51 protein-coding genes (2 of these 51 cut by a window edge) are annotated in these 57,671 nt (G+C 40.1%); 26 read left to right on the top strand and 25 right to left on the bottom strand.

The genetic code is table 11. The features are described from left to right. Nucleotides 1-1,460, bottom strand: partial view of a TonB-dependent receptor gene (locus ND6B_RS18650; protein ID WP_024601766.1) — the 5' portion only. Its footprint begins 1,336 nt before the window's first position; only the first 1,460 of its 2,796 coding nucleotides appear in the window; the start codon lies at nucleotides 1,458-1,460; its stop codon lies beyond the left edge, outside the window. A 658-nt stretch (nucleotides 1,461-2,118) separates the two neighbouring features. Here ND6B_RS18650 and ND6B_RS18645 point away from each other — a divergent pair. Further along, nucleotides 2,119-3,759: an alpha-glucosidase family protein gene (locus ND6B_RS18645; protein ID WP_033102496.1), complete on the top strand. Its 1,641-nt coding sequence runs from the start codon at nucleotides 2,119-2,121 to the stop codon at nucleotides 3,757-3,759. A gap of 53 nt (nucleotides 3,760-3,812) precedes the next feature. Here ND6B_RS18645 and ND6B_RS18640 read toward each other — a convergent pair whose 3' ends face one another. After that, nucleotides 3,813-4,367 (bottom strand): TIGR00645 family protein, encoded by a 555-nt coding sequence (locus ND6B_RS18640; protein WP_028835834.1) that lies wholly within the window; start codon nucleotides 4,365-4,367, stop codon nucleotides 3,813-3,815. A 243-nt stretch (nucleotides 4,368-4,610) separates the two neighbouring features. Between ND6B_RS18640 and ND6B_RS18635 the strand changes: the two genes are divergently transcribed. Then, nucleotides 4,611-4,853: a hypothetical protein gene (locus ND6B_RS18635; protein ID WP_016899532.1), complete on the top strand. Its 243-nt coding sequence runs from the start codon at nucleotides 4,611-4,613 to the stop codon at nucleotides 4,851-4,853. Between the two features lie 167 nt (nucleotides 4,854-5,020). Here the strand turns inward: ND6B_RS18635 and topA are convergent, their stop codons facing one another. Further along, the gene (topA, locus tag ND6B_RS18630; protein ID WP_033102497.1) at nucleotides 5,021-7,729 is read right to left on the bottom strand and encodes a type I DNA topoisomerase; all 2,709 of its coding nucleotides are present in this window, start codon (nucleotides 7,727-7,729) and stop codon (nucleotides 5,021-5,023) included. Nucleotides 7,730-7,982: 253 nt separating this feature from the next. Continuing rightward, nucleotides 7,983-10,694 (bottom strand): Ig-like domain-containing protein, encoded by a 2,712-nt coding sequence (locus ND6B_RS18625; RefSeq protein ID WP_033102498.1) that lies wholly within the window; start codon nucleotides 10,692-10,694, stop codon nucleotides 7,983-7,985. A gap of 185 nt (nucleotides 10,695-10,879) precedes the next feature. Between ND6B_RS18625 and ND6B_RS18620 the strand changes: the two genes are divergently transcribed. Continuing rightward, on the top strand, nucleotides 10,880-12,211 hold the full coding sequence (locus ND6B_RS18620) for a dicarboxylate/amino acid:cation symporter (protein WP_013464802.1): 1,332 nt from the start codon (nucleotides 10,880-10,882) through the stop codon (nucleotides 12,209-12,211). 83 nt (nucleotides 12,212-12,294) lie between these two features. On the opposite strand, the gene sohB is transcribed toward ND6B_RS18620, so the two are convergent. Continuing rightward, nucleotides 12,295-13,311 (bottom strand): protease SohB, encoded by a 1,017-nt coding sequence (sohB, locus tag ND6B_RS18615; RefSeq protein WP_033102499.1) that lies wholly within the window; start codon nucleotides 13,309-13,311, stop codon nucleotides 12,295-12,297. 100 nt (nucleotides 13,312-13,411) lie between these two features. Beyond that, nucleotides 13,412-15,847, bottom strand: a complete 2,436-nt coding sequence (locus tag ND6B_RS18610; RefSeq protein ID WP_033102500.1) for a VolA/Pla-1 family phospholipase — start codon at nucleotides 15,845-15,847, stop codon at nucleotides 13,412-13,414. 207 nt (nucleotides 15,848-16,054) lie between these two features. Here ND6B_RS18610 and ND6B_RS18605 point away from each other — a divergent pair, with 207 nt between their 5' ends. After that, nucleotides 16,055-16,801 (top strand): YciK family oxidoreductase, encoded by a 747-nt coding sequence (locus ND6B_RS18605; RefSeq protein WP_033102501.1) that lies wholly within the window; start codon nucleotides 16,055-16,057, stop codon nucleotides 16,799-16,801. A gap of 74 nt (nucleotides 16,802-16,875) precedes the next feature. On the opposite strand, the gene rluB is transcribed toward ND6B_RS18605, so the two are convergent. From rluB to ND6B_RS18585, 4 genes are all read right to left on the bottom strand, one after another. Further along, entirely contained in the window at nucleotides 16,876-17,745 is an 870-nt protein-coding gene (rluB, locus tag ND6B_RS18600; RefSeq protein ID WP_008110001.1) for a 23S rRNA pseudouridine(2605) synthase RluB, read from the bottom strand. Then, on the bottom strand, nucleotides 17,742-18,332 hold the full coding sequence (gene scpB / locus ND6B_RS18595) for an SMC-Scp complex subunit ScpB (RefSeq protein ID WP_013464798.1): 591 nt from the start codon (nucleotides 18,330-18,332) through the stop codon (nucleotides 17,742-17,744). The genes rluB and scpB overlap by 4 nt, the downstream gene beginning before the upstream one ends. Before the next feature lie 150 nt (nucleotides 18,333-18,482). Next, nucleotides 18,483-19,004 carry an EF-hand domain-containing protein gene (locus ND6B_RS18590; protein ID WP_013464797.1) on the bottom strand — a complete coding sequence of 174 codons (522 nt, stop codon included), beginning with the start codon at nucleotides 19,002-19,004 and terminating at the stop codon, nucleotides 18,483-18,485. 203 nt (nucleotides 19,005-19,207) lie between these two features. Then, nucleotides 19,208-19,639 (bottom strand): hypothetical protein, encoded by a 432-nt coding sequence (locus ND6B_RS18585; RefSeq protein WP_013464796.1) that lies wholly within the window; start codon nucleotides 19,637-19,639, stop codon nucleotides 19,208-19,210. A gap of 240 nt (nucleotides 19,640-19,879) precedes the next feature. Here ND6B_RS18585 and xthA point away from each other — a divergent pair, with 240 nt between their 5' ends. The 3 genes from xthA to rlmA are packed head-to-tail and all read left to right on the top strand — an operon-like array spanning nucleotide 19,880 to nucleotide 22,139. Beyond that, nucleotides 19,880-20,686 carry an exodeoxyribonuclease III gene (gene xthA, locus ND6B_RS18580; RefSeq protein ID WP_028835842.1) on the top strand — a complete coding sequence of 269 codons (807 nt, stop codon included), beginning with the start codon at nucleotides 19,880-19,882 and terminating at the stop codon, nucleotides 20,684-20,686. A gap of 5 nt (nucleotides 20,687-20,691) precedes the next feature. Beyond that, entirely contained in the window at nucleotides 20,692-21,339 is a 648-nt protein-coding gene (locus ND6B_RS18575) for an energy-coupling factor ABC transporter permease (protein ID WP_033102502.1), read from the top strand. Next, complete coding sequence (gene rlmA / locus ND6B_RS18570; protein ID WP_033102503.1) at nucleotides 21,336-22,139, top strand: 23S rRNA (guanine(745)-N(1))-methyltransferase; 804 nt, start codon at nucleotides 21,336-21,338, stop codon at nucleotides 22,137-22,139. Before ND6B_RS18575 ends, rlmA begins: the two co-directional genes overlap by 4 nt. Here the strand turns inward: rlmA and yfbV are convergent. Beyond that, nucleotides 22,123-22,569 carry a terminus macrodomain insulation protein YfbV gene (gene yfbV / locus ND6B_RS18565; protein ID WP_033102504.1) on the bottom strand — a complete coding sequence of 149 codons (447 nt, stop codon included), beginning with the start codon at nucleotides 22,567-22,569 and terminating at the stop codon, nucleotides 22,123-22,125. The genes rlmA and yfbV overlap by 17 nt on opposite strands. Before the next feature lie 253 nt (nucleotides 22,570-22,822). Here yfbV and ND6B_RS18560 point away from each other — a divergent pair, with 253 nt between their 5' ends. The 7 genes from ND6B_RS18560 (at nucleotide 22,823) to ND6B_RS18530 (ending at nucleotide 29,475) form a co-directional block, all read left to right on the top strand. Then, nucleotides 22,823-24,037, top strand: a complete 1,215-nt coding sequence (locus tag ND6B_RS18560; RefSeq protein WP_013464791.1) for an acetate kinase — start codon at nucleotides 22,823-22,825, stop codon at nucleotides 24,035-24,037. Between the two features lies 1 nt (nucleotide 24,038). Then, nucleotides 24,039-26,192 carry a phosphate acetyltransferase gene (gene pta, locus ND6B_RS18555; RefSeq protein ID WP_013464790.1) on the top strand — a complete coding sequence of 718 codons (2,154 nt, stop codon included), beginning with the start codon at nucleotides 24,039-24,041 and terminating at the stop codon, nucleotides 26,190-26,192. A gap of 221 nt (nucleotides 26,193-26,413) precedes the next feature. Then, nucleotides 26,414-26,800, top strand: coding sequence for an ACT domain-containing protein (locus ND6B_RS18550; protein WP_029609972.1), 387 nt, complete (start codon nucleotides 26,414-26,416; stop codon nucleotides 26,798-26,800). A gap of 3 nt (nucleotides 26,801-26,803) precedes the next feature. Next, nucleotides 26,804-27,301, top strand: coding sequence for a PTS glucose transporter subunit IIA (locus tag ND6B_RS18545; protein ID WP_016899914.1), 498 nt, complete (start codon nucleotides 26,804-26,806; stop codon nucleotides 27,299-27,301). Between the two features lie 4 nt (nucleotides 27,302-27,305). Continuing rightward, nucleotides 27,306-27,650, top strand: a complete 345-nt coding sequence (locus tag ND6B_RS18540) for an ArsC family reductase (protein WP_013464787.1) — start codon at nucleotides 27,306-27,308, stop codon at nucleotides 27,648-27,650. After that, nucleotides 27,650-28,780: a succinyl-diaminopimelate desuccinylase gene (gene dapE, locus ND6B_RS18535; protein WP_033102505.1), complete on the top strand. Its 1,131-nt coding sequence runs from the start codon at nucleotides 27,650-27,652 to the stop codon at nucleotides 28,778-28,780. The genes ND6B_RS18540 and dapE overlap by 1 nt, the downstream gene beginning before the upstream one ends. After that, the gene (locus tag ND6B_RS18530; protein ID WP_033102506.1) at nucleotides 28,780-29,475 is read left to right on the top strand and encodes a M15 family metallopeptidase; all 696 of its coding nucleotides are present in this window, start codon (nucleotides 28,780-28,782) and stop codon (nucleotides 29,473-29,475) included. The genes dapE and ND6B_RS18530 overlap by 1 nt, the downstream gene beginning before the upstream one ends. Here the strand turns inward: ND6B_RS18530 and ND6B_RS18525 are convergent. Further along, nucleotides 29,462-30,337, bottom strand: coding sequence for a DMT family transporter (locus ND6B_RS18525; protein ID WP_033102507.1), 876 nt, complete (start codon nucleotides 30,335-30,337; stop codon nucleotides 29,462-29,464). The two genes, ND6B_RS18530 and ND6B_RS18525, sit on opposite strands and share 14 nt — an antisense overlap. A gap of 216 nt (nucleotides 30,338-30,553) precedes the next feature. On the opposite strand from ND6B_RS18525, the gene ND6B_RS18520 reads away from it, so the two are divergent. The 4 genes from ND6B_RS18520 to ND6B_RS18505 are packed head-to-tail and all read left to right on the top strand — an operon-like array spanning nucleotide 30,554 to nucleotide 33,465. Then, complete coding sequence (locus tag ND6B_RS18520; RefSeq protein WP_033102508.1) at nucleotides 30,554-31,918, top strand: COG3014 family protein; 1,365 nt, start codon at nucleotides 30,554-30,556, stop codon at nucleotides 31,916-31,918. Nucleotides 31,919-31,926: 8 nt separating this feature from the next. Further along, entirely contained in the window at nucleotides 31,927-32,352 is a 426-nt protein-coding gene (locus tag ND6B_RS18515; protein WP_033102509.1) for a YcfL family protein, read from the top strand. 11 nt (nucleotides 32,353-32,363) lie between these two features. Further along, nucleotides 32,364-32,981, top strand: a complete 618-nt coding sequence (gene lpoB / locus ND6B_RS18510; RefSeq protein WP_051894383.1) for a penicillin-binding protein activator LpoB — start codon at nucleotides 32,364-32,366, stop codon at nucleotides 32,979-32,981. A 16-nt stretch (nucleotides 32,982-32,997) separates the two neighbouring features. Next, nucleotides 32,998-33,465, top strand: coding sequence for a glycine zipper 2TM domain-containing protein (locus ND6B_RS18505; protein WP_033102510.1), 468 nt, complete (start codon nucleotides 32,998-33,000; stop codon nucleotides 33,463-33,465). 98 nt (nucleotides 33,466-33,563) lie between these two features. Here the strand turns inward: ND6B_RS18505 and ND6B_RS18500 are convergent, their stop codons facing one another. Then, nucleotides 33,564-34,010 (bottom strand): DUF4826 family protein, encoded by a 447-nt coding sequence (locus ND6B_RS18500; protein WP_008110031.1) that lies wholly within the window; start codon nucleotides 34,008-34,010, stop codon nucleotides 33,564-33,566. 119 nt (nucleotides 34,011-34,129) lie between these two features. Continuing rightward, complete coding sequence (locus ND6B_RS18495; protein WP_033102511.1) at nucleotides 34,130-35,524, bottom strand: M28 family peptidase; 1,395 nt, start codon at nucleotides 35,522-35,524, stop codon at nucleotides 34,130-34,132. 280 nt (nucleotides 35,525-35,804) lie between these two features. On the opposite strand from ND6B_RS18495, the gene ND6B_RS18490 reads away from it, so the two are divergent. The 3 genes from ND6B_RS18490 (at nucleotide 35,805) to yddG (ending at nucleotide 39,303) form a co-directional block, all read left to right on the top strand. After that, a complete protein-coding gene (locus tag ND6B_RS18490) occupies nucleotides 35,805-36,260 on the top strand; it encodes a phosphate-starvation-inducible PsiE family protein (RefSeq protein ID WP_013464778.1) in 456 nt (151 codons plus the stop codon). A gap of 110 nt (nucleotides 36,261-36,370) precedes the next feature. Beyond that, nucleotides 36,371-38,218, top strand: a complete 1,848-nt coding sequence (locus ND6B_RS18485) for an ABC transporter ATP-binding protein (RefSeq protein ID WP_033102512.1) — start codon at nucleotides 36,371-36,373, stop codon at nucleotides 38,216-38,218. Nucleotides 38,219-38,400: 182 nt separating this feature from the next. Beyond that, complete coding sequence (yddG, locus tag ND6B_RS18480; protein ID WP_033102513.1) at nucleotides 38,401-39,303, top strand: aromatic amino acid DMT transporter YddG; 903 nt, start codon at nucleotides 38,401-38,403, stop codon at nucleotides 39,301-39,303. A 52-nt stretch (nucleotides 39,304-39,355) separates the two neighbouring features. Here the strand turns inward: yddG and ND6B_RS18475 are convergent, their stop codons facing one another. Then, the gene (locus ND6B_RS18475) at nucleotides 39,356-39,775 is read right to left on the bottom strand and encodes an MAPEG family protein (protein ID WP_016899903.1); all 420 of its coding nucleotides are present in this window, start codon (nucleotides 39,773-39,775) and stop codon (nucleotides 39,356-39,358) included. Nucleotides 39,776-40,054: 279 nt separating this feature from the next. On the opposite strand from ND6B_RS18475, the gene ND6B_RS18470 reads away from it, so the two are divergent. After that, complete coding sequence (locus tag ND6B_RS18470; RefSeq protein ID WP_029609970.1) at nucleotides 40,055-41,221, top strand: DUF3103 family protein; 1,167 nt, start codon at nucleotides 40,055-40,057, stop codon at nucleotides 41,219-41,221. Between the two features lie 138 nt (nucleotides 41,222-41,359). Here the strand turns inward: ND6B_RS18470 and ND6B_RS18465 are convergent, their stop codons facing one another. The 4 genes from ND6B_RS18465 to ND6B_RS18450 all read right to left on the bottom strand — a co-directional run bounded on the left by ND6B_RS18465 (nucleotide 41,360) and on the right by ND6B_RS18450 (nucleotide 47,646). Continuing rightward, the gene (locus tag ND6B_RS18465; RefSeq protein WP_016899901.1) at nucleotides 41,360-42,481 is read right to left on the bottom strand and encodes an ABC transporter permease; all 1,122 of its coding nucleotides are present in this window, start codon (nucleotides 42,479-42,481) and stop codon (nucleotides 41,360-41,362) included. Nucleotides 42,482-42,483: 2 nt separating this feature from the next. Next, entirely contained in the window at nucleotides 42,484-45,273 is a 2,790-nt protein-coding gene (gene rbbA, locus ND6B_RS18460; RefSeq protein WP_016899900.1) for a ribosome-associated ATPase/putative transporter RbbA, read from the bottom strand. Further along, nucleotides 45,273-46,277 (bottom strand): HlyD family secretion protein, encoded by a 1,005-nt coding sequence (locus tag ND6B_RS18455; protein ID WP_016899899.1) that lies wholly within the window; start codon nucleotides 46,275-46,277, stop codon nucleotides 45,273-45,275. Before ND6B_RS18455 ends, rbbA begins: the two co-directional genes overlap by 1 nt. A gap of 355 nt (nucleotides 46,278-46,632) precedes the next feature. Next, a complete protein-coding gene (locus ND6B_RS18450; RefSeq protein WP_016899898.1) occupies nucleotides 46,633-47,646 on the bottom strand; it encodes an endonuclease/exonuclease/phosphatase family protein in 1,014 nt (337 codons plus the stop codon). 234 nt (nucleotides 47,647-47,880) lie between these two features. Here ND6B_RS18450 and ND6B_RS18445 point away from each other — a divergent pair, with 234 nt between their 5' ends. Beyond that, the gene (locus tag ND6B_RS18445; protein WP_016899897.1) at nucleotides 47,881-49,143 is read left to right on the top strand and encodes a valine--pyruvate transaminase; all 1,263 of its coding nucleotides are present in this window, start codon (nucleotides 47,881-47,883) and stop codon (nucleotides 49,141-49,143) included. A gap of 401 nt (nucleotides 49,144-49,544) precedes the next feature. Further along, entirely contained in the window at nucleotides 49,545-50,744 is a 1,200-nt protein-coding gene (locus ND6B_RS18440) for an Nramp family divalent metal transporter (RefSeq protein ID WP_016899896.1), read from the top strand. 82 nt (nucleotides 50,745-50,826) lie between these two features. Here the strand turns inward: ND6B_RS18440 and ND6B_RS18435 are convergent, their stop codons facing one another. Beyond that, nucleotides 50,827-51,288 carry a hypothetical protein gene (locus tag ND6B_RS18435; protein WP_016899895.1) on the bottom strand — a complete coding sequence of 154 codons (462 nt, stop codon included), beginning with the start codon at nucleotides 51,286-51,288 and terminating at the stop codon, nucleotides 50,827-50,829. Here ND6B_RS18435 and ND6B_RS18430 point away from each other — a divergent pair. Then, nucleotides 51,273-52,454 (top strand): PQQ-dependent sugar dehydrogenase, encoded by a 1,182-nt coding sequence (locus ND6B_RS18430; protein WP_016899894.1) that lies wholly within the window; start codon nucleotides 51,273-51,275, stop codon nucleotides 52,452-52,454. The genes ND6B_RS18435 and ND6B_RS18430 overlap by 16 nt on opposite strands. A 143-nt stretch (nucleotides 52,455-52,597) precedes the next feature. Here the strand turns inward: ND6B_RS18430 and ND6B_RS18425 are convergent, their stop codons facing one another. The 3 genes from ND6B_RS18425 to ND6B_RS18415 form a co-directional block, all read right to left on the bottom strand. Further along, nucleotides 52,598-52,990: a hypothetical protein gene (locus ND6B_RS18425; RefSeq protein WP_016899893.1), complete on the bottom strand. Its 393-nt coding sequence runs from the start codon at nucleotides 52,988-52,990 to the stop codon at nucleotides 52,598-52,600. Beyond that, a complete protein-coding gene (locus tag ND6B_RS18420) occupies nucleotides 52,978-53,787 on the bottom strand; it encodes a hypothetical protein (protein WP_016899892.1) in 810 nt (269 codons plus the stop codon). Before ND6B_RS18420 ends, ND6B_RS18425 begins: the two co-directional genes overlap by 13 nt. A 138-nt stretch (nucleotides 53,788-53,925) precedes the next feature. Continuing rightward, nucleotides 53,926-54,831: an alpha/beta fold hydrolase gene (locus ND6B_RS18415; RefSeq protein ID WP_016899891.1), complete on the bottom strand. Its 906-nt coding sequence runs from the start codon at nucleotides 54,829-54,831 to the stop codon at nucleotides 53,926-53,928. 183 nt (nucleotides 54,832-55,014) lie between these two features. Here ND6B_RS18415 and ND6B_RS18410 point away from each other — a divergent pair, with 183 nt between their 5' ends. Then, a complete protein-coding gene (locus ND6B_RS18410) occupies nucleotides 55,015-56,127 on the top strand; it encodes a response regulator transcription factor (protein WP_235420422.1) in 1,113 nt (370 codons plus the stop codon). A gap of 417 nt (nucleotides 56,128-56,544) precedes the next feature. On the opposite strand, the gene ND6B_RS18405 is transcribed toward ND6B_RS18410, so the two are convergent. Both ND6B_RS18405 and ND6B_RS18400 read right to left on the bottom strand, forming a co-directional pair. Further along, on the bottom strand, nucleotides 56,545-56,871 hold the full coding sequence (locus ND6B_RS18405) for a YggL family protein (RefSeq protein ID WP_016899888.1): 327 nt from the start codon (nucleotides 56,869-56,871) through the stop codon (nucleotides 56,545-56,547). A 288-nt stretch (nucleotides 56,872-57,159) separates the two neighbouring features. Then, nucleotides 57,160-57,671 carry the 3' end of a HEPN-associated N-terminal domain-containing protein gene (locus ND6B_RS18400; protein WP_016899887.1) on the bottom strand. It continues 685 nt past the right edge of the window, so only the last 512 of its 1,197 coding nucleotides appear in the window; the start codon falls outside the window, past its right edge; its stop codon occupies nucleotides 57,160-57,162.

A 57,671-nucleotide genomic window follows, 5' to 3' on the forward strand; every position in this document is an offset into this window, starting at 1 on the left:
AAATTAATACGGCTAAAGTATTCGTTTTCTAGTACTTTACTGGCCGCTAACTTAAGCGTTGAAAGCTCATCGCTAATTTCTGGGGCATTAATAAAGCCATCTTGTGCGGTATTTTGATAAGGTGTGTCATTTAAGCCGTACTTATTATTAAGCGCAGCACTGCTGCCCCACGATAATGGGCCGCCTAATTGAATTAGGTCATAGTCGCTGTAATCAAGCTGATGAGTAAATTGTGCACCCGTATTTCCGCCGTCAAATGCATACCCTATGTTATCAGCAACACCATTTGAATCGCCACGGCCCGTACCAGAGTAACTTTCAATACTCCAAATCGTACGATCTACTTCTGAGCGGCTGGCATCAAATTCAACTGACCACTCATCGTTAATATCGTATTTAGCGTTAAAACCAAATTGTGATAGCTCTGCTTTACGCTCTTCATAGTCATTTCGCACAACAACGCGCTGACCTTCTGTTACTGCACTGGTAATAAAGCCAGACTGCTCATCAACAGTAACACTATTTGGGTCGATGCTACCTTGACCCCAAGCGAAAGGTACTTCAATACCACGTAAGATTTTTTCATCGTTGAAATCTACATATAGTGCATCAAACGTCATGTTTAAACGGTCATTTGGCGCAGCTTCAACAACAAGCATAACTGAGTCACGCTCAAGGGTTGATGATCGTACGAAAGGTTTAGCGCCGCCTAAAATTGAATAGTTTTGTCCATCATTTCCTGTAAACTCAGGGTAACCCCAAGAATTCCAACGCTTTTCTTGGTTTGGTGAGCTCATAGTATTGTAAGCAAATGCAACACCTATGGTGTCATCTGCAAACTGATCTATGTATGAAACGGTACCACGAAAACCTTTGTCATCGCCATCTGGGTTTAATTTATCAAAGCTAGTTTGCTCATACTGACCATTAAACATGATCACTTGCTCACCTTTACTTAAAGGCTTTACCGTTTGCATATCAATTACACCGGCAATACCTTCTGCTTCAATGCTAGCACTTGGCGTTTTATAAACAGTTACACCGCTCATAATTTCTGACGGGTAAAGGTCAAACTCAACACCACGGTTGTCACCAATAGATACCTGCTCACGGCCATTAAAGGTGGTTGCACTTTCGTTTTCACTAAAACCACGAACACTTACACGACTAGCACGACCATCAAGACGTTGTGCTGTTAAACCTGGTAAACGTGCGATTGACTCTGCAATAGATGAATCTGGAAGTTTACCAATATCTTCTGCAGAAATTGACTCAACGACCTGTGTTGAAAAACGCTTAGTATTAATTGATTCAACAACACTACCGCGAAAACCTTTTACTTCAATGATTTCTACATCATCATTTTTTATTGTTTCTTCTTGTGCCGCAGTGGTGGCAAAGCTTGATAGTCCGGCAGCAGTTAATGCTAGCGTTAGTATACTTGGTTTGAACATAGCCATAATGTTTTCCCGTTACCCATAATGTGATACCCGCTTACTTGCTTAAGTGATAGTTAAGCCTGCGAGCTTATTTTGTTGTCAGGATGAATATTAACGCTCGTATTATTTTATTAACAACTTTATGCATACGTATTCAAAGTTACACCACACGCATTAAGTTAACATTAAATTTACACGCTATTTTATAAGTGACTGTTTTATTATGAGTTATTTTAGTGCAATTAGCATTTATAGCTTTAATGATAGTCATTATTTATTTTTTGATAAAATAAGTGTGTCATTAAACATAAATAAAGTGACACGACGCTATTTTATTTTCTAATTTATTATTATGGAGAACATTTATTTATGTACAATTGGTAAGACCAATATTAATAATCACCAATTTAGTGCACCCCCTTATTTTTAAGCACCTAAATAACGCAAACAATAAATTAACAATTTAACAAACCAAATTGGTAAAGAGATATTCAATAAACCGGCATTAAAATCGATGAAATAAGCGATTGATTTAACCTCTTTTAATGGCCTTAAAACGGTGCATACGTATGCAGACTTTTTACAGTATGACGGGCTTCAAGTATGCTTTTTCAAATAAACGAGGATTAACACCTCTAAAAAAGAACAACACAAAGACAGTGTGAAAACGGAGAAAGGCATGGCCCAAAAGCAATGGTATAAAGGTGCGGTTATTTATCAGGTTTATCCGCGTAGCTTTCAAGATAGCAACAACGATGGCATTGGTGACTTAAAAGGGATAATTAATCGCATTGATTACATTAAAAGCTTAGGGGTGGATGCTATCTGGATCTCACCTTTCTTTAAATCACCTATGAAAGATTTTGGTTATGATATTAGCGACTATCGCGATATCGACCCGCTTTTTGGTAACTTAGATGATTTTGATGAGCTCATTGCGCAAGCACATCAACGCGATATTAAAATTATTATAGACCAAGTGCTTAGTCACACCTCAGATCAACACCAATGGTTTATTGATAGCCGTGAAGATTTAACCAACGATAAAGCTGATTGGTATGTATGGGCTGATGCTAAAGAAGACGGAACAGCACCAAACAACTGGTTGTCTATTTTTGGTGGCGGTGCATGGCAATGGGAGCCGCGTCGTGGACAATACTACTTACATAACTTTTTCACGGAACAGCCTGATCTTAACTTTCATAACCCTGATGTTCGCCAAGCTGTACTAGACAATGTTGAGTTTTGGCTTAAAAAAGGCGTTGATGGTTTTAGGTTAGATGCAATTAACTTTTGTTACCATGACGCACAGCTTCGTGATAATCCTGCAAAACCAAAAGAAAAGCGTCAGGGCCGTGGTTTTAGTGAAGACAATCCGTATGCTTTTCAGTATCACTACTACAATAATACGCAGCCTGAAAATATTGAGTTTATGCGTGATATTCGCACCTTGCTCAATAAATACCCAGGAACCGTGTCGCTGGGTGAAATTTCATCTGAAGATTCATTAGCCACCATGGCAGAATACACCCAAGGCGGCGATAAACTACACATGGGTTACAGCTTTGAGCTACTAACTGATGACTACTCGAGTGAATATATAAGAAACACCGTTACTACACTTGAACAACGTATGACTGAAGGCTGGCCTTGCTGGGCATTTAGTAACCATGACGTAGAGCGCGTTGCAAGCCGTTGGAGCGAAACGGGTGAAGTAAACCCTGCGCAATGTAAGATGTTAACCGCCCTATTGGCCTCGTTACGTGGTAGCGTGTGTATGTACCAAGGTGAAGAGCTCGGGCTCGGTGAAGCAAGCGTTGCGTTTGAAGATTTACAAGACCCATACGGCATTACGTTTTGGCCAAACTTTAAAGGCCGTGATGGTTGTCGTACCCCAATGCCTTGGGAAAACCTTGATAGCTCACATGCCAATGCTCACAATGCGGGCTTTAGTGAAGTAAAACCGTGGTTACCTGTTGATCAACAACATAGGCTGCAAGCAGTTGCTGAGCAAGAGAATGATTCAAACTCAATATTAAATGCGTACCGTGAATTTATGGCATGGCGTAAAAACCAGCCGGTATTACTTGAAGGTGATATTGAGTTTTTACAAACCGAAGAGCCAATCTTAGCGTTTTACCGTACTCTAAACGATGAAAAAATGTTGTGTGTATTCAATTTGAGTGCTTCACAAGCAAAACTTACTATTAATGCAAGTGTTGAAAATGAACATAACGACCTTTCTCATCACAACGCAAAGCTTGATAATGAAACACTGACAGTTGAGCCATTTGGTTGTTATTACGCCCACTGCAGTTAATATTTACATTATTATAAAAAACCCGAGCACTGCTCGGGTTTTTTTAGCATTTTTTAATGGCTAATTGTTTTACTATTTAAGTAATCAGTAAATGCAAACAGTACACCCGACACAACAAAGGTAACGTGTATCAGCACTTTCCAGAGTAATTCATCATTTGAATGAGATGCAGAGCTTATAAACACCTTTAGTAGCTCAACGGCTGAAATGGCGACTATTGCACTAATCAGTTTCATTTTTAAACCAGAAAACCCTACTTTTCCCATCCATACGGGACGGTCCTCATGATTTTCGATATTAAGCTTAGAGACAAAGTTTTCGTAGCCACTAAATATAATAATTAATAAAAGTCCAGCTAACAAAGCGGTATCAACCAAAGTTAATATACCCACCAACAACTCTTGATTACTGGCAGTAAACGTTGCGATCCCCATCAAATACAGCTGTTTAAAAAATTTTATTAGTAATAAAACCACAGCAAATAGTAAACCGACAAAAAATGGGGCTAATAACCAGCGTCCTTTGAATATAAACGACTCAAGAGCATGCTCTACTTTATGAACAGGTTGTATTTTTTTATTTATATTATTTGTATGTGGCTCTGACATAAGAACACCTAAAAATTAAAACGCGACATTAGCCTAAATTTAGCTGTAACACAATTAGTTAAGGTTAAACACTTTTACGCGATACGCTCATCTTGACGATAAAAATATTTCGTTTCCCTTTATTTTATATTCGATTAAAAATCAATATACCAACAGAGATGTTCTGGCTTGGTTACACTTGTTTTATGTAGGCATTGTATGAATGCATAACTCGATTGTTACTCCATTTTTAGGAATAAGAAAATGAATAAAGCATTACTCGCGTTAATCGTTGCACCATTTTTCGTTTTATCTGCTGCTAATGCAGTGGCAAACGATGCTACAGACGCTTCAGCTGAGACGATTCAAGAATTCACAGAAATGTGTGTTAGTTGGGCTAAAGAAGACGACGTAAGCAATGAAGAGCTTTATAACTATGTTTTAAAGTGTGTGAATGATGAACTAACATCTGAAGGCTATAACAAAGTCACTGCTGTTAAAATTTAATGAATAATTGTGTGAATTGAACCTAAATTGGTTACATTTTTTAATCCTGTAAAGTAAAAAATCAGATTAGAAATGCCATTGCGATAGGTTTGATTTGACAAAAAAAACCGGAACTGTCACAGGCTGTGCATTCCGGTTTTTTATTACTTAAAGCGATGAATAATTAATTATTCATCGTCTTTTTTTACTTTTGCTTTCGCTTTACTTTTAGCAGGCGCTTTTTTAGCGGCGGCTTTCTTTTTAGGCGCGGCTTTTTTCTTTGCCTCTTCTACCCATTTACCACCTTCGTAGTGTGCCGTCCAACCAGTTGCTTTGCCATCAACCTCAGTCATTACATACTGTGATTTATTCTTACGACTGTAACGCACAACAGCAAGATTACCATCAGGATCTTTAGCTGGTGCATCAGCTAAGTAGTAAAACTTAGGCGAAATACGATCTCTAAAACGCTGTAACTCTTCTACTTTGGGGGCGCGTGTTTCTCGTGATTTAGGGAACGTATTTGCTGCTAAGAAAATACCTGCAGCACCATCACGTAATACAAAATAGGCTTCAGACTTTTCACATTCTAATTCAGGAATATGAACGGGATCTTCTTTTGGTGGCGCGGCTTCGCCATTTTTTAATAACTTACGGGTATTTTTACACTCGTCATTGTTACAGCCAAAATACTTACCAAATCGACCTGATTTTAATTCCATATCAGCGCCACATTTATCACATTCAATAATAGGGCCGTCGTAACCTTTAATTTTAAACGTACCCTCTTCAACCACATGCCCATGACACGCTGGGTTATTACCACACACGTGTAGTTTACGGGTTTCATCGATAAGGTATGAATCCATCGCTGTTTCACAAATTGGACAGCGCTTCATTTGCATTAATGTTTCTGTTTCAACGTCTTCAACATCAGCTGCAACCGCTTCATCACCCGACACTAAGTTCATAGTGGTAGTACAGCGCTCTTTAGGTGGCAGGTTATAACCAGTACATCCTAAGAATACGCCCGTTGAAGCAGTACGAATACCCATTTTTCTGCCACACGTTGGGCAGTCAATGTCGGTTTCTACCATTTGATTAAGACGCATACCGCCTTCATCGGGTTCACCTTTGGCAATATTCAATTGCGTTGAAAAATCAGCGTAAAATTTATCGAGAACTTGCGTCCAAACACGCTCACCTTCGGCGATATCATCTAAACGGCCTTCCATTTTAGCGGTAAAATCGAAGTTCATTAAATCGGTAAAGTTTTCAACAAGGCGATCGGTGACAATCTCCCCCATTTTTTCAGCGAAAAAGCGACGATTTTCTACTCGTACATAACCACGGTCTTGTATCGTTGATATAATAGAGGCATACGTAGATGGACGACCAATCCCACGTTTCTCGAGCTCTTTAACTAAGCTTGCTTCACTAAAACGAGCCGGTGGCTTAGTAAAGTGCTGCTTAGGATCAAGCTCAACTAACGTGAGCACCTCGCCTTGCTTAACAGCAGGCAGCGATTGATCTTCTTCATTCTTTTTACGTACTGCCGGTTGCACTTTAGTCCAACCATCAAAACGTAAAACACGTCCTTTTGCTTTCAATGTAAAATCGTTGGCAGCGACCGTTAAGGTGGTTAAATCGTACTCAGCTGGCACCATTTGACAGGCCACAAACTGACGCCAAATAAGCTCATAAAGCTTTTTCGCATCGGCATCCACACCTTCAACATGCCCAGAAAGCACTGATACGCTAGAAGGACGAATCGCTTCGTGCGCCTCTTGTGCATTACCTTTAGAGCTATAATTAATCGGATCAGCAGGTAAATACTTGGCACCAAACTCATTGGTTACGTATTCGCGACACATTTCAACCGCATCTTTCGATAAATTAGTTGAATCGGTACGCATATAAGTAATATAACCCCCCTCGTATAAACGCTGGGCAAGCATCATGGTCTTTTTAACGCCATAACCTAATCGGGTACTTGCTGCTTGTTGCATTGTTGAAGTAATAAATGGCGCACTTGGACGGCTCTTACTTGGTTTCTCTTCAACGCTGACAACTTTATATTCGGCATTCTCAAGGCTTTTAACTGCTGCACTAGCCTGAGCTTCATTTACTGGCTTAAATGGCTTGTCTGCTTGTTTAGTGACTTCTAAACGTAGGTCAGACTCGCTATTTTTAACATCGGCATGAATGTCCCAAAATTCTTCAGGAATAAATGCTTTAATTTCACGTTCGCGTTCAACTAATAAACGCACTGCAACAGATTGAACTCGACCCGCTGATAAACCTCGGGCGACTTTAGCCCATAATAGGGGCGATACCATAAAGCCAACAACACGGTCTAAGAAGCGACGGGTCTGCTGTGCATAAACCATGTCGGTGTTTAACTCACCTGGGGTTTCGAATGCTTGTTGTATTGCATTTTTAGTGATTTCGTTAAAAACAACACGCTTATATTTTTCTGGCTCGCCACCAATAATTTCTTGAAGGTGCCAAGCAATAGCTTCCCCTTCTCTATCCAAATCCGTTGCGAGATAGATTTGATCAGCATTTTGGGCAAGCTTTTGTAATTCTTGAACAACCTTTTCTTTACCCGGCAATATTTCGTAATGTGGCTCCCATCCTTTTTCAGGATCGATGCCCATTCGCGCGACTAAGTTAGTATAGTCACGTTGCTGTTTATACGCTGCTTTCTCATCAGGTGGCATTTTACGCACCTCAGCAGGCGTTTTGCTTGCTGGTGCTTTGTTTTTGCCAGAACCTGAAGTAGGTAAATCTCGTACGTGTCCAATACTGGACTTAACGATAAAATCATTACCTAAGTATTTATTAATTGTTTTAGCCTTAGCAGGTGACTCTACAATTACTAGCGATTTGCCCATAGTTGCCTATTTCTAACCTAGTTTTTTAAATGTGTTTAGCCGACTCATGCGGCGCGAATATTTATAGGTATATCTACAAACACTAGTTCTTACAAGCTTTTAATACAAACTTTTCAGTATTTACTGAATAAACAAACAATTTCTGTTGTAAATTTAATCAAACCAGTGCTTTTTGAATAATTGATGTGGAATATATAGAATAGAAACAAAAATGCCAACCTTATTGGTTGGCATTTTCTATGCTTTATTAATTTTAAACCTTAGGCTCGTCTAAAATCGACATCACGGTATATTGAGTTTTCACCCCACCAGGGGTCACAAATTCGATGTATAAAAAGCCAGAATCAACATCATTTGGCTCAGCCTCTTTTGTAATATTTACTGAAACAGAGATAGGCACTTGTTGAGCAGTATTCACAACGGTGTAATCAGTTAACCCTCTTAACACACCATTGTCGGCAGTGACAGTAACTGTAGTACCTGCAGGCAATGGATTATTATGAATATCACTGAAGAAGATAGTCACTGAAATCGCGCTGTAAGGTGTGGAATTGCTAATATCAATAAGGTTTATGTCACACATACCCGCCATATCGGAAGCTTCTAAGCGAATACCATCACTTAAACTACAGTCATCTAAAGCCGTTACAGCTCTAATGTAAGGTGTACTTCCAGACATCACTAACTCTGAACGATCGCGTACATTTACTGTTTCACGCGTACATGCATTTGCAGCAAGCGCCTCGTCACTACATAACAAGCCATTGTAAATGCCATCGCCGGAATCAAACTGACCATTATTTAGTGCACCAGAGCGCTCCACATACCACTCATCCTCACCGCCATTAGAATTTACAGGGTTCGCAGGTGCGGGTAAATTTCCGTCAAAAATACCGTTTTCATTAAAATCTATAAATGCTTCAGGTAAATCTTGTAATGTAGAATCAAACTCGTTTTGATTAAATTCACCGTTAGCAGATACATCATTAAATGATTCTTCACCCACTGAGTATGCTAGCAAGCTTACACGACCACCTAATGGATAATCTATTAGCGCATTACTTGGCGCATCCGCAAATGATATCGGGTTACCACTACTATCAAGATAGGTAAGTAGATTGCCGTTTGTGTCTAGTTGTGACTCTCTGATACCTAATGTACAAGGTGCTGCTTGACCAAAAAAACGGTCACACTTATCAGCCACAGAGTTTTTATAAATGCTGTAATGATAAGGAATTGGGTTTTGGCTACGCCACTGCGCTTTACACACACCATCTATGGTGCGACAAAGTAATAAAGGTGTAAATTGTTGATCATCTATTGTGCCTACTGCACCACCTTCGCTGGCTATATAAATTGCCGTGTTATCAGGAACAAAATTATTAAAGTGATCGGCTGCAAATACAGTTAAGTCTGTTGTCACCCCGGCTTCATTTAATGACTCGGTATTAAATGTTTGCACTGCAAGCGTAAAACTATCCTGATCTGGCACACCAGTGGTAATGGTTATGTCATTTGACACAATAGAAATCACATTATTTTGTGATGTGTCGCCAGCCTCAACTTGATGTGATGCAATAACAGATAAAACTCCTGCGGCTCTTCCTGAGCGGACATTTACAGTCACTAAACCTTCATTATTGGTAAACTGAAATGCACTGTCTAGCAACGCGCCGCCGGGGTTTTGCGAAAGAGCAAAATCAATTTGCTTTTGACCAACAGGGTTACCATTAATATCTAAAAGTTTAAAGGTAAGCTCTGAATTTTCAGTGAGAGTCTGACCGCCAGCTCCTTTAATAGCTAACACTTGATTGGTCACACCCATAAACGCGATTGAACCCGTTTGAGCGGCAGCTACATTAATATTAATTGTTTTAGTAGCAACGTTGCCACCGGTAACCACGGTTGCTGTAATCGTATCTATACCATTACAACCATCCGCTTTATAAGTTGCGCTTGCCGTGCCGCCAATGCTAGTTACCACACTATCGATAGTGGCTCTAGGTGTAGATTCTTCTGCACATGCCGAGGTAAATTGTACTTCAAGTGGAGTGGTGAATAAGTTATTGCTGCCATCTACAATCTGAGCGGTAATAATAGTAGTAGAACCTGCAGACAACACATCACCAGTTGCAATACCCGCGCTTAAATTTACATTTACTTGAACAGCGTTAATTTCAAATAAAGCACTCGCAACGCCGCCCTGAGCAGTTAACTCAACTTGGCCAACACCTGAGCTACTGCCAGGCAATAAATTCAAAATAGCAACACCAAACGCATCCGTTTTAGCCGTTAAGCTTTCAGGTAATAAAATACCTAGCGTTGTTGTCGCTTGAACCAGTACATTACTTGCTGGCGTATTACTGCCAGGTTTTGTGATTTTTGCGTATACAATAGCTTGTTGCCCAAGTAAATTACTATTTTGAGAACAGTCAGATGGATCAAGCTCTATAGAATCTCTGTCTATATTTAACCAACTATCAGGGCAGTTTTGTAAAATTTTAATGTCAATATTTGCGGTTGAGTCATTCGATTGAGGCTCATCACCTGCCGTGTAAAAGCCAAGTTTACTTGTTGCGTCTTCGTAGCTGGCAACAATGGTTCCTGCTCCTTCAACACTACCCGCGCTAAGCTCGATAGTTGCAACACCGCTGGAATTTGTTAAAGCGCTACCTGTAGCCGGTATAAAAGAACCCAGTGTTGTGGTAAAGCTGACCTCTTGACGCACAACAGGTTGACCATCACTTCCGGTTACCGTTGCAACCACCTCTAGCGGGTTATCGGCAGTAACAATTCTATCTTCAAAATCAAGTTCAACTTGAATTGCTTGTTCGACAACGTCTCCACCGGTGCCTCCAGTATCACCGCCAACGGTTCCACTTTCTTTTTCCAGTGAGCCACCACCGCCACAGGCGATGAGTAATGTGCTGAGCCATATAATGCTGAGCAAACGAGTTAAAGGCATAGGTTTCTCCGTTGCGCTATTACTAAGTTAAACTTATTTACTTAATGTTAACCTATAACTTAGTCTAAAATCTCAGTTTTTTACTCCTTTTTTTGATAAAAATTTTTAAAAAGTTGACGTTTTTTCTGTAAAAAAAATTACATGCTGTTAGTCTATGCCAAATTTATAAAAAATAGATTGGAAATATGTCTAAAATCCGTTCAATGAGTTTAACTACTCGCATCATGATTGGTATGGTGCTTGGTGTTGCAGTAGGCTTTATATTTCAGGCTATATTAGCTGGTGAAGACGATTACCTAATTCCTCTTGGGTTATTCTCTTTGCCAATTAAAGCCTTTTTTGTTGATGGCCTTTTCCATGTAGGTGGGCAAATATTTATAGCCAGTTTGAAAATGCTGGTTGTGCCTTTAGTATTTGTATCACTGGTATGTGGTACCTGCAGTTTAAGCGATCCTAAGAAATTAGGCCGTTTAGGCGGTAAATCAATTGGTTTATACTTAGTTACAACGGCAATAGCGATTACAGTCGCGATAACCTTAGCGTTACTATTTAACCCAGGTGAAGGCATTGGGTTACCCTCTCAAGCAAGTTATGATGCCAAAGAAGCGCCTACTTTAGCTCGCGTAATTATTGATATGTTCCCTACCAACCCTTTTGAAGCAATGGCAAAGGGAAACATGTTACAAGTAATTGTGTTTGCTCTATTATTCGGTATTGCAATGGCACTTAGCGGAAAAGCAGGTAAACGTGTCGCTACTGTATTTGAAGACTTAAACACCGTTATCTTAAAACTGGTTACTTTGCTAATGAACATTGCCCCTTACGGCGTATTTTTCTTAATGGCTAAATTGTTCACTACCATTGAACTTAACTTGATTGTGAGTTTAGCTAAGTACTTTGGCGTGGTTGTATTAGCCTTATTACTACACGCATTTGTAAACTACACCCTGCTGCTAAAAATACTCACGGGTCTAAACCCGCTCACTTTCTTGGCTAAAATGAAGCACACTTGTTTATTTGCTTTTAGTACCTCAAGTTCAAGCGCGACTATGCCTATTACACTTGAAACGGCAACTAAAAAGCTTGGCGCTAATAATTCGGTCGCTTCGTTTACTATTCCGCTTGGTGCAACCATTAACATGGATGGCACCGCAATTATGCAAGGTGTGGCTACGGTATTTATCGCTCAGGTATTTAGTGTTGACTTAACTATTTCTGATTACTTAATGGTGATACTAACTGCAACGCTTGCCTCTGTTGGTACGGCGGGTGTACCTGGTGTTGGTTTAATTATGCTAGCCATGGTACTTAACCAAGTTGGCTTACCTGTTGAGGGCATCGCCATTATTATTGGTGTAGACAGATTGCTTGATATGACCCGTACAGCAGTAAACGTAACGGGTGACTGTATGGTTACGTGTGTCGTCGCTAAAAGCGAAGGTGAACTGGATGAAAGTATCTTTAACGACCCAAATGCAGCAAAAGATTTAGAGGACTACCACAAATCTATTGATTAGTATTTCTGACAATAGTCATAAAAAAAGCCTTGCTACTTCGTTAAGTAACAAGGCTTTTTTGTTGGGTTTAAGTGATTAAATTATTAAGGGTTTAACGCCTTAAACTTTGACATTAAACTTACACCCGCTTTATTCACACCATGGCTCAAACCCATTGCCAGCTTGTCACTTAATCCTTTTTTAATCTTGTATTGCACTTTATAAATTTGATAGTGCTGTTGTTGCTCTAACAACGCATCATCGCTGGTTTTAATAGTATCGACTAACCCTTTTTCAATTGCTTGGGTTGCAAACCAATGTTCACCCGTTGCCACTAAATCCATATTTAAACTTGGGCGCTGAGTGCTCACAAAAGTTTTAAACAATACATGAGTTTGCTCTATCTCTTCGCGGAACTTTTCACGGGCTTTATCGGTATTTTCACCAAATAAAGTTAACGTGCGTTTAAATTCACCCGCCGTAATTTGCTCAAACTCGACATCATTTTTCTTTAAAATTTTATTAAAATTTGGAATTTGTGCAATAACACCAATAGAGCCAACAATTGCAAACGGTGCTGCAATAATATGATCAGCCACACAAGCCATCATGTAACCACCACTGGCGGCGACTTTATCTATTGATACAGTCAACTCAATACCGGCTGACTTTAAACGTTGTAATTGTGATGCGGCTAAACCATAGCCATGTACCACGCCACCACCACTTTCAAGGCGAACTAACACTTTATCTTTTTTTGCATCCGCTATCGAAATTATCGCGGTCACTTCTTCGCGCAAGCTTTCTACTTCATGTGCGTCCATACTGCCATTAAAGTCAATAACATAGAGTCGTGATTTAGGCGCTTCTTTGTCCGCTTTTTTTTGCTCTACTTTTTGTTGTTTTTGATAGGCTTTTAACTCTTTTTTACCTAGCGTATTATTTAAAAAGCTTTCTTTTATATTGGTCAGCTGCTCTGATAGGTCATCAATTTCAATCTCACCTTTTTTCGCTTTTGGCTTAACAGCCGAGCTTACAATTAAGGTTAAAATCACAGCAATAGCAATAACAAAGGTAATGGTTTTTGCAAAAAATAAGCCGTACTCGTATAAAAATTCCAACTGTGTTCTCCGTTTATAAATTTCAGCCAATTTAGCATGCTTTAAAATAAAAAAAAGCCACTATACAGTGGCTTTTTAGACTTAATTGAGTGGTTGATTATTAATTAGTCACAATGTCAGTATCTGATACAGATAATAAACGTCCACGCGATACTAGATAAGTTGCAATTTGCAATTGCATTTCTGCATTAGCTGCTGCGCTGCCCGCTGCTGTAGACGACTGTCTTTCATCTTGCGCCGGTGTTAATACCGAGCCATGATGACCTGTGTTAAATTTAACTAAATAGCTAGCCCCCATCTCTGTTGGTGCTTGAGATGTACTCACTGTTTCTAACCCCATAAAGTTAGCTAGAGGCAGTGTACCTGCAATTGGGTTGTTAGCAGTCATCGGCGGAATAACTTGGTCTGGCTTGTTACTATCAGTGCCATCACCAACAACAACATTCATATACACAGGTGTTTCTAGTGCTTTAACGGTTGCTGCGTAGTTAGTTGGATCGCCGCTATCTAATGCTGTTTGTGCTGCAAATACAAACTGCGTCATCACGCCCTTGATGTTAGCCAGTTTATCAGCTTCTCCCGCCATCGTTAGCGATGCTGCAAATTCATTAAAGCCACAGCTTAAGAAGTCCTGCATGTCTGGTAACAAGGCGCCACAGTTTGATAACGCACCAGCATTTAAGAATGCATTAAACTCGTCAGCTTCAGCAGTTCCAGCTTGAGAAAGTACAGAGCCTTGAATAAATGGACCAAACGCGGCTGACTCTAATAAGAAGCTAGCAATACCGCCACCGCCGCTTGCCAATGCAACAGCATTAACTTTAAAGAGTGGGTCTACTTGATCAGCCAATGGGCTATTCGCTTGTGCAATAAATGCAGGCGCTACAATTGAGCCCAGTGAATGGCCAATATAAGATACATCTCTAGAATTGAGTGAACTATCACCACTGAAGTTTAAGCCTAAACGTAAACCAAGTAAGTCAGCACTTGACTGGCGTAAGCTGTCTCTAGCGACCAATAACGAGCTTAGGTTCATGTAACTAAGTACAGAGCCTGATGTTGCGTTAAAGTCATCTGTGCCATCAACATCAACATCTATTCCACGCTCGCCATGACGAGGATGGTCAATTGCAACCGTTGCAAAGCCTTGCAATGAAAGCTGCGCTGTTAGCGTTAACATGCTTTCTTTTTGTGTGGTAATACCGTGTTGCATAATAACCACTGGCCAGCCATTTTCTGGCATAGCAGCAAAAGGCTCTAAACCTAAGCCTGTTCGGTACGCATTAACAACCGGTAAAATCGGTTTGGTAATTTGTACTGGCACAGTCGCCATACTTTGCATTTTAGGAAGTGAGTTATATTTAGTTAAGTGTTTAGTGCTATCAAGCCCTAAGTCACGAAGCTGTCCATCACTCAAAGCAGCACACATCGCATCGTTAGTGCTAATGGGATCAGTTGGGAACGCTTCACCTGCTTGCGCTTTGTAACCTAAAATAGCAACGGCACTGTCACACATACCTTGCCAGTAAGTATCATTTAAATCACTGATCTCTTTACCCGTAGGTGTACCTAAATACATAGGTAGCTGGATGCTGCCTTTTTGATACTGTGCTACTTGGAATACGTCAGGCACCGTTACACCTTGTATTGCAAACGCTTGTTGTACATTAGCCATAGGCTGTGTTGGAATTTGCAACGCAGGCGTTGGAATTGTTGGCTCTGTTAAGCTTGCTGCTAAAATCTTTTTGATTGTGCCAAGCACAGGACCTGCTGATTGCATCGTCATCGCGGCTGAAAAAATAATATCGTCTTTGGTGATATCACCCGAGCTCACCACTACGTTTTCGTAGCTATTAACAGCCCCTTGCAGCGCAAGCTGTGATGGTGTTACTAACGGTGCTTCTTGTTTAACAGTCGCATACGTTGATGATGGCTCAATTGAGCGACCTTCTGAATCTTTAAGCCCAGTCGTTAGTACATTAATGTACGAGCTACCAGCCTTAAATGGCTTAAGTGGAATAATTGCAACCGCGTCTCCAGAGCCTTGTGTAACAAAATCAACACCAAAGGTTAATTCGCCCACTAATTTACATGCAGCACCGGCTGGTGCTTGTGAGCATTCGGCATCTGTTAGGCTTGCACCCATGATCACTTCAAAAATACGTACTGAGCCTGGTGAAGCTGCAGACGTTTCATCTAGGCTAATGCCCGGTGGAAACGTTAAATCTATTTTAAAAGGAACTTGCGTAGACCAGCCATCAAGTGCCCCTAGTGCAAGTTGCGGATCCGCATACGCAGCGCGAGGGATAGAAACATTTTCGTCATTTAGCTCACCAGGAATGTTTAATGTGCCATCGCGCGTACCGCTCATCAATAAATCATTAGGAACCGAAATTACACCATTTGCAGGGTCAAATTTTACCGTAGCTTTTGGAATAACTGTAACTGAATCGTTTTTAACATCTTCTAACGTTTCTCCGCCGCCACAGCCTGCTAATGCAGCTGCAACTGAGAGCGAGAGTAGCATTTTTTTCATAGTGTTCTCCGCACAAATCTTATTTTTATAGTGTGTTTATAGTCAGTGTAATTAAGTTAAAATAATGTAGCTAGTATATTAATGAGACATTAGACCAGTTAAACTTAACGTAAACTTTCTAGTTTCGCCACCTAAATTTGTAATAAATTCGATTACTTGTCGATTTGCTATGTTAAAATCAAAAAAAATTTAAACATTGGTACTTTTATGCATACCTATCAAGCAACTGAAAACGCACTTAAAGACAAAGTAATTTTGATAACAGGCGCAGGTGATGGTATAGGCCGTGTTGCAGCAATTACTTATGCTAAACATGGTGCAACCGTTATTTTATTAGGAAAAACAACTAATAAGCTAGAATGTGTGTATGACGAAATCGTCAATGCAGGCTACCCACAGCCAGCGATTGTGCCTATGGACTTAAAAGGTGCAACTAAACAAAACTACCGCGACCTTGCTGCAACTATCGAGAGCCAATTTGGCCGCCTTGATGGACTATTAAATAACGCTGGTATTTTAGGTACTTTAGGGCCGTTGGAGCACTTTTGTTCATCAACATTCGAAAATGTAATGAAAGTAAACGTAATAGCACAAGCGATGATCACCAAAGCGTTGTTCCCTGTAATGCGTAAGTCAAAAAGTGCTTCAGTGGTATTTACCTCATCGGGTGTAGGTCGTAAAGGAAGAGAATTTTGGGGACCTTACGCTATTTCTAAGTTTGCGGTAGAGGGTATGATGCAAACATGGGCGTGTGAAGTTGAAAAAACGCCAATCCGTGTTAACTGCATCAATCCAGGCGCAACACGTACATCAATGCGTGCAAGTGCATTCCCAGGTGAAGATCGTGATTTACTAGCAACACCTGAAGATTTAATGCCAACTTACCTGTATTTAATGAGTGATGACTCAAAAGATATCAATGGCCAATCGTTAGACGCACAAGCTAAAAAGTAATATTTAGTTTTAAACGTAAAAAAGCCGCTATAAAAAGCCGCTATAAAAAGCGGCTTTGTTGTTTTATGCTTTAATTACTTACGTTTAGTCGGTTTTACACGTTGATTGTGCTTTTTAACCGCCTTGCGAATTTGGTTTATTTTAGCGCGCTTGTCTTTACGCTTTTCAGGAATAACCGACAGCTTAGTTTGTGTTTCTTTGCCAAGCTTTACTGTTTTACGTAAATAGTTAACCGTATCTAAATCATACTCAATCCAGCCACCTTGCGGTACACGCTTATCAAGCTCTAATTTACCGTAACGAATACGAATAAGACGTGATACTTCCACATCTTGTGATTGCCATAAACGACGCACTTCACGGTTACGACCTTCGTTAAGCGTTACATTATACCAACGATTAATACCTTCACCGCCCATAGGCTTGATACCAGTGAACTTTGCGGGGCCATCTTCAAGTTCTACGCCACGCAGTAAGTTTTTCATTGTTTCGTCAGTGACTTCACCAAATACACGTGCTGAATATTCGCGTTCAACTTCATAGCTTGGGTGCATTAAGCGGTTTGCCAATTCACCGTCATTGGTAAAAAGCATTAGGCCTGAGGTATTAACGTCTAATCGGCCTACGGCTATCCAGCGATCGCCATCAATACGAGGTAAGCGGTCAAAAACGGTTCTACGGCCTTCAGGGTCTTTACGCGTACTTAACTCACCCTCTGGTTTGTTATACATAATTACACGACAAATTCTGTCTGCTTTTTCTTCTATTTTAACGGTATGGCCGTCAACACGAATTAAATCGGTTTCTTCAACCCTGTCGCCTAACTTAGCTACTTTACCGTTTACACTCACACGATTTGCATCAATGTATTTTTCCATTTCACGGCGTGAGCCTACGCCTGCACGGGCTAGGACTTTTTGTAACTTTTCACCTTGTATACTCATTCGGATGGTTCTCTCACAGAAGGATCACTTAATAACTGGGTAATTTTACTTTGCTGTTGCTCTGGCAATGCGGGTAAATCATGAAGTCCCGTTATCGAAAAATAATCTAAAAATTGTTTAGTCGTTGCATAAAGTGCCGGTTTACCGGGTACTTCTTTATGCCCAACTACTTTAATCCACTCTCTTTCAAGCAGAGTTTTAATAATATTTGAGCCAGTTGCTACACCCCGCACTTGCTCAATTTCACCACGGGTAATGGGTTGCTTGTATGCAATTAACGACAGGGTTTCGAGTAAAGCTCTCGAGTATTTAGGGGCACGTTCTTGCCATAAATTACTCAACCATGGGCTTAAACTACTGCACGCTTGAAAACGATAGCCACTGCCTACCTCAACTAAACGTATTCCACGCGTCTGATAGTGAACTTGAATGGCCTCTACAGCATCATTAATGCGCGCCATAGAAATTGCTAAGTCGTTTAAAACCGTGTCCTTAAGATGACGTTTTGATACGGGCTTGCCTGCCACAAAAATCGCCGCTTCAATGATTTCAATTAATTGTTCATCACTAATTCGCCGACCAACCATAATCACTCTAAAGTTAATAAAAACACACAGCCATCTATTATGACAGAACAACGGCAAACTAGGAAAACATATTAATAAAATAACATTTATAGGTATAAAAAAGCCAGTGAAGAACACTGGCTTGGTATCAAGTGTATTTAATAATGTAATTTAGCTATTTTTAAATTGCTCAAGTGCATCGTCCTCTGCAACAGAATCACCATGTTTTTGGATATAGCTATTAAACTCTTTTTTACTTACTCGTTTATCTTTATTGCTGTCCATGTAACCAAAATGATTTGAAATATCATCATCGTCAGCTTCAGAAACTGAAATAAAGCCGTTGCTATCATTATCTAAGCTTTTAAAGTCATTTTCTATTTTATCAAACTTCGCAATATCAGCCTTAAATGCAGACTCACTCACTTCACTATCTGTAGCAACTTTCCCAGCATTTAGCTGCATATAAGCATCATATTCATTACGGCTTATTTGGTTATCCATATTTGTATCTATATTTGAAAAGTGCTGCCAAATACTATCATCGTCGGCTTCTGTTTTAGAAATAAAGCCATCGCTGTCGTTATCTAAGCTTGCAAAATCACTGTCGATTTTTTCTAAACCTTGATTTGAAGAACAAGCGGCTAAACTCAATGCGGCTAAAACAGTAGAAGCTATCGTTAATTTTTTCATCAGACGTATCCTTGTATTAATAAATTTCAAATCTAGTAATACAAATACGATGCCAAAAAAAATAAACCATTAAAATCAAAAAATTAACCAAGAACAACTTCTATTACGATATTTAATAATGCAATTTTTGCAAGCTACTCTGGTAATTTTTGCAAAAAAAAAAGCTCGGTAAGAACCGAGCTATTTATATCTAATACGGTAATTTAGATTGCAGCGTTTTGGTAACGCTTAACAAAATCAGTAACGCTTTGGCCATTACACTTTAATGAATTTAAGTTACCAATTTGCTTACGTACTGGTTGCAAGCCTTGCTTTAATGCAGTCATACATAACTGTGTTTCTTGGTGTGAATCTTTTGCAAATACTTCTACTTTAGACACAACTGATTGCGTTGCTGCTTCTTTTTTTGCAATGTCACGGATGTCTTGACCGTTACATAGGATACTTTTTGAATAACGCGATAAATATACACCGTGCTTTGCTGCCATTTTACGAGCAGCCGAAAACCCCTCATTGGCGCTTACTACACATAAGTTAGACTCTAATTTGTTGTCTTGGCTGTAATACGTATTGCTTTGCGCAGTAGCAGTTACAGAAACAAAAAGAGAGGCGGCTAAAAGTAATTGAGTTTTCATCAGGTAGTCCTATTTGAACGAGTTAAACAAACGATTTTTGCGCATTATATAGACAACTTTTAACATATCAATTGAATATTTTATTTATTTTATTATTTAATATTGCATTTACAATGTTTAAACATTAAGCAAAAATTGATCAACATTTGTGCAGCTATTTTCTCGTTTCAGTCATGTTATGTCGCTCCAAATACTGATACAATTTAGCTAACAATGAAAATAAATTTGAAGGTAAACTTTATGAAAGTGATTTCTTTTAATATCAATGGCCTGCGTGCTCGCCTACATCAGTTACAAGCTATTATTGATAAACACCAGCCAGATATTATTGGTCTTCAAGAGATAAAAGTGCACGATGAAGCATTTCCGCTAGACGATGTACAAAAAATGGGTTACCACGTTTATTTTCATGGACAAAAAGCGCATTACGGTGTGGCAATGTTATGCAAAAAAGAGCCTAAGTCGGTATTAAAAGGCTTTACCACCGACACAGATGAGTCGCAAAAGCGAATGATCAGCGTTACCGTAGAGCAAGAAAATGGCCGTGACCTGCATGTCATGAATGGCTACTTCCCGCAAGGCGATAACATCAACCACGAAACTAAATTCCCTTATAAACGTCAATTTTATCAAGACTTAATGACTCACCTAAATAGTCATTACACGCCTGATCAAGATGTAATTGTAATGGGCGATATTAATATCTCTCCAACCGATTTAGATATTGGTATTGGTGAGGTAAACGCAAAACGCTGGTTAAAAACCGGAAAATGTTCATTTCAACCCGTTGAGCGTGAATGGCTAGCAACGTTATTAAACTGGGGCTTTAAAGACACCTTTAGAGAGCAAAACCCAGAAACTAACGATCAATACTCGTGGTTTGACTACCGCTCTAAGGGTTTTGTTGATAATCGTGGACTAAGGATTGATGTGGTTTTGGCAACGCATGACTTAGCAGCTCGCTGTATCGACACCGGTATAGATTACGAATTACGTGCTATCGACAAGCCTTCAGATCATGCGCCTATTTGGTCTGAGTTTAATTAACGATTATGCTAAGCGTGCAATTACAGGCATTACTGTGGATTGGTGTTATTGCTATTGGCTTTTTAAGTGTTAATAAATCAACATACGCCAATTTATTTAATACGCCAGCTAGGCAAACCGGTGTGTTTGCCTGCGCGCTGGTGCTCGCTTTACTATGGCGTATAAAAGCCGGTATTTTACCTGGTCTTGATCTTCATATACTGGGCATTACTGCTGTAACGCTGATTTTAGGCTGGCGTCTGGCTATTTTAAGTTGTGTATTAGCAACAGCCCTGCTAACTGCTTTTGGACAAATAGCATTCGAGCTGATTGCGGTAAAATTACTAATAAGTGCGTTTATTCCAGTATTATTAAGCTACTTTGTATTTATGCTTTGTTACCACTACTTAGCGCGGCACTTTTTTATCTATATATTTGTTTGTAGCTTTTTAACGGCTGGTGTCGTTGCTTGCGTTAACATTATACTCGGGGGTGTTTTTTATTACGCAATTGGCGAATATAATTGGCATCAGCTAACAGAAAACTACATTTATCTCAGTCCTATTTTAGCGTTTCCTGAAGCAATGCTAAACGGTATGGCAATAACTGTTATGATCACCTATCGCCCGCACTGGGTAAAAACTTTTTTTGATAAGGACTATTTAGGCTCATGAGTCTTCATTACCATTGCCCTATTTGCAAACTTCCATCGGCACTTAATGAAAAAACATTACGCTGTGATAATAACCACAGCTTTGATTTTGCCAAAGAAGGCTATGTAAACTTACTCCCCGTGCAAAATAAAAACTCTAAACAGCCCGGTGACTCTTTAGAAATGGTACAAGCAAGGCGTTCTTTTTTAGAGCAAGGCCATTATGCATTTTTACAGACGGCCTTAGCTAATTTAGTCAAACCGCTCAATGCAAATATAGTGATTGATTTAGGGTGTGGCGAGGGATTTTACACCCATGCTATAGCAAATAACACGCAAGCTACTGTGTATGGTGTTGATATATCTAAGTCGGCGGTAAAATACGCAGCAAAACGATACAAACAATGTCAATTTAGCGTGGCATCAATAAGCCACGCGCCCTTTAATGATCACCTTGCTGATGTGTTAATTAGCGTGTTTGCCCCTTTGTTTGACGATGAACTTTCTCGCCTTGTTAAAGAGGATGGCTGTTTAGTGGTGGCAAGCCCTGGGCCTATGCACCTCAAAGAGTTGAAAAAATATATCTATAATACGGTAAATGAACATACTGAAGTTGCTACGCCAACAGGCTTTAAACAATCATCGCAACAGCTCATTACAGAGCAAGTGTCACTCACATTTAGCGACGTAAGAAATTTAATAATGATGACACCCTTTGCATGGAAGTTCAGACCCGAGCATTGGCAGGCACTTGAACAAAAACAGCATCATAAGGTTACCTTGTCATTTTATATTAGCCAGTTTGTTAAAACTGCTCTTTAGTAAAGGTTTTATCCATTTTATCAAACATGTCTTTTAACAATTCAGCAAGCTCCAAATAGCGGGGCTTGTTTTTCCCCATTTGTGCGTCGTAACCGTTGGCGATCATTTTTGCAAACAACTCGTTGTACCATTGCAGCATAGCGGGTTCTAATTCTGTTTGCGCACGTTTACCTAGCCATAAAAGCCCTTGTAACGGCAAGGAGATAAAAAATAGACTACTGGCAATAGCTTGAGGTAAAAAATCAGGGCCTAAATAATTAAGCTGAAAAAACAAAGTTAGCATGGCTAAAATAGGCATTACTGTAATCGCAAGCTCGGTTGCTTTGATCACTTTAAACTCGGCAAATAATGGCGCGACCTCTTTACGCATAGGCCATGTTTTAGCATAAGCGCGCCCTAATTGAACTTGTGATATCACACTTTTTTGCATTATAAATCCTCACAATCACGGCATTTAACACTTGTAAAAGCACCTTGCTTATAAAAGTGTAACACAACTCTCACTTTATCGGTAAAAATGCTTAATTTCATTAGTAAAACTCACAAAAAGCATAAATTATTAAAAGAATTCCACAAAGCCCTTTTAATAAAGTCAACTACACTTTAGTCTATACCCATTTAAGCCTACAATGCTTATATATCAACCAAGTGTACTGATTAATATTTAAATGGAAAATGAATCTATGCCAACTCTCCCAAAAAAACCAAACCATGTTTTGGTACTTAATTGTGGAAGCTCAAGTTTAAAGTTTGCAATTATTGATGCAAACACAGGAAAAGACATTATTTCAGGTTTAGCTGAGCGCCTAGGTGCAGATGCTCCCTCAATAAAATATAAATTTAAGGGAGAAAAGACCACCATTAAACTTGCTGCTAATCAGGCACACGCGCATGCCATTGATACGCTGGTTGATTTAATAAAAGATCACAATCTTGATGAGCAACTAGTTGCTGTTGGTCATCGTGTTGTGCATGGTGGTGAGCATTTTACCCAATCAGTATTAATTGACGAACGCGTTATTGCAGGTATCACGCAAGCAGCCACGCTAGCACCTTTGCATGGCCACGCTAACTTACTGGGTATTTCATCAGCGCAAGCATCATTTAAAAACTTACCGCAAGTAGCCGTGTTCGATACGGCATTTCATCAAACGATGGATGAAGTCGCTTATCTTTATGCCCTTCCTTATCAGCTTTATAAAGACTTTGGTGTTAGGCGCTATGGTTTTCATGGCACCAGCCATTTTTATGTGGCAGGGCAAACTGCGAAGTTGTTGGCACTTCCCATTGAAAACAGTAACTTTATTAGCGCTCACTTAGGCAACGGCTGTTCAGTGTGTGCGATTAAAAATGGCAAAAGTGTTGATACCAGTATGGGGTTGACCCCGCTTGAAGGGCTTGTTATGGGTACGCGCTGTGGCGACATTGATCCGGGCCTATTTAACTTTTTAACCACGCAACTCGATTACACTGCTCAGCAAATTGATGACTTACTCAATCAAAAAAGTGGTTTATTAGGCATAAGCGAGTTGTCTAACGATTGTCGCACCATAGAAGAAGCCGCTATTGCAGGCAACCAGCAAGCTATGCTGGCACTTAATATGTTTTGTTACCGCCTCGCAAAACAAATAGCCGCTTACATGGTTCCGCTGCAACAGCTAGACGCAGTTATTTTTACCGGCGGTATTGGCGAAAATTCCGATATTATCCGTGATAAAGTACTTAAACAATTGGCCTTTTTAGGTATTAATTTAGACCCACAAGCAAACCTTGATGCACGTTTTGGCCAAGCTGGGTTAATTAGTACAGCTGATTCACGTAGCAAAGCGGTTGTTATGCCCACTAACGAAGAATGGGTGATCGCACTTGATGCCGCAAACATCACCAAGGAGTTATAATATGGCTCGTCGTATTATGTTGATCCCCGTTTCTACTGGGGTTGGTTTAACCTCAGTATCGGTGGGTTTGGTAAGGGCGCTGGAACAAAAAACTGTTAAAGTTAATTTTTTTAAACCTATAGCCCAACCACGCGCGGGTGAAACAGGCCCAGAAAAGTCAACACAAATTGTTACCCAAGGCTCACCTATTGATCCACCCACGTCATTTGCGCTGGATTACGCCGAGCAAATGATTGGCGATGGCAAAGGCGATGACCTGCTAGAAGAAATTGTAGAGCGTTTTCAAAGTAAAATTAACGATGATGAAGTGGCTATTATTGAAGGCATGGTGCCTACTCGTCGCCAACCGTATGCGGGGAGAGTTAATCGCGAAATCGCACAAACTTTAGGGGCGGATATCGTTTTTGTACTTACCCCTGGCAATTACAACATTACTCAAATTGAAGACCGACTTGAAATAGCCGCTGGCAACTATGGTGGCATTGACCACCCTCGCGTGCTTGGCTGTATTTTTAATAAAGTAAACGCCCCCCTTGATGAGGAAGGTCGAGCTCGCGCCGATTTAGTCGATACCTATAAGCCAGAAGCGCTTGATAACGAATTAAACCGCTTAGCTTCTTTACCTATTTTTAGAAAAAACCCGTTTATGTTACTCGGCGCTATTCCGTGGGATTTTGAACTGGTTGCCCCACGTGTTAAAGATTTAAGTGCCTATTTAAAAGCCACTATTATCAACGAAGGCGATATGGTGCACCGCCGACTCAGACGAATTACATTTTGTGCCCGCACGGTATCAAATATTCTAAATTATTTTACGCCAGGTGCGTTATTGGTAACCCCTGGCGATCGCTCAGATATACTCGTTGCAGCTTGCTTATCGGCCATGAATGGCACAAAACTAGGTGCAATTTTACTTACCGGTGGTTTTGAGCCTGAGCCGCGTATTATGGCGCTATGTGAACAAGCTATGCAAACTGGCCTACCAATTTTGGCAACCGAAGGCGATACCTGGCGCACTTCTTTATTGCTGCATAACTTTAACCTAGAAGTGCCTAGCGACGATGAACAACGCATTGAAAAAGTAAAAGATCATAACGCTGCACATATCGATTCTGATTGGCTGGACACATTAGCAAAAAGTGTGGGAAAAACCCGCAAGTTATCCCCGCCGGCCTTTAGGTATTTATTAACCGATAAAGCACGTAAAGCGGATAAAACGATTGTACTGCCTGAGGGTAACGAGCCTCGTACCATTAAAGCCGCTGCTATTTGTGGCCAGCGCGGCATTGCTAAAACAATTTTACTTGGCGATCGCGATGAAATATTTCGAATCGCGGAGCAACAAGGGATTGAACTGAACGAGCATGTGACTGTAATAGAGCCAACTAGTATTATTAATGACTACGTAGCACCTATGGTTGAGATTCGTAAAAACAAAGGCTTAACTGACGTTATTGCAAAGGAACAACTGCAAGATAACGTGGTACTGGGCACCATGATGCTAGAGCAAGGAAAAGTAGATGGGCTGGTTTCAGGGGCAGTCAATACCACGGCTAATACTATTCGCCCGCCTTTACAGTTGATTAAAACCGCACCAGGTTCATCATTAGTCTCGTCGGTATTTTTTATGTTGCTTCCTGATCAAGTGCTTGTTTATGGTGACTGTGCTATTAACCCTGATCCTAATGCTGAACAACTAGCCGACATTGCAATTCAATCTGCCGATTCTGCTGCCGCATTTGGCATAGAACCTCGTGTAGCAATGATAAGTTACAGCACGGGTAATTCGGGCAGTGGCGCTGATGTAGAAAAAGTCCGCGAAGCAACAAAAATTGCCCAACAAAAGCGTCCTGATCTCATTATCGATGGGCCATTGCAATACGATGCGGCCATTATGGAAAGTGTAGCTATTAAAAAAGCGCCAGATAGCCCGGTTGCCGGTAAAGCAACCGTGTTTATTTTCCCTGATTTAAATACGGGTAATACCACCTACAAAGCAGTGCAACGAAGTGCCGATTTGATCAGTATTGGTCCTATGTTACAAGGGATGCGCAAACCTGTTAACGACTTAAGCCGTGGCGCATTAGTTGACGATATTGTGTATACCATTGCTTTAACAGCCATTCAGGCGGCGCAAGTAGAAGCGCTTAATTAAGGCCTATAATTAACTTGCCCTTTTTATAGCCTAGCCATTTTTTATTTAATAATTAACTGGTTAGGCTATTTATACCTCACAACCCCCAAGCTTATCCACAGAAATTGTGGACAATTATTTTTTAGCTAATAAAAATATAGCACAGCCTAAATTTGAGCCTTTAATTTAGCTTCAATACTCTATACTATAAAGCTATTATTTTGCTGCTGGCGATACGTTTAATGTCAAAACAAACATTACAATTACACAGCACCGTGTTATCTATTCATAGTTTAGCCCTTGATGCTGACATACCGCCTGCGCTGTTAAAGCAACCGTTATTTTTTATCTCAAAAACGCATGATGAACTGTCAGTTGTTTGCCCTGTCGACTTTATTATTGATAGCCAAGATACTGAATCTAATTGGCAAGCACTGGAAGTGATAGGCCCTTTAGGATTTTCGTTAACTGGCATTATGGCAAATCTCTCAGGCGTATTAGCCAGAGCCGGCGTGTCCATTTTTTCGATATCGACCTACGATACCGACTATATTTTAGTAAAAAAACAAACGGTCACCAAAGCAATTACAGCCCTTAAAGCCGATGGCTACAACGTGGTAACTCAATAAATAATGAAATCTGAAGACGTTAGCTATTTAACTAAAAATAAAATTGGCCGAAACGCGATACAAATCACGAGCCCGTTCAGTGGTAAAGTGATGCCAATGGAAGAGCATCCACAACCCTTTTTTCGTTTTGGTACACTCGGCCCGGGTATTGTTGTTAGCTTATCGAGTCATAAAGTGTTATCACCCTTCAATGGCACCTTACTGCAAGTAAAAAGTGCCGGTTGTGAATTTATTTTAAAAGCCAACAACGGCTTAAAAGTATTAATAAACCTAGCGGTGCCCGATTCACAAACACTTACGCATACTCATATTGCTCAGCTTAACGGCAGCAAAATAACCAAAGGCCAACGCCTTGCCTATTTTGATTTACGTGAGCTCGACTCGCCTATTTTAGCCAGCCTCATAATTCTCAATGGCCATAATTTAGGCACTTTTCATTATTCTCACCCGCAAGTTAATGCCGGTGTAGATACCTTATTAACTATTATTAAAAAGAAGTAGATTTATGATCACTCTCTATGGCATTAGCAACTGCGATACAATTAAAAAAGCAAAAAAATACTTAAGCGATAACGACATTGCATTCACTTTCCACGACTATCGCAAAGACGGCGTTAATAACGACATGGTAAGCGACTTTGCAGAACATATTGATTGGGAACAATTGGTTAATAAGCGTGGCACAACGTACAGAGCGCTCACTGATGAGCAAAAACAAAGCTTGACTAAACAAACCGCTATAGATTTACTCGTTGAACAACCGGCGATGATCAAACGCCCTGTTCTTGTTAATAACGGGCAATATCACTTAGGCTTTAAAGCAGCACAATACGATGAGATTTTTAAATAATGACCCATCCAGTAATTACCCTAGCCCAAGCCTTAATTCAGCGAGAGTCGGTTACACCTGAAGATGCCGGGTGCCAACATATGATGAATGAACGCCTAAGCGCCATTGGCTTTGATATTGAATCGCTATTTTTTACCGATACCCTAAACACATGGGCACGTAAAGGGACCCAATCACCGCATTTTTGTTTTGCCGGTCATACTGATGTGGTGCCCACTGGGCCTGAAAAAAACTGGCAGCACCCGCCTTTTGCAGGCCTAATTGAAGACGGCTTATTGCATGGCCGTGGCGCTGCCGACATGAAAGGCTCATTAGCAGCGATGATTGTGGCAACCGAACGCTTTGTGACTAAGCATCCAGATCACAAAGGCTCCATTTCGTTTTTAATTACCTCAGATGAAGAAGGCCCGTTTATTAACGGCACTACCCGCGTTATTGATACTTTAGAGGAGCGCGGTGAAAAAATAGATATGTGCCTTGTAGGTGAACCCTCTTCTCGCGATGTACTCGGTGATGTGGTTAAAAATGGCCGCCGTGGTTCACTCACGGGGTTTTTAACTATAAAAGGCGTGCAAGGTCATGTGGCCTATCCACATTTAGCACAAAACCCAATTCATTTAGCCACGCCAGCTTTAACCGAGTTAAGCCAAACTGTGTGGGATATGGGTAATGACTTTTTTCCAGCCACCAGCTTTCAAATCTCTAATATTAATGGCGGTACGGGCGCAGGCAATGTGATCCCTGGGGAGCTAGAAGTACAATTTAATTTTAGATTTAGTACCGAAGTTACTCATCAACAACTACAACAAAAAGTAAATTCCATTTTACAAAAACACAATTTAAATTATGAACTCAATTGGATTGTGAATGGCTTGCCGTTTTTAACCGATCACGGCCCATTGGTTGATGCCACCGTAGCCGCCATTAAATCGGTAACGGGGTTAACCACTAACTTAGAAACAACAGGTGGCACCTCAGATGGTCGTTTTATCGCACAAACGGGTGCTAAAGTTATTGAATTAGGGCCACGTAATGCCACTATTCATAAAGTGGACGAGTGTGTTAGCACCGACGACCTAATTGCGCTGGCCGATATTTACGAACAAATATTAGAGCACCTGTTAACTTAATGACTGCAAATAAAGAACTCATACAATGCATCACTGGCCAAAGTGATGCACATTTAGTTGCCATACAAAATCACTTTTTGCATGCCGATATTGTAAATGACTTTATTGCACTGCAAACTGCGGCTGCATCAGCAGGCTTTGATTTATGTATTGCATCAAGTTTTCGGGATTTTAACCGTCAATCAGCTATTTGGAACGCTAAATTTTCCGCTAAGCGGCCGGTATTAAACAAAGCGCAGCAACACGTTGATATTAATTCGCTCAGTGATATTGATAAATGCATTGCCATTATGCTTTATTCTGCGCTACCGGGGGCGAGTCGCCATCATTTAGGGACTGATTTAGATATTTACGATAAAAGCGCAGTGAGTGACGATTATGTTTTGCAATTGAGCCCTAATGAATATCAGCAAGGTGGGCCTTTTGCTAAACTAAGCCAATGGCTAGACACTCATCTAGCAGAATTTGGATTTTATCGACCTTACCAGTATGACTTGGGCGGGGTAGCTCCTGAGCTTTGGCATATTAGCCACATAGCGCAATCAGCGCAGCTTATTCGTCACCTTACGCCAGAAGTGTTGCACGACTGCATTAAAAACAGTGATTTATTAGGTAAAGACGCTATTTTAACCCACTTACCTGCATTGTATGAACGCTTTGTGATCAATGTAAGTCCACCAGTTAAACAGTTTTAGTCTTTTTATTTAAAGTAAAAACTAATACCGCTAGTAAAATGATACTGCTGGGGAGCATAAATTGTACAGTTAATGTCTCTGATAAAAACACTGCCCCTGCAATAGCCGCCAAAACGGGTACGCATAACTGCACTATGGCTGCATGCGTGCTCTTTAATAGTGGCATAGCCACATACCAAATAATGTACCCTACGCCAGATGCGATGGCACCTGAGACTATTGCAAGTAACGCCCCTTCGATACGTATATTTTTAAGCTGGCTCATTCCCACCACAATTAAAATAGGTAGCACTAATAAACTACGAATAAAATTAAAGGCAGTGGCTCTTAGCGGCGACACACACGCCTTGCCACGAATACTGTAAATTCCCCACGCAATGCCACTTATACTCATTAATAATGCAGCCATCAGCGGTGGTGCTGTCTGTGAGGGCAGCATTAAGTAAACAAATGCCGCAAACGCCACTATAAATGCAAGCCATTGCACAGCACTTAAACGCTCTTGTTTATATATGCCCCAGCCAATCATTGTAAATTGCACCGCCGAGAATAAAATAAGCGCCCCCATGCCGGTATCAAGCTCGATATAAGCAACAGAAAAACACAGCGCATATATCAATAAGCTAGCACTGCTTCGCCAACTGCCAGTATCGTTAATAATAGGATTACTTAACTGCGCTTTTTTATTTAACTGCCTAGTATAGAGCAGCATAATAATGGTCAAACACACTGCCCCGCTCAGTAACCTAATAACGGTAAAATTCCACGCATCAATGTAGCCTTGCGCCAACGCTAACCGACATAATAACGAATTTGCAGCAAAGGCAACTAACGCGATAATAGTAAACAGTGTTGCTTTCAAATTAATTCCTAACGTATTGATAAATATGTACCGTATTTATATACCGATTAAATTAACGCCCAATGTTGTAAACGTTACCATGGTTATTTTTTAAATGATAAAGTTTTTATTAAGGGTTTTTGTTCTATGTTTATACACTACGCTTTTTTACAATCTTTCACACTTGTATTTATTGGCAGTATGTTAACCTTACAGAATAAATAAGAAGGAGTGCGCGTGCGTCACATTTTAATTTTTAGTCTTTGCTTTATTGTAAGTGGTTGCAGCACCATTGGCTTTGACGATCTCTTTAATGATTACGCCACTAATACCACCCCTATTAGACAAGCCATTACGAATAATGATATTGAGAGTGCACGCTCCTTAATAAGCAAAAACAGCAAAACACACAGTAATTATTTACTGAGCCAATTAGAACAAGGCCGTATCGCGGATTTAGCCAACAACCCCGATAACGCACTAGTTCATTTTGAAACTGTCTATCAACAAATGCAATCTAAGCGCCAAGCTGCAAAAATACAAGTAAGTGCTGGGCTTGAGCAAAGTAATGCGCTGTTAACCAACGACTCAGCTATTGGTTATACACCGCCCGCCTACGAAATGAGTATGTTGCATAGCTACAAAGCGCTCAATTATGTTTATAAACATGATATTGAAAGCGCCTTAGTTGAAATACGCCGTGCTAATAAAGTACAAGTTGATGAACTATTAAATAATCAAAGCGAATTTGATAATGCGGTTGCCCAAGCACAGCAACACTATCCCGATATGGATAACTTAATTCGCTCGGTCAAAAATGGCTTTCAAAATGCGTACACGTTTTATTTATCAGGGTTACTATATGAAACAGCAAAGCAAGGTGATGATGCCTACATAGACTATAAAAAAGCGCTCGAAATACAACCTAACAATCCGTATTTACAACACGATGTACTGCGTCTTGCTAAGCAGCAAGGTTTTGCTGATGACTATAACCAATTTAAACGCCAGTTTGGTGAAGTTAACACCTTAGAAAAAAACCAAGGCGAAGTGGTTATATTATTCGAACAAGGCCTGATACCAAAACAACACGAATTTAAATTACGATTACCCATTTATACTTCACAGGGAGACGCCCGCTTTTATAGTCTCGCCATGCCCATTTATATAAATAATGCTTATGTAAGCACCGTTAACAACGTCAAAATTAATGACCACGTATTATCACTAAGCCCGTTAGTACACTTAGAAGCACTGGCCGCTAAAACGCTAGAGCAGCAAGTTGCTGGGCGCGTATCGAGGCAAATATTGCGCTTAGTGGCAAAAGAAAAGCTGCGCGCTGAGCTTGCCCGTAGTGGCGGTGATGTGGGGAATATTTTAGCAAACTTATATAATCTTGCATCTGAGCAAGCCGATACCCGCAGCTGGCTTACCTTACCCAATCAAATTAGTCTTGCCCGCAGTGCAGTGACTGCAGGAGAACATACCTTAAATGTTGGCTCACAACCGCCAATAAATTTTACCGTTAGTAAGCAAAGGTTAACGTTAATCTACCTAACCTCTGTTAATAACTATTTTAACTCCCATGTAGTGCAACTTTAGGAGCCATCATGAAATACATACTCCCCATTATTGCGTTGTTTATGCTTAGTGCATGTAGCAATCGACCTGTAACCTCAGGCATTGGAGTTGAACAAACTACCAATGCCTACAAAGAGCAGCTCAATGTTAACAATCCACAGTTAGCAAAAAAGCTATTAATCAGTGATGTAAAAACTCGTCAAACAAATAACCTAACCGACGTGGTAGTCACCTTGGCAAGTACCTATAAAAAATCACAATATTTACAGTATCAATTTAACTGGTTTGATAAAGATGGCTTTGTAATTAAAGGCAACCACTCGCCGTGGCAAGCCCTCACATTATTTGGCTTTGCTAAAACTCAGCTTGCAGGACTCGCGCCTAGCCCTAATGCCGTTACTTTCTCTTTAGCTGTAAGAGAAGTGTCTACTGAAGCTCAAGAATTTAAAGATTAAAGGAAACCATGATGATCAATAAACAATTTAAATCACTCTCTGGCTATGCAATTTTAGGCTTAGCCGCACTAACACTAACAGGCTGTGCTAATAAAGCAGTCGTTAGTTATGGTGATGCCCAAGCCGTAGAAACCACAGATATAAACTTTGGCTCTACCGACCTACAAAAAGTAGCCTCGCAAATGACCGACTCACTGCTCAGTTCGCCAGTGGTTGGTACTATGACTGCCAATACACGCCCTGTGGTATTTGTTGAGCGTATTAAAAACAAAACCAGTGAACACATAGACACTGAGTCAATTACCGACTCAATTTCGACTCAATTACTTCGCAGTGGAAAATTTAGATTTGTTGATATGACTCGTGTAGAAGCGGTTCGTGAACAACTTACATTTCAAAATGAAGATGCACTGATCAATCCAAGCACTGCGGTGGCCTTTGGTAAACAAATTGGTGCGCAATATATGCTGTACGGTAACCTATCGAGCATTGTTAAATCCAATGCTGACAAAGCCGATGTGTACTACAAATTTACAATGCGCTTAATGGATATGCAAAGTGGCCTTGTTGAATGGGCTGACGAAACTGAAATTCGTAAAACCCGTGAAAAATCTACCTTTGGTTGGTAACTAACAGGAGCGAACCATGAAAAAGCTTAGCTTATTTTTATGCACTTTATTAATATTTAGTGCCCCCACTTTTGCCAAGTATGAACGCAATAAAGCCGTTCCTGTGCAGCAAGTACTATTTGGTAAAGTGAAGTCGGTGCGCAACATTACAGAGCAACAATTGGTTCACGATAAAAGTAACGGTTGGAAAACCTTTGGCGGTGCCTTACTAGGCGGTGTTATTGGTAACCAGTTTGGCGGCGGCAGTGGTCGCACGGTTGCAACTATTTTAGGATCAGTGATTGGTGGTAATGTTGCGCATAATCAGCAACAGACACAACGCTATGAAAACCTCCAATTAGTTGAACTGCTAATACAAGTAGAAAGTGGTGAACAATTTATGGTGGTACAAGACAGCGATCCCGCTATGCGTTTTCACCAAGGTGATAATGTACGCCTTATTTATTTAACTAATAACACAGTCCGCGTAGATAGCGCTTATTAGAGTCTATTTATGTTTCGAGCTTAATTCTGAAAGTTCCAACAAAAAACCTAACTTAGGTCGCTAAGTTAGGTTTTTTTAAATGTATTCACTTTTATTTATTAAGCGGGTTCTTTTGCCCAAAGCTGCTCGTTTTCATGCATTTCATATAAACCATGTGCACGGTTAATCAGTAAATTTGCAAAATCAGCTTGGGTTTTATCTCGCGCACCCGCGGTAATAATTTGATCGGCCTTTAACTGCCACTGCAGTGAAAAATAACGCATAGCATCGCGTGCATCTTTTGCTGCAGATGCTTCAGCGTGATCGGTTGGTAAACGACCGGTGATCACCCAGTAGCTTTTACCGTTTTGCGCTTTAAATTTCCATAGCGCGCATAAAGGCGCTAAAAAACGGCTTTCTTTTTCAAGCAATGTTTTGGGCATAATGCCTTTTTCAGCTAAATGTTTTTGCGCATTTTGAAAACATTCGCGCTGCCATTGAATTTCTTGTTGCTGAAGTTCAGCTTGCTGCTCTGGTGTTAATGGTTTTTGTTCTTGTTGCTGCATTTTAATAACCTTTTTACTTCTTTGTTTACACTTTAAGGGCATAACAAATAAGGCGCAAGCATAAATAGCGTGCTTAACACCTTATTCGCAGCTGTTTGCTGGGTTTTTAAGCAAACCGATTATTTTATGTTGTGATCAAACGACCCCACATCACCGGGGAACACCACTGGCGATTCAACACCCTGTTTATTAACGCTAGCAACGCCAAAATAGTAGTTATCAATAACCACATTTTTAAGCGTAAACTCGCTAACATTATCAACCCATTGGCTGTATTGCCATTGTGGCTCACTCGTATAGCGCCAGTAAATTTTGTAACCGGCAATATTTTTATCATCCGATGGTTGCCAAGAAAGTGTGGTACTGGCGCGTACGGCACCACTAATTTTCACTTCTTTCGGTGGCGCTGGTGCCCATGCCATTGACGCTAGGCTCACCGCATTCAATGACGTGAGTTTTGCGGCGTAATCAAAATCAACCCCATCGATGGTATCACCGTACACTATGCCATTTTCGGTGCGTAGGTCTTGATGTTGACGGTCGTAATGCTCGTTAGTTTCCATTATACGTACAGCCGCAAAGCCCGCATCATTAAATGGGCGATGATGCCCTCCTCGAGCAAATCGGTCGAGTCTGTATACCAGCATAGTGTCTAAATTTTCAATGTATTTATCGGCAATGGTGTCTATGTAACGCGCTAAATTACGACTCGCTGAGTCAACTTCGCCACCTGTAAAACGACGAGTACGTGCTTGCTCTTTGGTTTCAACCACTCGCGTCCCTTCAGAAAAAATACGTGCAGTGGTGTTATCGGTTACGCCATTAATACCGGTAATATTACCAATCATGTCGTTATTTAAAACACCATTAACCTGCCAATTATTTTTTTGCGCATAAGCGGTTAAAATTTTACCGCCAAATAAACCTTGCTCTTCACCTGAGAGCGCCGCGTAAACAACCGAGCCATTAAATGTATATTTCGATAAAACACGCGCTGCCTCAATAACACCGGCAACCCCTGAAGCGTTATCGTTTGCACCTGGCGCATCGCTGGTAAAATCCATTACATCACTAACGCGCGAGTCTATATCACCCGACATCATCACCATACGATTAGGCTCAGTACTGCCGCGCTGAATCGCAATTATGTTAACCACTTCTACAGGGTTAGGAATGCGCTTTTCTCCCGAAATGGTTTGTTTTACCTCTATTATTTCTAAGCAGCCACCACATTGTGCCGAAATCGCTTCAAATTCTTTTTTAATCCAACGCCTTGCCGCGCCAATACCACGTGTATCAGACTTAGTCTCTGATAGCGTATGTCGCGTACCAAAACCCACCAGCGTTTGAATATCACTCTCAATACGCTGCGCCGAAATTTCTTGTGCAATTTTATGCAATGATGCTTGTTGTGTAGACTCGCCAGCAAAGCTTGTAAGCGTTACAGAACTTAATGATGCCAACACACCATACTTTATAAGTCGATTAACTAACTTTAAACCTAAATAAGACATAGCATTTTTATCCTCATAATGAATGCCACCAACATGACAGCAGAAACCAATAACCGCAAACCTTTTGAGATAGACACTAAAAATCACACGCTTAATTACATATTATTAACACCTTGAATTTTACTTAGAATTTAACCCACACCAAACAAGTCCCCTGTTCAAGCACACTATTTTAATAAAAATAATCACTTATACTGTTTTGACCGTATATAGTGCTAAACATAATTAATCAGCTATCATTTTATAAAGGCTAATTTAATCAATAAGGTGCTGAAATAACATGAAGAAACACGAAGAATTACCAGAGGATCATGTTGATCCCCTGATGCAGTATTTACATCATGCTATTCGCTTTGCAATTAAAATACTGGCAGTGCTCATGGTGCTGGTTATTTTTTGGAGTATTGCTGATGTAGTGTATGTTTTATACATGCGGTTAAGTTCTCCGCCTTATTTTTTATTAAATATTGAAGACATTCTGCAAACCTTTGGTGCCTTTATGGTGGTGCTAATTGCGGTAGAAATATTTACTAACATTCGGTTATATTTGGGCTCAAGCTCGCTGCCCGTTGAACTTGTTATTGCTACCGCATTGATGGCTGTGGCGCGTAAAATTATTGTCCTCGATTTAAAATTAGTGACCTCAGAGCAAATTGTTGGCCTGGCGTTAGTTACCTTAGCACTGGGTATATCGTATTGGCTGGTAAAAAATAAAACCGGCCACACCAAGCTATAAACGGTTAACTCAACTTGAGTTAACCGACGCACACCTCATTCCCACTGCGCCTTTGTGTTTTACAATGGTATAGTGGGACATCTTTATAAATATTTAATTAAGCAGTTAATATGTATCGACTATTTGAACGGATGACTAAACCGTTCCCAGAGCGTTCTCCATCTCAGCCTCCTAAAACCCTTTTTGCATTTTGTCGTCACTACACCAAAGGCATGGAATTGTCGTTAGTGCTTATGTCGCTCAGTGCCGCATTACTCGCTATTTTAGAGGTGTCTTTATTTAGTTATATGGGCCAACTGGTTGACTGGCTTGGCGAGTACACACCTGAAGAGCTGTTTTCGCAGCAACAATCCGCGCTAATAAAAATGGGGTTAATGCTTTTAGTCGTCATGCCTGTAGTCGTATTTTTTAGATCGGCTATTTTACATCAATCGCTATTGGGCAATTACCCTATGTCGATTCGTTGGTTGGCACACCGTTATTTACTGCGTCAAAGTGTCAGCTTTTATCAAAACGAATTTGCTGGGCGTATCGCTACAAAAGTATTACAAACCTCATTAGCAGTACGTGAGTCAGTCACTAAGTTACTTGATGTACTTATGTACATTGCTGTTTATTTTGGCTCAATGGTGTTTTTAGTGGCCGCCTCAGACTGGCGTTTAATGTTGCCATTATTAGTGTGGTTAGCATTGTATATTTGCGTGCAAATTTACTTTGTACCCCGATTAAAAAGTATTGCCAGTTCACAAGCTGATGCACGCTCAGAAATGACCGGCCGTATCGTCGACAGCTACACAAATATTTCAACCATTAAGCTGTTTTCTTACACCCAACGCGAAGAACAATACGCTAAACAAAGTATGGATGTATTTTTACAGCCTGTTTATAAACAAATGCGCTTGGTCACCAGCTTAAACGTGGTTATTCAAAGCTTAAACTATTTGTTAGTGTTTTCGGTAGCAGCAGTGTCTTTGTATTTATGGTCGTTAAGCGCCATTAGTGCAGGAGCGATTGCCGTGGCATTGAGTTTATCGTTAAGGCTTAATGGTATGGCCCAATGGATCATGTGGGAAATTAGCAGCTTGTTTGAAAACATTGGCACCGTGGCTGATGGCATGCGCACCCTTTCTAATCCTATTGCGGTTGCTGACAAACCAGAAGCCGAAACGTTACAGGTCACCCAAGGGGCAATCGACTTTAATAATGTACATTTTAACTACGGTAAAGCCGCGAATGAAAATAACCGTGGCCCCGTAATAAACGGATTAAACTTAAACATTAAACCCGGTGAAAAAATCGGCTTAGTGGGTCGCTCTGGTGCGGGTAAATCTACATTAGTTAACTTGTTGCTGCGCTTTTACGACACCGACAAAGGCAATATCAGTATTGATGGCCAAAATATCACGGATGTAAGCCAAGAAAGCCTTCGCCGCTATATTGCTATGGTTACCCAAGATACATCCCTACTGCATCGTTCAGTAAAAGATAACATTTTATACGGCAGACCCGATGCCACAGAAGCCGAAATGCTCGATGCGACTAAGCAAGCAAAAGCCCTTGATTTTATAACCGATTTAGAAGATAGCAAAGGCAATAAAGGTTTTGATGCGCAAGTAGGCGAACGAGGGGTCACTCTGTCAGGCGGTCAACGCCAACGTATTGCCATTGCACGCGTACTACTTAAAAACGCACCAATCCTCATACTTGATGAAGCCACCAGCGCATTAGACTCAGAAGTCGAAGCGGCTATTCAAGCAAGCTTAGATGATTTAATGACAGGCAAAACGGTAATCGCCATTGCCCATCGATTATCGACCATTGCACAAATGGACAGACTTATCGTACTGGATAATGGCGGCGTTGTAGAGCAAGGCAGTCACGATAAATTAATTGCCCAAGGCGGCATTTACGCTGCTCTTTGGGCACATCAAACCGGCGGCTTTATTGGCGTTGAGTAATTAAACTAATTGAGGGCGGGCCATTATTATAGCCTGCTCTTGTTTACTAAAATTAAACTTATTATTTGATTTTAAAGCTATTTATAGTTATTTAGTCGAATTTTATAGTCTACCTCTTGCCCCACTGTTTTTAAAATGTCACATTCGCGGCTGACTTTTTATCATTCATCAAGCAATTCACCATGTCATTTTTAAGCAAACATAAATACACCCTCTATGGGGTGTTCGCTATTTTACTTTGGAGCAGTTTAACTGCCTTTATTCGTGATTTATCAGAGTTATTTAGCCCTATTGGCGGTGCTGCTTTAATTTACAGCGTCAGTGCGATTTTTTTAATATTAGTCATGGGTGTACCAAGGCTAAGCAATTATCCAAAACGCTATTTAGTCTTTGGTGGCAGCTTATTTGTTATTTACGAAATATGTTTAGCGTTATCCCTCGGCTTTGCAAATAGTCGCCAGCAAGCGTTAGAAATGGCAATTATTAACTACCTTTGGCCAGCGTTAACCATTTTATTATCGATTATTGTTAACCGTACTAAAGTAAGCGTATTAGTCTACCCGAGCATACTGATTGCGTTTTTAGGCGTTGCATGGGGTATTGCAGGCAACAGTGGTTTATCTATGGCTGTATTAACCGCTAATATTAGCGACAACCCATTGCCCTACTCTATGGCGTTTGCAGCAGCGTTTATTTGGGCTGTGTATTGCAGTGTAACGGTTAAACTTAGTGAGGGTAAAAATGCCATTAGTGTATTTTTTGCAGCCACGGCAATCTCTTTATGGATAAGTTACGGACTGAGTAATGAACCCAGCTTTGAGTTTAACGTATATTCTAGTTTTACTTTATTGCTGGCAGGGGTGGTTATTGGTGGAGGTTACACATTGTGGAACCAAGCAATCATTGGCGGTAATCTAGTGTTGTTAGGCACCTTGTCTTACTTTATCCCTGTATTGTCTACGCTATTTGCCTCTATTTACTTATCACTATCGCTCACCAACGCATTTTGGCAAGGCGTAGTATTAGTTACATTAGGCTCATTAATGTGTTTTATGGTGACCCGAAAAACAAAGCCAGCCCAATAAAATAAGTAAGCGAAAAGCTAGAGACTGTCTGCTTTTCGCTTTAATCATTTACTTAACTAGCTAATCGCAGTCCTAACAGCACTAACATCACAATGTTTGCAATCACACCGATTAAAAAGAAGTAACTACGCGGGCTGGGGTTTTTCTCGGTGGCAATGGCGTAATACAGTGCCATATGAATTAAACGTGCAGTAACATAAATCCAAATACAGATTGCAAAAACCGAACTGTGGTAATTAATCACAAAGGCAAATAAAACCGTTCCTATAAATAACGCACTGTTTTCTAATGTGTTATGAAAGGTGCGATGCGCTCTAAATATAAAACTCTCATGAGATAGGTCTTTATCTATTTTTCCTGGTACAGCCCCAGGCTGTTTGGCTTTACTAAACGTTGCCACTGCCCACTGAACTAACATCATAATTAAATATAAATAAAATGCTATAAACGCTGAATGTGCTATATCGGTCATTGTTTAATCCTTTGTGTTGTTATTAGAGTAGTAGTTACAGCAACTATCAAGCCAAAGATAAGCCACTGATGTATATAGTAATTACTTTTTAGTAAAATAATTTTTTGTAATAGATTCATTCTTTATATAAAACTTACTCTATCACAGCATCTTTGTATTTTTTTAGAGTCTGAGCGAAACTTAAAACCAGCACTAATTACGTGTTTTATAATTTTTATTTGAGTATTTATTCTAAGTGTTGTTTTATAGTGTTACTGATAACGGAACGGTAAAATGAATATGATGAATAAAATAACCAAATGCTTGGTAACCTTAGCGCTATTGAACTGTGTATCAGCGCCCGCTTTTTCAGCTCAATATGAAATCGAAAAAGGTGAAAACTTGGCTAAGTTGGCGCAATACAAAGACGTAGCCACCATTAAACGCAATTTCGCAAAACAAATAGCGCTTAATTACAGTGTATTAAACGCTGATCTTAAACAAACGCTAAGCCAATATAAACTGGTTTTGAATGCGGATCAGCTACCGTCTTTAGGTATGCACACACAACAAAATACTCGTTTAGCAAACAACGCGTTACAACAACTGAAAGGTTTACCACAAAACACCGGTAGTTTGTTACAAGTGCGTTTGGCAAGCGATAAAATGCTTAGCGCTTGGCAGCAAGGCGAACGCCCTTTATTTGCATTTGCACCCGCTGGTGACGATACGCAATGGAGCGAGATTGAAGCGTTCGATCAGTATGGTGACATTCATTATCTTAGTGTTGACCAAATGCCGACCCAACCTGTCTTTATTATCGAATTAGATCAACAAAAAGTACAAGATGCGGGTATTGCAGTAATGAGAGGAATTTTATCTGCTAACAAATTCAGTAAAAGCACGGTTAGTCCAAAAAACCAGTTAAGCAATGAACAACCCCTGCAAACCAGTGTATTGAAAAAAATACGCTTAGAAGATGACAAAGAACCTTGGATCTCAGGTGGTGCTGAAATTTATGCCATTGTAACGGGTATAGACCCGACCCGAGATGAACCAATATTAGATATCGTTGATTTACCTTATTTAGATCATGACAAAACCGATTACAGCCCTAATCAGGTGCTAATTCATTGGCAGCGTTATCGTTGGCAAGCGGTTGATTTACTCTTAATGGAACAAGATGACAACACCAACTATAAAACTCTAGCAATAAAATTATTAGAAATATCAGAGCAAGTAATGGCGAGCATTCCTGATTTACAAGCGCAGGGTTATGCCATTATCCCTAAGCTGACCAATGAACTACTTAAAGCAATGCCGGATGAGTGGTTTACTAATAATGACGATTATGTTGATGTTTTTTACACGCTGTTTGAAAACAAAGACTATCAAGAATATAAAGGAGCAAGCAGTAATGCGACCATTACGCTATCTCCTTTAGAAATTAACCCAAGACTAAACTAAGTCAAACCGATTCGCTTAATTATTATTGCGGATGGTATCACTCCCCCATACTTCAATAGCCACCCATTAGCGCTTTAACGTTAACGGGTGGCTTTATCTTAAAGTCATTTTTGTAAACACGCGTTATATTTTAATACTCTAACCTTGCGCCACTGATTTACGAAAGCGCATTAATGCAACAATAAAAAACACACTGCCAATAACAGTTAATGCTAAAAAGTAAGGCCAAACTACATCCCACCCTGCTCCTCGGTATAAAATAGCTTGAGCAAATTTGACAAAATGCGTTGTTGGCGCCAATAACATAATATTTTGCACTACCTCAGGCATACTTTCTCGCGGCGTAACACCGCCAGACAGCATTTGTAATGGTAATAAAATTAAGATCATCAATAACCCGAGTTGCGGCATGGTGCGCGCCTGTGTGCCTAACAATATACCCAGCGATGTGGTCGCAAATAAATGAATAGCAACGCCAAATAAAAATAAGCCTGCCGAACCATGAACAGGCACTTGTAACAAACCTTCGATCACAATAAATAATGAAAACGTAGTCAGTAATAAAATAACTACCCCATTGGCCCAAATTTTCGCCATCACTATTTCAAAGGGGCTTAATGGCATCACTAATAAATGCTCTAATGTGCCGTGTTCGCGTTCACGGATCACCGCGGCGCCAGTTAAAATAATCGAAATCATTGTGATCACGTTCATCAATTCCATCACGCTACCAAACCATACACTTGTCATGTTTGGATTAAACATAATGTGCGCCGATTGCTTTATTGGCAGTGAATAAACGGTTCGATAACCTTGCACAAACTCATTTACTTCGCCGTTAATAATGGTTTGAATATAGTTATCACCAATAAATGCTTGCGACATACGCGTAGCATCTATATTTACTTGAATCGTAGGTTGATTAGCTGCAAGTACATCACGCTCAAAATAAGGCGGGATATTAAGCACAAAAGTATAACGGCCATTATCCATAGCTGAGTCAACATCGCTCAATGAAATACTGTCTGGCGTTTTGAAGTAAGGCTCATAAAAGGCATTAATAATACGCTTGGATAATTGCGATTGGTCGTGATCAACAACTGCAATTGGTGCATTATTTAACTCTATCGACGTGGCTGAAGCCACTACATAAATCAGCCCAGTAAAAGCAAAAAAAACAAATAGCAGTAAAACCTTATCACGCCATAAACTACGCAACTCTTTAATACCTAAATTAATAATGTTTCCGCGACGTTGCATGGCTATTTGTCCTGCTTTGGAAGTAAAAATACACTGGCCAGAGTCAGCACGGGTATAAAAGCGAATAAAGGCAGTAGCTGGGCTGATAAATCAGAAAAATTAAGCGCTTTATTAAAGACCCCCCGACACGCCTCTAAAAAGTAGGTGGTCGGAAACAGTTTGCCAATAATCGCCCCAAACCCTTCCAAGGAAGAAACAGGGTCAATTAGCCCACAAAAGTTAACGGCAATCATTAACACCACCACCGTAGTGGCTGCCAGTGCTGAAATTTGTGTTTTTGTAAAAGCCGAAATTAACAGCCCCACTCCGGTAGTCGCTGTAACGTATAATAATGCAGCCAAACTAAGCGCCCAAAAGCTGCCTTTTAGCGCCACACCAAACACAGTAATAGCAAGTGCAACTAAGCCAAAAAAGCTAATCATACTCACTAAAATGTAAGGCAGCTGTTTGCCAATAATAAATTCCAGCCGATTAACCGGTGTTACATATAAGTTTATGATTGAACCCAACTCTTTTTCGCGCACTACGCCAAGCGCCATCAATATTGCAGGAATAAATACCAATAGTAGTGGAATAACCGCCGGCACCATGGCCTCAATGCTTTTAAAATCTTGGTTATAACGATAGCGAGATTCAATATTAGCTGGCACTAAGTTTGGTACTTGTGCATAAGTGCGCAAAGATAAGTTGGTTAAATAGCTGTAATACACGCCGCTCATATAACCATTAATCGTTTCTGCCCTAAACGGCATAGAACCATCAATCCACACTACAATTTCAGGTTTACGGCCGCGTTTAAATTGCTGAGCAAAGTTAGGTGGAATTTCAACGGCCACGCTTAACTCACCACTGCGCATTCGTTTATCAAGTTCTTGCGGGCTTTTAATATCTGCTTTTTGAATAAAGTAACGCGAACCTGCCATATTTTGAATGTAGTTGCGGCTCTCGGGTGATTGGTCTTGATCTAGTACCGCAAAGCTTAAATCTTCAACATCAAATGTAATGCCATAACCTAAAATAAACAGCAAAATTATCGAGCCCAGCAAAGCAAACGTTAGGCGAATAGGATCGCGCCATAACTCTAGCGTTTCGCGATGCGCATAACCAAATAACCGCAACAAACTAAATGTGGGGTTAGTGTTATTTTTACGAGTAGCGGGCGCTGTAGCCAATGCTTTGGGTTTATCCGTTATCGATGCTTGTATCGCCGAGCTTGCTCCGGCTGCATTTACCGCCTCTTCTAAATATTCAATAAAGGCAGCTTCTAGTGTGTCGGTATTACGCGCTTTGCACAGTGCAGCTGGCGTATCGCTGGCAAGTATTTTACCTGCATGCATTAACGAAATTCTATCGCAACGTGCCGCTTCATCCATAAAGTGAGTCGAAATAAAAATAGTCACGCCTTGTTCGCGCGAAAGCTCTATGAGTAGCTGCCAAAAGTCATCCCTTGCAACGGGGTCTACCCCCGATGTGGGCTCATCAAGTATGAGCATTTCAGGGCTATGTACTACCGCAACAGCAAGCGATAAACGCTGGCGAATACCTAGGGGCAAATCGGTAGGAAAATCGTCACTGTATTTTTTAAGGTTAAACCGAGTAATTAAATCTTTAACGCGCGGCTCTATTTTCTCTGCAGGTAAGTGAAATAAACGCGCATGCAATACCAAGTTTTGCTTCACTGTAAGCTCGTTATAAAGCGAAAACGCTTGTGACATAAAACCAACGCGCTTGCGGCTTTCTATGTTATTGGCATCGACCTTTTCACCAAACAATTTTGCTTCGCCACTGGTTGCCGGTTGTAACCCGGTAAGCATTTTCATTGTGGTAGTTTTTCCACAGCCATTTGAGCCTAAAAAGCCAAAAATTTCACCTTGTTCAATACTCAAGCTCACCTTGTTAACGGCGGTAAAATCGCCAAATGTTTTACATAATCCATTTGCTTCTATAGCGAACTGAGTTGTTTTTATGTCTTGTTTACGAGGTGGCACAACTAACCGCTGATGATCATGGCGCTTTTCTTCAGGAAGTAATGCTATAAAGGCTTCATCAAGCGATTCTTTATTAGTTTGCGCTTTCAGGTTTTGTGGGCTGCCCGTACCAATTACTTTTCCATCGTCCATAGCAACTAGCCAATCAAAATCATCGGCTTCTTCCATGTAGGCGGTCGCAACCAGTACGCTCATTTGTGTATTTTCAGCGCGAATACTGTTTATTAATTGCCAAAATTGACGACGCGATAGCGGATCAACCCCGGTAGTTGGCTCATCTAAAATTAATAATTGAGGGTCATGGATCAGTGCGCAGCACAAACCGAGTTTTTGTTTCATCCCGCCAGAGAGCTTTTCTGCGGGGCGATCGGCAAATGCCTCTAAGCCTGTACTTTTTAAAAGGTTATTAATTCGTTGTTTTCGCTCGGCTTTATTTTGAGAAAATAGACGACCAAAAAAATCTATATTTTCAAACACAGAAAGTGTTGGATACACATTTTTGCCAAGCCCTTGAGGCATGTAAGCAATGCGTGGCGACACCGTATTACGAAAACCACTGCTGCGCATATTGCCGTTTAATACCTCAACCTCCCCCTCTTGAATAGCCCTTGCCCCCGCTATAAGTGCCAGCAAGCTTGATTTTCCTACGCCATCAGGGCCTATAAACCCGACCATTTTCCCGCCAGGTAATGAAATACTAATGTTGTCCAGCACGCGATTATTAGCATAGCGATGGCTCACCTTAGTAAGCGTAACCACACTTTCACTTGGTGGCTTTTGAATGTTTTTATCGTCGTTATCCATTATTCAGGCACTCGTACCTGTAATGACGTAGGCCAATTTTTTTCAGGTGCTAGTAACACATAAGCAAGCCCTGGCACCCCTGTTTTTACTTGTTTGATATGATCTTTTAATAACTGCGAGTCGAGCTTTACCTTAACTCTAAACATCAGTTTATCGCGCTCGTTTCGGGTTTCTACCGATTTAGGGGTAAATTGCGCCTGTGCAGATACAAACGTCACTTTAGCCGGTAATGTATACTCGGCAACAGCATCAATAACAATGCGCGCTTGTGAGCCTATTGTTACCTTGCCCGCTTGCGCTGTTGGTAAATATATACTCATATAAACATCGGTTAAATCCAATAACGATAAAACTTTACCACCACTGCCAAGCACTTCGCCAGGCTCAGCTAATCGATACAATATGCGTCCATTGATTGGTGCTGTGAGCGTGCTGTCGGCTATGTTGCTTTGTAATCGCTCAATACGTGCCTGCGCTGCTTCTATTTCAGCATCCGACTGCACAACTTTTACGTTTGCCGCGGTTAAAGCAGCTTGCGCAATAGCAGAGGTGGTTCGTTGTTGATCTACCACTTCTGTTGAAATATGGCCTTTTTCTAATAATTTTGCAGAGCGGCGCAATTCAGTTTGTGCAAAATGAAGCTCACTTTTATGCTGCTCTACAATCGCTAATGCGTATTTACGAGACTCATTAGCAACACGAAGCCCCGCCTGAGCTTCACGTAACTGTGCATTTAAATCATCAGTATCAATAACCGCTAACGTTTGACCCGCTTTGACCATATCGCCTTCTTGCACCATAACGTCAACTAAGCGGCCCGGTAATTTTGTAGCAATATCGTACTCAGTCGCTTCAATTCGCCCATTTCCATAGGCAACACTGTCAGGGAGTTGTTCAGCAAATGATGTAGGTTGCAAGGTTTGCCAAGCATACCAGCCAGCCCCCCACACAATGACCAATACAGCGAGCTTACTCAAAGATTTGAACGTTGATTTAATTGTCATGTGCTAAAACTCCATGTATGTATAAAGTAATGTAAGTGAGGGTAGTCAAGGTAAAAATTTTTAGGATACAGCACGCTATTTGTTATATAAAAGCAACCCTACTTTGTAAGTACAACAAGGGTAGTTGTAATAAGTGATTTAAACGAACTTAAAAATCCAGCGTCACTAATTTACCACTCTCACCGTTAATAAAGATGATGTGGATCAATATAAATTAGAGTTAATGCACTAATTATTAGTGATTTTTTAAAACAACAGGATAAAAGAAAGGAAGAACATCAAGGCACCTACTGAGCGCCTTAATACTAATTATGTCAGCGGCAGATTAGCTTACAATTTATAGTAACAAAACCCGCTACGACCTTAATGCTAAGCTAATCAATACCACGCCATGATCGGTGCTTAAATCATCACGCTCAAATTCAGGGTTAATTAAATGACGATCGTAAGTATGGTACTGGCTCACCTCAAAAAAGCTGTCGTCGTAACTTGAGTCAAACTCGCAAGACAACAAAATGTAGTCAAGCACTGAGCTGCTCGCGCCAAAATAATGGGTAGGCTTTCGCTTTAAATCCACTGTATTTTCATTATTTTGATTAGCCAAATTTAATTGCGACCTTGCAAATAACTGCCATGCGTCGTTAAGGCAATATTTTGCAAGGTAAGTGTTACTGTCAAACGCAGGGGCAAAGCGCAGTGTATTTGTTAGTAAATGGCTTAAAACGCCATCAGCTAAGTCGTTGTTAAAATCGCCCATTAAAACCATTGGGTTTTGTGTAGATTCGCGGCGCGCAATGATGTCCATCATCAGCAATGTAGCCTCACTGCCGCGCTGAATAGTTGAGCCCCAACTCCCTGCTATATCGGCTTTTAATAGCTCGATAATATTTTTTTCGGGTGTGAGGTCTTTGTTTTGCTCATCAAGCTCTATCATTGAACGCTTAGACTTAAAATGCACCACATAACAATCCGTGTTGCCGATATGCGGTAAAGTTATTGTAGCTCTAAGCACCTTTCGGCTAAATGTAAAATCCTCAGTTAAACCAAGGGTTTTAGCAAGCTCATGGTCGTGCTCAACAGTTGCCACTTCAACGATGGGGTATTTAGCAGCAAGCGCTACTACAGGGCGTTTGTAAATAAAGTCGTCGATTACCTGGGGCTCATCTACCACGCCAAAGTACGTATAGCCTTGATCTTTAACTAATTCTTTAAGCGACTCAATACTAAATACTTCCTGAAAACCAATCACATCAGGCTGATGTTCGGTTAAGTAATTTACAAGCCAACGCTGCTTTTTAGCCCACTGCTCTGCGGTGTATATGCGTTCAAATTCATAATAGGCATTAGGCGGCTCAAGGTAATTAAACAAGTTAAAAGTGGCAATTTTAAGAATCGTATCAGTAATAACCGAATCGTCTGCTGTGGTGTTTAAAGGTGTTTTAGTGTGTGATTCAAGGTTGCTGATAAGGCTGCCCTACTTAAAATATGAAAAACGATTATAGCGGGTTATCGCTATAGTAATCTAAGCGGTGAAAATTTTTCAATATCAAATTCATAGTGTTAATTTACACTAACTTATCATTTTTTAAGGCACACGGTCATTATGGATTACTCAAACTTCGGCACTAAATTTACTCAACCTAATGGTATTACTCAGTTAATGGAAGATTTAGGTGATGCTAAAAACAGTAACAATCCAAATATTGTTATGCTCGGTGGTGGTAATCCGGCCTTAGTGCCTGAGGTTAATGATATTTTTATCAATGAGTTACAAAAGCTTGTTGCTAATAATACACTTTCCAACGTATTTGGGCTTTACGATGGCCCAACAGGTAATGATGCATTTCGTGCAGCTCTGGCCAAGCAACTAAAAAGTGAATACTCATGGGATTTAACCGCAAATAATATAGCGCTTGGTAATGGCAGCCAAGCCAATTTTTTTGTGTTATTTAATCTGATAGCTGGCAGTATGCCTGATGGTAGCCATAAAAAGGTTTTATTTCCGCTGGCACCTGAATATGTAGGCTATGCAGATCAAGGCTTAACTGACGATATGTTTGTAGCAATAAAGCCCGATATCGAAATTTTAAATACTGAAAGTAGCTCAAACCAATTTAAATATATCATTGACTTTAAAGCTGTTGAGCAAGTATTAGCAAGCGACAGCAGCATTAGCGCACTGTGTGTATCGCGCCCGACTAACCCAACAGGCAATGTCATTACTGATGAAGAAGTACAGCATCTCGATTTATTGGCTAAGCAATATAATATCCCACTGATCATTGATAACGCCTACGGCGACCCATTCCCTGGGTGTATTTATACCGACGCAAACTTAACCTGGAACTCAAACATTATTTTATGCATGTCACTTTCAAAGCTTGGCCTACCGGGTTTGCGAACCGGTATTGTAGTGGCTAACAATGACATAATTAAAGCCATTGGCCGTGTAAATGGCAGTATGGTTTTGTCGCCGAACAGTTTTGGCCCAAGTTTAGTAACGCGCCTTATTAATGAAGATGAACTCCTTCCGCTGTGTAAAAATTCAGTGCTGCCTTTTTATCGAGAAAAAGCACAAACAGCAATGAACTTATTTGATGAAATATTTGCCCACCTCCCCGTTTACTTACACAAAGTAGAAGGCGCATTTTTTATGTGGCTGTGGTTTAAAGAGGCAAAAATAACCAGCGAACAACTTTACCAAAAGCTCAAAGAGCAGGATGTTTATATTATTCCCGGGCATAATTTTTTTATTGGTATTGATGATGCTTGGGCACACAAACACCAGTGTATTCGCATTAATTATGCAACCGATGCCAGCACTTTGCGAAAAGGCTTAGAGGCCATTAAAGCCGTGATGGCATGAATTGATATTTAGGGCATTCAAACCCTCTGTTTGAATACAATGCGTGCAAAGCGTTTATAGTGCCTATAGTTATTGGCATAAACCTGTGAACAATTTAAGGTTATTCAGTCATCCTCTAAGCCGTTAAATAAGCCCTAAACTGAGGTAAGCGGTTATTACTGTTATTTATTGATTGTATTAATTTTGTGCAAACGCGCCACACCCCCTTTAAATTTATATATAAGTTGGTATGCTACGCGACCTTTTTTAACATATGATTATCATCAAAAAAGGGTTTGCCAAGGGGCGGCTATCGCTGCAAGGCACTTAATATAAGTGGCAGCAATAATACAGGCATCGCGTTATAAAACGTTAGATGTAACTTTAAATAGCAATATACAAAAGTACTATTAAGGTCAATTATGCGATTAGGACCAGGACTACTCGTCACCGCTGCCTTCATTGGACCAGGGACTATTACGACTGCCAGCGTGGCAGGTGCAAACTTTGGTTTTGCACTAATATGGACATTACTGTTTTCAGTTATTGCCACCATATTATTACAATCTATGGCGGCGCGCCTTGGCGTAGCCACCGGGCAAGATTTAGCGCAAGCGCTAAGAGCTCACATTGAAACGCCCCTATTTAAATCTCTCGCTATATTTTTAGTGATCAGCGCCATTGGAGTAGGTAGTGCCGCCTACGAGGCTGGCAACCTTAGCGGTGCCAGCATGGGATTAATTGAAATATTTCCTCATGTTAATGCCCAGCTTTGGACGCCACTCATTGCATTTTTAAGTGCGGTGTTACTTTACAGCGGTAAACACAAAGTCGTTGAAAACGCGCTTATTTTATTAGTGATTTTAATGAGCCTAGTGTTTATCTCTACGTTAGTTATGGCTGCTCCCTCGCTGAGTGATGTGTTAGCAGGCTTTATTCCTAGTATGCCAGAGGGTTCAATTACCACGGTATTGGCATTAGTGGGCACCACCATAGTGCCGTATAACTTATTTTTACACTCAGGTGTTTTAGCTGCAAGACACGACAGCAAAAGTGATAAGCAAAAAGTCATTAAGCAAACTAATGTAGATACGGGTGTGTCTATCACCTTAGGTGGCGTGATCACGCTGGCTATTTTATCAACCGCGTCAGTGGCATTTTATGGCACAGATGCAGGGCAAATTAGCGCTGCTAACATGGCGGTACAACTTGAGCCATTACTTGGCGATGCCGCACATTACTTTTTTGCTATTGGCTTATTTGCAGCAGGTTTAACCAGCGCAATAACAGCTCCCCTTGCCGGTGCATATGCAGTATGTGGCATGTTAGGTTGGTCAAATAAAATGGATAACACCCGCTTTAAAAGTGTCGCCATTGTTATTTTATTATTTGGTGCCGCCGTGGCGTCTCTGGGTTTAGATCCTGTTGCCGTGATAATTTTTGCCCAAGCAGCTAATGGACTATTACTGCCTATTGTCACCACCTACCTAGTGTGGCTGGTTAACCAAAAAACAGTAATGGGCAAATACACCAACTCACTGCTGGTAAACTTACTTACTTTACCGGTGTTAGTGCTTATTTTTGGCCTAAGTGGTTACAAGCTTTTTAGTTTGATTTTTTGATACCACTAGGTAATTTATAAACACAAAAGCCGCTGTATATGCAGCGGCTTTTTAATGCTAGTTATAAAATGTTTAGCTAATTTTAAATCGCGTTAGAACCAGCCTGGCTACTATGTACTTTAGCTAGTTTTGCAAAAACATAACCCCCTACTGCACCTGCAAACAATTGCGCATAAAAACCCCAACCTCTTGCACCCGCAATAATAGTAATATTCATAATTGACTCAATCGCAATTAACGCGGTAGCAAATGCTACAATACCGGCAATAACAAATAGTTGTGCACCTTGCCTGTTCACTTTTTTAGCAATAAACCAAGTAACCAAAAACGCGATAGCAAGTGCAATCGCAATAATAGCGCCATAGGTCGGTAGCAAACCGAGCCAATCTTCAAGGGTTAAGTTAACGCGGTCATTAAGGCTCACTACAACACCTACATTAACTAATTGATTGACAACGTATTGACTATGAAACAAGCTAGCAAGAGTGAATGTAAGTAACCAAGAAACTAAAAATGAAGGGAGTATACGTGTTAAAAACGACATGGTTATCTCAACTTAAAATGAAACTTTTTCCTTACAGTAGCAAAGGCTTGCAGGGTAAACAATCTCTACGTTATATTACGCTACTCTCACTTTTAGCGCTTTCTTGTCACGCCAGTGCCGAGCTACCAACACAGCAATACACTGCTGATACCTTAGCAACGGGGCTCAATTCACCGTGGAGCATGGTTAAACTCCCAAACAATACCTGGTTAGTCACCGAGCGTGATGGCCATATTGTTATCATTAAAAACAACCAACAAACCCGAGTTAAACTAGATTTCGAGGGCTTATACGTTGCAGGGCAAGGCGGTTTACTCGATATAGTACTTTCGCCTAATTACAGTGATTCAAAAGACGTTATTTTTACCTATGCCCAAGGCGAGCTTGATGCAAACAGGCTAGTAATAGCCAAAGCCACGTTTGATGGCGAGCAATTTTCAACGCCAAAAGTTATTTATAAAGTAGTCACCGATAAGGGCACACCGCAGCATTATTCTGGCCGCGCGCTTGTACTGCCCGATAATACCTTATTATTTTCAAGTGGCGATGGCTTTGACTACCGTGAGCAAGCACAGGTTATTACCAGTCAACTTGGCAAAACATTACGCATAAATTTAAACGGCACAATACCAAACGATAACCCGTTTATTAGTCACAAAAACGCTAACGCGCATGCTATTTATTCACTCGGGCACCGTAACTTGCAAGGCTTGGTTTATGATTACGATACACAGCAAATTATTAGCCACGAACACGGCCCCGCTGGCGGTGACGAACTCAATTATTTAACAGCTGGCACCAATTACGGCTGGCCGGTAATCACTAACGGTGACGATTATTCACAAGCACGTATATCCCCCTTTAGAGACTACCCTGGAATGGCTAAACCAACCGTAGATTGGACGCCCTCAATTGCGCCATCAGGCATGGCGTATTATGGCGATAACCATGCAGCCTTCCCTTCACTGCAACGCCACGTGCTTATTACTACTCTGGTCGATAAAAAGCTCTACAGTATTAATTTAGCGAATGATGAATACACCCAGACTCATATTTTCCCAGAAGCCACAGGTAGGCTCAGAGATGTGTTTGTCACTGCTGAAGGTAATGTAGCGATATTAACGGATGGCAAAGAGGCAAAGCTGATGCTGGTAACGCCAAAGTGATATTCACTTAAATGAATGGTGATTGTCTCGTAGGATTTATTTTAATGTTTAACTTTTAAAATAAATCCTACGAGACTAAAAGTAGCAGCAAGCTAAATTTATACTTAAGGTCAGACCCTTTAGGGAAGCTTTACAAAAGATTTTTATGGTGTGTTTAAATTAACTTTCCTCTCGCAGGCTTTTTGAAAATCATCAGGAGAAATTACGATTTGCCGCGTTGTATTTTTAACCTTCTTTTTTATCTCTTCTTTATTAAAGACTAAGTAACAGCCACTGCCGTCACTTATCTCAATTGAAGATAAATATTTATCCATTATTTTTGATTCACTTGATGACTGTTCATATTGCCAAACATTTACTTCACCTGCTTTTAATGGCATGTCCATTACCTGAGTACCGTGCTCAGTTTTAAACACCACTTTAACCATTAACTCTTCAGCCGTAGAGTTTTTAACACTAGCCCAATAAATACTTGAACATGAGCTCAATACAAAAGTTATTAGTAATCCAAAAATTAATACCTTTAATCTTTCCATAGAACCTCAGAACTCCAAATTAATCTTTTTATATCAACTTCAATCGCTTCACTGCGTGTAATGCGTTGCTTCAGATTAGCGGTATTTTTTGTGTCATTGTAATACTTCATGAGATCAATCTTTCCTTGATTTGGATAACCTGGAGAAGACGCTTTAACATTTTGAAGGAGAACATTTGTACTACCTTTATGACCCCAAGATAAATTAATACCTCCTACATACATAAGTATAGAATGGCCAAACTCATGCGCTGAAACCAACTTAAACTCATCATCAATCAATTTTGATGGTATACCAGCTGTTACAGATCCTCTTTGATAAATAAAACTCGCATCAATACCTAATATAGCTGGGTTCATTGAACGACCATAACTTTCACTTTCCTCTATCTCTAGGTCTACAGGAATGGCATCAGAACTACTTTTATGTAAAGGATTAACTATTACATTAAAACGCACACCCGCCACTGTAATTGTATTTGACCAATATTGTTTAATACCAGCTATAGCCAACGTTTTTAATTTAAGATAATCGCCTTGTTGCAAACTGTTTTGTTTAAAATTAAGATAAACATCAATATTGATGGTTCTTAAACGACTATTAATGGTCGTTTTAGCCCAAGTTGCTTTATGAGCCCCGTTATGAACTTTTAGCTTGGTACCTCGGCCATTTCGAGAGGGCCCTACCCGTACCATACGATAATTAACAGTGGGTTTATCAATTGCTTTATGAAGATGCTCTTCAAAAATATCGAGCGTAAGAGACTGTTTTTGCGGGTTCGCAGCTGTTGAATCCATTTTATATTCCATTATCATTAGTAATAATTGCTAAAATGCTTTTGTTTAACAATTCTATTAGTTCCTCTAACTAGTCCAATATACTTTTCAAAGATTTTAGTGTCAAGAGTACCTATCTCAACATCCAACTTTTAAAACCTAATGCGTCACCTTTAGCCGATGAAATTCAATAAAGCATTTGATTACTTGATTTGGTTGTTCTAATTGCGGGTAATGTCCTACTCCTTCTAGTTCAATAATATCTGGATTAATGATTAATTCGCGATAACGTTTAACCATATGACGACCCGAAACAGGGTCGTCCATACCGCAAATTAACCGCATGGGTATATCTGCTTGTTGTAAAGCGCTCACCCAACGAGCGCGGTGTAATTTACGCTCTGTGATGTAATAAATCAGTTTTGCCATGACTGGCTTACCCTGTTTATACGCAATTAACTGCCACAACTCCTTGAGCTCTTTCTCAGCAAGTGGTGTAGCGCATATATTATCAAAATTACGCTTAAAGCTTTTATAGTTTGCAAGTCGCGACACTAAAGCACCTATAGGGCTAAGTAACAACTTTTGCAATAATACCGGTTTATGTGTTTCAGGGAATAGCCCGCCGTTGAGAAAGCAAACGCTTTGTATTTTTATGGCATGCGGCTCATTTAAGTTGCTTCTAGCAAGTAGCTCTTGGGCTACTGTATCACCGTAATCGTGGCTTAAAATATGCGTTGCTTTTACATTGAACAGATTCAAAAAATGAGTCAGTAAATCCGCTTGCATAATAATGGTGTAGGTAACATTTTGCGGTTTATCACTAAAACCAAAACCCAGCATATCCAGAGTAAATACCTTAAAGTGTTGAGTGAGCGCAGCCCATTGATTATGCCAATCCCAACTTGCGGTTGGGTAACCATGGATCAGCAATAAACACGGCGCGCCCTCTTTACCTTGCACATGATATGCAATGTCATGACCTTGAAATTGAAACGTCGATTGGCTCTTATGCCACGAAGCTAATGAGTCAGTGATTATTGTAGTGTTGCTAATGACATTCATGACAACTTCGCTGCTTTTATAGGGTTATAAACACATAAATTAATTAACTACCATAATTGAGTCTTCAAGTTGTGTCACTTAAATAAGTAATGAAAAATATACATAAGCCGATTATTTGCGGGTAGCCATTTCCATGGCTATTATATTGAAGAAGGATGAGAGTAGTTAAATTTAGGAGAGCATGTGAAAATATTGTCCGTTGATGATAACCCCCAAAATAGAAATATCATGGAAATGGTCCTATCTAAGCAACATGACATTACCTCATCTGATGGCAGCGAGCCTATATTAGCTTTAATGGAGGAACATCAGCCTCAAGTAGTCCTAATGGATATTTTACTTAGTAATGATTTCACGGGTTACGACTTGGTTAAAGAAATAAAAGAATGTGGTGCGTATGACGACTGTGAAATTATATTTATTTCAGCCTTAACATCGAGTGAAGACAAACTCACAGCTTATGGCTATGGCGGTGATGATTATATTGCCAAGCCAGTAGATTTTAAGGAACTTAACGAAAAATTAAAGCGTGTAGAACTGCGCATTACAGAGCGAAATAATCTAAAAGAAATGTTCGAAGTCGCTTCATCTACCGCTTTTACATCAATGCAACAAGCAAGCGAACTTGGAGAATTAGTCACATTTTTTACTGACAATCTTGAGGTAACGGATTTAGACACATTATTTGCTAACGTACAGCGCTATTTTACTAATGCAGGCGCCAGCTGTTGCGTAGAGTTTAGGGTAGCAAACCAATATCACCAATTCCCAAAACAAACTATTTCTGACTTGGAAAAAGAAATTCTAGAACTAGGCAGAAGAGCCAAGCGAATAGTTCCATTTAGCTCTAATTTATTATTTAACGCGCCTGCTTGTTCAATGCTTGTAAAAGGAATAAATACAAAGGATGAAGGCTTACTCGGTCGCCTTCGAGATAACTTTGCTATTTTGCTTACCATTATAGAAAGCCGGATAGAATTTATTGAACAACAATTAGAAAAAGCGACGATACGTCAACAAGCTTTAAACACCCTCAAAAGCCAACTTGCTGATGATTTTAGTACCATAAAAAAGCTATGCTCAGAGCAAGATAAACAAATAAAAATACTCGTTAATGACTTATCTCAAGCTATACAATCAAAAATGATCACCCTAGGCTTAGATGAAGAGCAAGAGTCGGAGCTAGTAGGGTTAGTTGATGAAACGAAAGACATTGTAGAAGAAACCTTAATCCTGTCTTTTACACTAGAAGATAAACTTCAAGCCATTACAAAACGCTTAAAAGCTGTTGAATAATATAAGTACAATTTATAGACCAAGCCCGACAGAACCATGACGTTAAAACTTCAACCTTACTTCGCTCTTTTACAATTAAGCTCAAGAGTCAGTGATTATTGTAGTGTTACTAATGACATTCATGACAATTTCGCTGCTTTTAGAGGGTTATAAACACATAAATTAGTAACTAAATTAGAACTCTGTTGGGTGGCGCCTTCGGCTTAACCAACCTACCTTTTAAGGTAGGTCGGATAAGTGGCGAAGCCACGCCATCCGACAAAAATGATGAATTGACTTGGGGCAACCCGATTTATCATGCTGTGCTTAATATGCAAAATAACGGCCTTTTAGCCGCTTTTGTAAATTTAAGCTCTGATATATGAAGTTAATATTTGCTCATTTTGGTCTTCAACCAAATAATCTTTAAATAAATCATTACACTGCGTAGTTTGCATCAACTAGTTGACTAACAACAATATTTGAAATGTTTTCTTTAGACTTTAACCAAAGCTCAACGTCTGCTCTATCTTGGTTAGTCGCCGAACCATAACGATTAACAGAACAAATAAAACCACTGAATGACTTACAGTCACCTCCACCAGCAATACAAAGTTTTCTTTTATCGATGAATTCTAAAAGCCCATCTAGTAATAAATCAAATTCCGCTTCAGTAGCATTTAAATTACAAGTAAATTCAAAACCTAGAATAGCAAATTCATCTAAATACAATTTCTTGCGTAATCGTCTACTTTTAGTACTCATAAATATCCTTTGGCATATGACGCCAACTTATTAACCCGCCAATGAGGTACATAGAATAAGTTATAAAGAAACAAAATCCAAAGATAATTTACTATTTAACAAATAGTTAGAACATAACTAACTGTTAAGTTGTTATCTGAGTGCTTTTTAATGAAGAGATTTATTCACAAAGAGGATAGGAAACGCTGCGCTTTTAGAGAAAAATAACGGCTTAAATCAAGCCGCTTTGAGAAATTTAAGTTCTGAAGTCAGAAGTCAAGATTTGACCCCTTTGGTTTACTGATGTCTTTAGCAATTAATATCAGTGGACACCAATTTAAAAAAATGCGCTAAAGAGTCATTATCCGAATTAAAAATTGCAATATTAATTCCTGACTCATTTTTTACGCTTGGATACCTTAAGCCTAATACGCTTGTCTGCTCTGGCGTTTTAAAACGATGTCTAAAATACTCGGATATTATTTGAGTTGGCACGTATTCAACATGCTCCATGCCATCTTTTGAAACAGGTAAAGTTAATTCTTTAACAAGAGAATGTAAGAACGATAAATTTTGCCTTGTTTCATATGCTCCCTCGGAAAAGACACTTGGTATTGCAGGCAAATTTACAAAATCAATAACAGTTATTTCAGTAAGCGTTTCAAATTTTGCAATCGTCCACTTTGTGGCTTTATCTACTACTTCTTTTTCTGCGGTTAACTGATCATACGCTACATAAAAATATGATATTCCTGCTGGGTTCATTCTCCCCGCACTAGCAAAGCCTTTAGGAGGCACTCCAACCTCTGAAAATGTTGTAA

The organism is Pseudoalteromonas sp. ND6B, assembly GCF_000764215.1.
GTDB lineage: Bacteria > Pseudomonadota > Gammaproteobacteria > Enterobacterales > Alteromonadaceae > Pseudoalteromonas > Pseudoalteromonas tetraodonis.

Excerpts from the sequence above, each read along its gene's own strand:
- lpoB (WP_051894383.1), top strand. The coding sequence starts at position 32,364 with ATGATCAATAAACAATTTAAATCACTCTCTGGCTATGCAATTTTAGGC.
- ND6B_RS18635 (WP_016899532.1), top strand. The coding sequence starts at position 4,611 with ATGAATAAAGCATTACTCGCGTTAATCGTTGCACCATTTTTCGTTTTA.
- ND6B_RS18540 (WP_013464787.1), top strand. The coding sequence starts at position 27,306 with ATGATCACTCTCTATGGCATTAGCAACTGCGATACAATTAAAAAAGCA.
- ND6B_RS18645 (WP_033102496.1), top strand. The coding sequence starts at position 2,119 with ATGGCCCAAAAGCAATGGTATAAAGGTGCGGTTATTTATCAGGTTTAT.
- ND6B_RS18475 (WP_016899903.1), bottom strand. The coding sequence starts at position 39,775 with ATGACCGATATAGCACATTCAGCGTTTATAGCATTTTATTTATATTTA.
- ND6B_RS18505 (WP_033102510.1), top strand. The coding sequence starts at position 32,998 with ATGAAAAAGCTTAGCTTATTTTTATGCACTTTATTAATATTTAGTGCC.
- scpB (WP_013464798.1), bottom strand. The coding sequence starts at position 18,332 with ATGGTTGGTCGGCGAATTAGTGATGAACAATTAATTGAAATCATTGAA.
- ND6B_RS18485 (WP_033102512.1), top strand. The coding sequence starts at position 36,371 with ATGTATCGACTATTTGAACGGATGACTAAACCGTTCCCAGAGCGTTCT.
- ND6B_RS18415 (WP_016899891.1), bottom strand. The coding sequence starts at position 54,831 with ATGAATGTCATTAGCAACACTACAATAATCACTGACTCATTAGCTTCG.
- ND6B_RS18560 (WP_013464791.1), top strand. The coding sequence starts at position 22,823 with ATGCCAACTCTCCCAAAAAAACCAAACCATGTTTTGGTACTTAATTGT.
- xthA (WP_028835842.1), top strand. The coding sequence starts at position 19,880 with ATGAAAGTGATTTCTTTTAATATCAATGGCCTGCGTGCTCGCCTACAT.
- rbbA (WP_016899900.1), bottom strand. The coding sequence starts at position 45,273 with ATGGATAACGACGATAAAAACATTCAAAAGCCACCAAGTGAAAGTGTG.
- topA (WP_033102497.1), bottom strand. The coding sequence starts at position 7,729 with ATGGGCAAATCGCTAGTAATTGTAGAGTCACCTGCTAAGGCTAAAACA.
- ND6B_RS18425 (WP_016899893.1), bottom strand. The coding sequence starts at position 52,990 with ATGGAAAGATTAAAGGTATTAATTTTTGGATTACTAATAACTTTTGTA.
- ND6B_RS18640 (WP_028835834.1), bottom strand. The coding sequence starts at position 4,367 with ATGTCAGAGCCACATACAAATAATATAAATAAAAAAATACAACCTGTT.
- ND6B_RS18575 (WP_033102502.1), top strand. The coding sequence starts at position 20,692 with ATGCTAAGCGTGCAATTACAGGCATTACTGTGGATTGGTGTTATTGCT.
- ND6B_RS18495 (WP_033102511.1), bottom strand. The coding sequence starts at position 35,524 with ATGTCTTATTTAGGTTTAAAGTTAGTTAATCGACTTATAAAGTATGGT.
- ND6B_RS18465 (WP_016899901.1), bottom strand. The coding sequence starts at position 42,481 with ATGCAACGTCGCGGAAACATTATTAATTTAGGTATTAAAGAGTTGCGT.
- ND6B_RS18550 (WP_029609972.1), top strand. The coding sequence starts at position 26,414 with ATGTCAAAACAAACATTACAATTACACAGCACCGTGTTATCTATTCAT.
- ND6B_RS18625 (WP_033102498.1), bottom strand. The coding sequence starts at position 10,694 with ATGCCTTTAACTCGTTTGCTCAGCATTATATGGCTCAGCACATTACTC.
- ND6B_RS18545 (WP_016899914.1), top strand. The coding sequence starts at position 26,804 with ATGAAATCTGAAGACGTTAGCTATTTAACTAAAAATAAAATTGGCCGA.
- ND6B_RS18445 (WP_016899897.1), top strand. The coding sequence starts at position 47,881 with ATGGATTACTCAAACTTCGGCACTAAATTTACTCAACCTAATGGTATT.
- dapE (WP_033102505.1), top strand. The coding sequence starts at position 27,650 with ATGACCCATCCAGTAATTACCCTAGCCCAAGCCTTAATTCAGCGAGAG.
- ND6B_RS18490 (WP_013464778.1), top strand. The coding sequence starts at position 35,805 with ATGAAGAAACACGAAGAATTACCAGAGGATCATGTTGATCCCCTGATG.
- ND6B_RS18455 (WP_016899899.1), bottom strand. The coding sequence starts at position 46,277 with ATGACAATTAAATCAACGTTCAAATCTTTGAGTAAGCTCGCTGTATTG.
- ND6B_RS18585 (WP_013464796.1), bottom strand. The coding sequence starts at position 19,639 with ATGAAAACTCAATTACTTTTAGCCGCCTCTCTTTTTGTTTCTGTAACT.
- rluB (WP_008110001.1), bottom strand. The coding sequence starts at position 17,745 with ATGAGTATACAAGGTGAAAAGTTACAAAAAGTCCTAGCCCGTGCAGGC.
- ND6B_RS18420 (WP_016899892.1), bottom strand. The coding sequence starts at position 53,787 with ATGGATTCAACAGCTGCGAACCCGCAAAAACAGTCTCTTACGCTCGAT.
- ND6B_RS18435 (WP_016899895.1), bottom strand. The coding sequence starts at position 51,288 with ATGTCGTTTTTAACACGTATACTCCCTTCATTTTTAGTTTCTTGGTTA.
- ND6B_RS18605 (WP_033102501.1), top strand. The coding sequence starts at position 16,055 with ATGCATACCTATCAAGCAACTGAAAACGCACTTAAAGACAAAGTAATT.
- rlmA (WP_033102503.1), top strand. The coding sequence starts at position 21,336 with ATGAGTCTTCATTACCATTGCCCTATTTGCAAACTTCCATCGGCACTT.
- ND6B_RS18620 (WP_013464802.1), top strand. The coding sequence starts at position 10,880 with ATGTCTAAAATCCGTTCAATGAGTTTAACTACTCGCATCATGATTGGT.
- ND6B_RS18470 (WP_029609970.1), top strand. The coding sequence starts at position 40,055 with ATGATGAATAAAATAACCAAATGCTTGGTAACCTTAGCGCTATTGAAC.
- ND6B_RS18405 (WP_016899888.1), bottom strand. The coding sequence starts at position 56,871 with ATGAGTACTAAAAGTAGACGATTACGCAAGAAATTGTATTTAGATGAA.
- ND6B_RS18515 (WP_033102509.1), top strand. The coding sequence starts at position 31,927 with ATGAAATACATACTCCCCATTATTGCGTTGTTTATGCTTAGTGCATGT.
- pta (WP_013464790.1), top strand. The coding sequence starts at position 24,039 with ATGGCTCGTCGTATTATGTTGATCCCCGTTTCTACTGGGGTTGGTTTA.
- ND6B_RS18440 (WP_016899896.1), top strand. The coding sequence starts at position 49,545 with ATGCGATTAGGACCAGGACTACTCGTCACCGCTGCCTTCATTGGACCA.
- yfbV (WP_033102504.1), bottom strand. The coding sequence starts at position 22,569 with ATGCAAAAAAGTGTGATATCACAAGTTCAATTAGGGCGCGCTTATGCT.
- ND6B_RS18500 (WP_008110031.1), bottom strand. The coding sequence starts at position 34,010 with ATGCAGCAACAAGAACAAAAACCATTAACACCAGAGCAGCAAGCTGAA.
- yddG (WP_033102513.1), top strand. The coding sequence starts at position 38,401 with ATGTCATTTTTAAGCAAACATAAATACACCCTCTATGGGGTGTTCGCT.
- ND6B_RS18590 (WP_013464797.1), bottom strand. The coding sequence starts at position 19,004 with ATGAAAAAATTAACGATAGCTTCTACTGTTTTAGCCGCATTGAGTTTA.
- ND6B_RS18610 (WP_033102500.1), bottom strand. The coding sequence starts at position 15,847 with ATGAAAAAAATGCTACTCTCGCTCTCAGTTGCAGCTGCATTAGCAGGC.
- ND6B_RS18530 (WP_033102506.1), top strand. The coding sequence starts at position 28,780 with ATGACTGCAAATAAAGAACTCATACAATGCATCACTGGCCAAAGTGAT.